The sequence below is a fragment of the Pseudomonas kurunegalensis genome (assembly GCF_030291635.1).
Taxonomy (GTDB): domain Bacteria; phylum Pseudomonadota; class Gammaproteobacteria; order Pseudomonadales; family Pseudomonadaceae; genus Aquipseudomonas; species Aquipseudomonas monteilii.
Genome location: NZ_CP127871.1, coordinates 4,288,248 through 4,345,918 on the forward strand (window position 1 = coordinate 4,288,248; position 57,671 = coordinate 4,345,918).

Sequence of the window (57,671 nt, forward strand, 5' to 3'; positions counted from 1 at the left end):
TAAGACAAGGCCAACGGCTGCGTGCGGTCGACCGGCTGCAACGCCAGGGCAGGCCCGTGCATGCCCTGCCCTGTCAAGGCGACGAAATCAGCCAGCACCGGGGCTTCGAAAAGCGTGCGCAGGGGTATTTCCAGGCCCAGCGCCTGGCGAATGCGCGAGGTGACCTGGGTAGCCAGCAACGAATGCCCGCCCAGTTCGAAGAAATGGTCGGTCAGGCCGATGCGTTCAACCTTGAGGACCTGGGCCCAGATGGCTGCAATCTGTTTTTCGCGTTCGCTGCGAGCGGGCACGTAGGCAGGCTGGTCGAGGCTCAGGTCGGGCCTTGGCAGTGCCTTGCGGTCCAGCTTGCCGTTCGGCGTCAGCGGCAATTGGCCGAGGAACATCAGGTGCGCCGGAACCATGTAGTCCGGCAATGCAGCCTTGAGGTGGCTTGCCAGGTTTTCACGCAGCGCATCCTGCGGCTCAACACCGCCCTCGATCACCAGATAGGCCACCAGTTGCTTGCCGGTGGGCCCGTCGATGTCGATGACCTGTGCTTCACGCACCCTGGCATGCTCTTGCAGTCGCGCCTCGATCTCGCCCAGTTCGATGCGCAGGCCGCGAATCTTGACTTGATGGTCGATGCGACCGACATAGTCGAGAACACCTTCGACACGGGCGCTTGCCAGATCGCCGGTACGGTACAGACGGCCGCCGCCGACCGGGTCGAACGGGTCGGGAATGAAACGCTCGGCGGTCAGCGCCGGGCGGTTGAAATAGCCACGGGCGAGGCAGCCGCGACCACCGATCAGCAGTTCGTTCACCCAACCGGCCGGGGCCAGGACAAGGCCATCGTCACAGACATACGTCACCCTGCCGCCCACCGCCCGCCCGATCGGCACGATGGCCTTGCCACCGGCACCCGGCTGCAAGCCTGCACAATCCTGCACGGTGGTTACCACGGTCGCTTCGGTAGGCCCATAGGTATTGAGCAGGCGCGCCTGCTGCAATCCGCTGGCGTACCAGTCGCCAAGGCTTTCCATCGGCATGGCTTCACCGCCCACGTGCACCTGACGCAGCGACGCGCAGGCGCCGGCGGGCAGCTTTTCCGCCGCCAGCATGCGCCAGTAGGCGGTGGTCAGGTCCGCCACGGTGATGCCGTGGGTGACGATGGCCTGCTTGAGGGTTTCGATGTCCCACAGCTGCGAGCCGCGCATGACGACCCGGGCACCGCAACACAAGGCCGGGTAGAGCTGCTCGACAAAACCGTCGAAGTTGACCGTGGCGAACTGCAGCACCCGATCACTGGCATCGAGCCGCGAATAGTCAGCCGCCACGCTGCAGAACACCGACAGCTCCCGATGAGCGATGGCCACACCTTTGGGCTTGCCGGTAGACCCGGAGGTGTAGATCACATAAGCCAGGTTGTCGGGGACGGTCAGGCTCACCGGGTTGGCCGCACTGTAGTTGCCCAGCCAGTGCTCATCCGCCTGCATTTCAAGGCAGGTCACCGCTGTGGAAACCGGCAGCATCGGTGCCAGGTGGGGCTGGGTCAGGAGCAGGTGAACACCGCTGTCCTGCATCATGAAGCGCAGGCGCTCCTGCGGGTATTGCGGGTCGAGCGGCACATAGGCACCACCGGCCTTGAGAATGCCAAGCAGGCCTACCACCATGTCCAGGCTGCGTTCCACGGCGATGCCAACACGCACCTCAGGCCCCACGCCAAGCTCGCGCAGCTTGTGGGCCAACTGGTTGGCGCGGCGGTTGAGTGCCTGATACGTCAACGCCTGATCATCGAGGACCAGCGCCGTAGCCTCCGGTGCGCGCAGAACCTGCGCCTCGAACAGCTGATGCACGCCGAGGCCTTCGGCGAAACGCAAGGGGGCCGGGTCGACGGCTTCGAGTGCCAGCTTGTGCTGGACAGCCGAGAGCAAAGACAGCTCGGCCACCGGCAATGCCGCGTCACTGGCCAAGGCGCCCAGCAGGTTGACCCAGACCGATGCCAGGCGTTCGATACGCTCGACGTCGAACAGGTCCGATGCATAGCCAAAGGAAGCGATCACACCATCGCTGCGTTCGAGGGTGTCCAGCGACAGGTCGAACTGCGTGGTGTGCTCGACCAGGTCGACCTCCTCGACGCGCAGCCCTTGCACGCTGTCGCCGGAAACCCGCTCGCCAAGGTCGCTCAGGTGGTTGTACATGACCTGGAACAGCGGGTTGTGGCCCAACCCCCGCTCGGGTTTGAGCGCTTCCACCAGCACATCGAAGGGGATGTCCTTGTTCGCCTGAGCTTGCAGGGTGGTCTCCTTGACCGCCAGCAACAAGTGCCTGAAGGACTGCAACGGATCGACCGCCACGCGAGCGACCAGCGTGTTGACGAAGAAACCGATCAGCCCTTCCAGCTCAAGGCGATTGCGGTTGGTCACCGGCATGCCGATGTTGAGCGTTTCGCGCCCGCTGTAGCGCGACAGCAGCAGTGCGAACGAGGCCAGGAACACATGGAACAGCGTGGCATTGGCAGCAACCGCCAGGCGCTGCAGATCGGCGGTGAGCGCGGCAGGCAGGAGCACATCCACGCGCCCGCCGCGATAGCTCTGGACCTGAGGGCGAATACGGTCGGCAGGCAGTTCGAGGACTGAAAAATCGTCTTCCAGCGTGGTTTTCCAGAATGCCAGCTGGGCCTGCAGCTCGCCCGAGGCCAGGCGTTCGCGCTGCCAGGCGGCGTAATCGGCGTACTGCACCGCCAGCGCCTGGCGCTCGAGCGACTGCCCGGTGGTGTGCGCGTTGTAGACGGCAGCCAGCTCGCGGACCATGACGCTCATGGACCAGCCGTCCGAGACGATGTGGTGCAACAGCACGGTCAGCACCTGCTCCTGCGAGCCACCCTGGAACAGCTTGACCCGAATCAGCGGCCCCTGCTCGAGGTCGAAGGGCGTAAGCGCCTCGTCCTGTAGGCGCTGCTGCAGCGCCCGGCCGTCGGCAGTGCTGAGGTCATGGTACTCGATGCACGGCGACGCTGCGGGCAGTATGCGCTGCCGGGGGATGCCGTCATGCTCTTCGAAGATCGTGCGCAGGGATTCATGGCGCATCACCAGCGCATCGAACGCGGCCTGCAACGCGGCCCGGTCCACCTGGCCTTGCAAGCGGATGGCCAGGGGGGTGTTGTAGGCGGTGCTTTGCGGGTGCAGCTTCCAGAACATCCACTGGCGATACTGGGCGTGCGAAACCTGCAGTGGCACCGTCCGGTCCAGCACCTGGATCTCTCCCCCGGCGACCTGCTCCAGCCCCTGCAGCGCCTCGACGAAACCGGACAGGTCGGCAGTGTCGAACAGCGCCCGCAAGGCCACGTCCAGGCGCAGTTGCTGCCTGATCCGCGAGACCACCTGAGTGGCCAGCAGCGAATGGCCACCCAAGGCGAAGAAATTGTCGTCGAGGCCGACCTGGGCCTGTTGCAACACGTCGGCCCAAATGGCCGCGACCTGCATCTGCAGTGCGGTCTCGGGAGCCCGGTAAAGGGCTGTGACAGCGACCGGCTCAGGCAATGCCTTGACGTCGACCTTGCCGTTGAGGGTTACCGGCAGATGCTCCAGCAGCATCAGGTAATGCGGCACCAGATGCTCAGGCAGGGCGAGCTTCAACGCGGCCCGGATACCGTCGACGACTGCTTGACGGGCTTCGTCCTGCGCAGCCCAGTGCTGCGGGACCAGGTAGGCGGCCAGCTGCCGATCGGCGTCTTCGCCAACCACGCGCACAACGGCGCTTTCGATCCCCGGCAACTGCCGCAGACAGGCATCGATCTCGGCCAGTTCGACGCGGTAGCCGCGAATCTTCACCTGGCCATCGATGCGCCCGGCAAACATGCATTCGCCGTCAGCGTTCAGGCGTACCCAGTCGCCGGTACGGTACATCCTCGCACCCTCGATGCCGCAGGGGTCGGGCACGAAGCGCTCGGCGGTCAGCGCCGCCTGGCCCAGGTAGCCACGCGCAAGCCCTGCACCGGCAATATAGAGCTCCCCCCTGGCCTTGCCGGGCACGGGCTGAAGGCAGCTGTCCAGCGCATGGGCGCGCAGGTTTTCCAGCGGCTGGCCGAGCACCGGGCGATCCTGCAGGGCATGGGTAAGGACGCCGACCGTCGTCTCGGTGGGGCCATAGTGGTTGATCACGTCGAGGTCGGGCGCCAAGGCCTTGATGCGGCCCAGAAGCGCCGCAGTGCACGCTTCGCCCCCGACCACCAGGCAGCGCCGTGGCAAGGCTTCGGCACCTGCGGCGAGCATGGCCTGCAAGTGCGAGGGGACGATCTTCAGTGCATCGATGGCATGCGCCTGCAGGTAGGCGGCGAAGACCTGGGCATCGAGCACGGTCTCCTTGGGCAGCATGTGCAGGGTCTTGCCGTAGCACAGTGCACCGAACAGCATGGTGTGGCCAAGGTCGGCCGCCGGCGTGGTGACCATCGCCAGGTTGCCGATCTGGTCCATGGGCAGGCGTTGGCTGACGCCGCGCACGTAGTTGACCAAGGCGCCATGGCTGACCGCGACGCCCTTGGGCTTGCCGGTGGTGCCGGAGGTGTAGATGACATAGGCAAGGTTGTCGGCATGGACCGCCACCTTGGGCGCCGACGCTGACGGGTAGTCGCCCGCCACGTCAATCGCTGCGACGCCTTCAGGCAGGCTGATCTGCCCCGCTCGGCCCACTACCCACTTGACCTCGCTGTCGGCAAGCATGAAGTCGATGCGCAACTGGGGCTGGTCAGGGTCCAGCGGCAGGTAGGCGGCACCGGCCTTGAGCACGGCCAGGATGCCGATGAGCATCTCGCAGGACCGGTCGGCCACCACGCCGACCCGCTGATCCAGCCGTACGCCACGCGCCAGCAGTGCGTGGGCCAGGGCATCCGAGCGTGCCTGCAAGGTGGCATAGCTGATTCGACCGGCGTCGCCGCTCGCTGCAAGGCCTTGCAGGTTGAGGTTGGCGGCCGTTTCGATCAGGTGATGAACGCACAGGCCGGGCGTTTGCGCCCCGGCAGCTTGCGGCTCCAGCGGCTGTACCGCCTGGGTCGCCAACGGCAGCTCGCCAACCGCAGTGGCGGGCGATTGGGTCAGCCCGTCGAGCAGTCGCAGCCAGTCCTCGCCGAAACCGATGATCGTGGCTTCTTCGAAGACATCCAGCGCATAGGTGAACACCGCGTGCAGACGCCCGGCGCTTTCATAGGTGTCCAGGGCAAGGTCGAAGCGAGCGCTGTGCTTGTCCAGGGCGACTTTTTCCAGCGTCAGCCCACTGCCAAGGCGGACCTGACCGGCGTCGGCGATGGCCGCCTGGTGGTTGAACAGCACCTGGAACAACGGGCTTTGCGCGCTGCTGCGATCCAGTTCGAGCGCCTCGACCAGGCGCTCGAACGGCAGGTCCTGGTGCGCCTGGGCGCCCAGGGCGGTGTCTTTGACCCGGCCGAGTAGCTGGCTCACATCCATGAGCGGGTCGATATCGGTATGCAGCACCTGGGTGTTGATGAAGCAACCGATCAAGCCTTCTACTTCGGTACGGTGGCGGTTGGCGACCGGAACGCCGACGCGGATGGCGCGCTGGCCACTGTAGCGTTGCAGCAGCAGCTTGAACGATGCCAGCAGCACCATGAACAGGGTAACCCCCTGGGCACTGGCCAACGCCCTGAGACGCTCGGCAAGCGCTGGGTCGACCTGCAACTCGCGCCGCGCGCCGCGATGGCTCGGTGCGCCGACACGGGAATGGTCGAGCGGCAACTCAAGCACGGCATGATCATCACCCAGCTTCTCGCGCCAGTAGCTCAGCTGTCGCTCCTGCTCACCGGCTTCCAGCCAGCTGCGTTGCCACAGCGCATAGTCGCGGTACTGGATGGGCAGCGCCGGCAGGGTCGCTTCGCTGCCCTGACAGGCAGCATCGTACAAACGCACGAACTCGTCGATCAGCACGTTCAGCGACCAGCCATCGGCCACGATGTGGTGCAGGGTGAGCAGCAGCACGTGCTCGTCGGCGGCCAGTTGCAGCAGGTTCACGCGCAACAGCGGCCCTTGCAGCAGGTTGAAAGGTGCCTGCGCCTGGGCTTCGGCCAGTGACGCGACACGGGCTTCGCGCTGCGCCGCTGCCTGGGCGGTGAGGTCGTGCTCGACGATGGCAACGGCCTCGGCAGCGAGGACCTCCTGGTACAGATGCTCACCCTGGGTACGCAGGCGCGTACGCAGGCTTTCGTGGCGCGCAACCAGGCGATCGAACGCTTGCTGCAGGGCCTGGCGGTCGAGCTTGCCCTTCAGGCGCACGGCCATGGGCAGGTTGTAGGCAGCGCCCTGGGGGTCCAGCTGCCAGAGAAACGACATACGCCGCTGGGCGTAGGACAACCCATCGCGGTCATCGCAGGCAACATCGGCAGGGATCGGAAACAAGGAAAAATCGACGCCCTCTGCCTTTAGCCCGGCCAGGAACAAACGGCGTTTCTCCGGCGGTAGTTCGATAAAGCGGCGAGCGAGTTTCAACGAGTTTTCGGCATTCATGCAATGCGTCCTTAGCGATAGGAAGCGGGACCACAGGGCCCAGTCATCCCTCAAAGACGAAACAGCCGCGAGCTGATTTAGCCAAAGCCCCGGCCACCGCCGGCAGCCCAGGCTGCGCGATTAAATCACCGGGTGGGCGACTCGTCTGAACGTCATACCCATCCTCCAGAAGGCGGCCCTCGCGATGCTCTCCACCCTGGCCAACAACCTGCGCAAGCGGGTCACTCAAGCGCTCCCCGGCAAACGCCCCAGCTATCGAATCTTCAATGTCCAGCTGAAGCGGCGGATCGCGCTCAGCCCTTCGCTCACCCGGCTGGTATTCACCGGGCCAGACGTTGTTGAAATGATCACCCTGGCCCCAGACCAACGGGTCAAGCTGCTGTTCCCCGCCCCCGACGGCTCACCGCCCAGCCTGAACAACGACCTGCACTGGAAGGCCGCGCACAGCGCCCTGCCACTGGCCCAGCGCCCGCCGATGCGCACCTACACCATCCGTGCCTTGCGCCGTGAGGCGCTGGAGGTGGATATCGACTTCGTGCTGCACGGTGTCAACGGCCCCGCCTCGGCCTGGGCCTCCCACGCGCAGGTGGGTGACCGTTTGCAGATCGTCGCGCCCAACCTGGCCTATGAAGGCGACCCCGGCGGTTATGAATGGAAGCCACCGCAAGGTGTGCGCAATGTGCTGCTGGTAGGTGACGAAACCGCACTGCCGGCGATTGCCGGCATCCTGGAGCAACTGGCCGACACCCAGCCCGAACTGGCGGTGCAGGCGTTCATCGAGGTGCCGCTGGAGGCGGATTGCCTGAACCTGCGCCATGGCGATGCCACTGCGCTGCACTGGCTGCCGCGCGAACTGCTGAGCTGCGCACATGGCCAAGCCATGCAGCACGCCGTGCGCGAGCTGGCCAGCCTGCCGCTTGGGCACGCCGCACCACGGGCGAAGCTGGAAGACGTGGATATCGATACTCGCATCCTGTGGGAACAGGCCAGTAGCGACAGCAGCGAGTTTCACGCCTGGGTGGCGGGGGAATCGGCGACGGTGATGGAGATACGCCGGCACCTGATCAAGGAACGTGGATTGCAGCGAGAATGCCTGACGTTGATGGGGTATTGGCGCGCAGGGCGGACATTCGATTAACAAGCGCTAAACCCTTGGGGCTGCTACGCAGCCCATCGCCGGCAAGCCAGGTTCCCACAGGTACAGCGCAATACTTGAGCGTTGCGCTGTACCTGTGGGAGCCTGGCTTGCCGGCGATGGGCCGCGAAGCGGCCCTAGGGATGGATCAGACTGCCGCGATGAACGCCTCGGCAAAACGCTGCGCCACTTCATCGACCTGCTCGCCGCTGATGATCAACGGCGGCAGGAAACGCACCACGGCGCCATGCCGCCCACCCAGCTCCAGAATCAGCCCACGCTTCAGGCACTCTCGCTGCACCTTGGCCGCCAGATCGCGGTTGGCCAGCGGCTGGCCAAGCGCATCCCGCTTGCCTTGCGGGTCCACCAACTCCACGCCGAGCATCAACCCACGCCCACGAATGTCGCCCAGCTGCGGGTAATCACGCTGCAACTGCTGCAGGTGCCTGCGCAAGCGCAACCCCATGGCCTCGGCGTGCTCGGCCAGGCGGTGTTCCACCAGGTAGTTGATTACCGCCGACCCCGCCGCCATGGCCATCTGGTTGCCCCGGAAGGTGCCGGCATGCGCGCCCGGCTTCCAGGTGTCCAGCCAGTCGCGGTACACCACCACCGCCAGCGGCAGGCTGCCGCCAATGGCCTTGGACAAGGTGACTACGTCCGGCACGATGCCGGCATGCTCGAAGGCGAACATGCGCCCGGTACGGGCAAAACCGCTCTGGATCTCGTCGACGATCAGCGCCACGCCGGCCTGCTCGGTGATGCGGCGCACGCCCTTGAGCCACTCGATATCGGCCGGGATGACCCCACCCTCGCCCTGCACCACCTCCAGGATCACTGCCGCCGGCAGCGGCACACCGCTTTCCGGGTCAAGCAGCAGGTTTTCAAGGTAATGCAGGTTAGCCTTCACCCCGGCTTCGCCACCCAGGCCGAACGGGCAGCGGTAGTCGTAAGGGTACGGCATGAACTGCGCGCCATTGCCGAGCAAGGCCCCCAGTGGCTGCTTCGGCCCATGGCTGCCCATCAGGCTCAACGCCCCCAGGCTCATGCCGTGGTAAGCCCCCTGGAACGCCAGCACGGTGCTACGACCGGTGGCCGTGCGGACCAGTTTCAGCGCTGCTTCTACCGCATCGGTGCCGGTCGGGCCACAGAACTGCACCTTGGCCTCGCGGCGTAGCGCCTCTGGCAGGATGCCGAACAGGTCCTGGACGAAGCGGTCCTTGACCGGCGTGGTCAGGTCCAGGGTGTGCAGGGGCAACTCATCGGCCAGTACCCGCTGGATCGCCTCGACCACCACCGGGTGGTTATGGCCCAACGCCAACGTGCCCGCGCCGGCCAGGCAATCGATGAACTGGCGGCCTTCGACATCCTCCACGTAGATGCCACGGGCGCGCTTTAGCGCCAGCGGGATGCGCCGTGGGTAGCTTCGGGCATTGGACTCCTGTTGTTGCTGGCGTTGCAGCAGGGGCGATTCGGTAAATTCATACAAAGGTTGCGATGCGCTGACCGGTGCAACCTGGGCAAGGCTGGAAGCGGTGGACATGGGTAAATCCTCGCAAACAAGCGAATGGGCAGTTATCGCTTGGAAAACGCTTGAGTGCCGGGAGGATTTAGCGGTTGTTACTGAATTTTACTTAGCCCGCGAAAGGGCCGGTGCAGCCATAAAAGATCAACCCCCTGCGCGCGCCGGTACTTGCAAGAGCACCCGCAACCCATCGCTACGGCTGTCGAAGCGCAAGCTACCCGCACACCGCTGCACGATCGCCTGCACGATCGCCAGCCCCAACCCGCAGCCACCACTCTGTCCGTTACGCCAAAAGCGCTCGGTCAGGTGCTCAAGGTCGGCGTCGGCAATCCCCGGCCCATGGTCGCGCACCATGAACCCCACCTGCCCGTCGGCCATCTGCACCTCAAGTTCCACCGCCTCGTCGCCACCATGGCGCAAGGCGTTGTCCAGCAGGTTGCGCAGCGCGGCCACCGCCAAGGGGGCCGGCATGCCCAGGTAGATCTGCGTCGCTTCTTCAGGCAAACGCAGCACGATGCGCCGGTTATCGCCGCCACCTGCGTCCTGCACTGCCTGCCGGGCCACCTGTTCGGCGCTGCACTGCACGCCATCTTCGAACGACAGGCTGCCTTCCACCCGCGCCAGCATCAGCAACTGTTCCAGCGTGCGATGCATGCGGTCGGCCCCTTGTTCGGCATGCTCCAGCGCCTGCTCGCGCACGGCACCGTCGGTCATGCGCGCCACTTGCAGGTGGGTCTTGATCGCGGTCAGCGGGCTGCGCAGCTCATGGGCGGCATCGTCGGTCAGGCGCCGCTCGCGCTCGATGGTCTGGGCAATGCGCAGGAACAGCTGGTTCTGGGTTTCCAGCAACGGCTGCAGTTCGCTGGGCATGCCTGCCACCTGCAGTGGCTCGACGCTATCGGCACGCCTTCGCCGTAGCGCATCGCGCATGCGGTTGAGCGGCTCCAGGCCTTTGCCCAAGCCGATCCACAACAACCCCAGGCTGCCGAGCAGGGCCATCAGCACCGGTGCCGAAGCCGCCAGCAGAATCGACTGGTTCAGCGCTTCACGCTCCATGTGCCGGTCAGCCGTGGTAATGCGCACATCACCATGGTTGTAGGTGAAGGTACGCCACAGTGCACCGTCGATCGTCTGGTCACGGAAGCCACTGCGCTCGTCGTCCATGGCGCCATCGTGCTTGTGGTTGCTGGCAAGGATCTCGCCACGCAGCGAGCTGACCTGGCAGGCCATGCCGTCCGGCACGCTGAACTGGTCGGCGGAAAAGTGCGCCTCCCCGCCCTTGGCGGTGAGCGGCTGCGGCAACTGGTCGATCAGCCCGGCGACCATACGCGCCGACGCCACCAGGCGCTGGTCGAGGGAAAACATCATCTGCTGGCGCAGGTCGCGCAGCATCCACGCAGCGGCCAGCACCCAGATGATCACGAAGGCACTGCCCAGGATCAGGCTAAGGCGTACCCGCAGGCTCATGATGCGGCCTCTTCCGGCGCCTGCGCCGGGCCCAGGCGGTAACCCAGGCCACGTACGGTCTCGACGATGCCGTTGCCCAGCTTGCGCCGCAGGTGGTGGATATGCACGTTCAGGGCGTTGCTCTCGACTTCGTCGCTAAAGCCATACACGCAGTCTTTCAGTTGTTCGCTGGACAACACCCGCCCGGGGTTCTGCAACAATGCCTGGAGCAGGGCCTGCTCCCGGCGGGACAAGTCAACCGGCCGCCCGGCCAGGGTCGCCTCGCAGCTGCTGGGGTCGTAACGCAACGGGCCGTGCTCGATCACATTCACCGCCCGCCCCGCCACCCGCCGCAGCAGCGTGTGCAGACGAGCGGCCAGCTCGCGCAGGTCGAAGGGTTTGAGCAGGTAGTCGTCGGCACCGGCCTGCAGGCCATCGACGCGGTCGGTGACGGCATCACGGGCAGTCAGCACCAGTACCGGCAGTGCTTCGCCCTGCTGACGCAGGCGGCGCAGCAGTTTCAGGCCGTCTTCGTCAGGCAGGCCGAGGTCGAGAATCATCACATCGAACTGCGCGGCCTGCAGCATCGCCCGCGCACCGGCGGCGTTACCCACCCGGTCAACGGTCAGGCCCTGGGCGGTAAGGCCGGCGCAGATGCCGGCGGCGATCAGGTCGTCGTCCTCGCAGAGCAGAACGTGCATGGTGGGGCTCCCGGAGTGGTATGGCTGGCATTGCACCTTGGGCGGATTAAGGTGGGATTATGAACTAAGCGAGGCCCTGCGGCGTGTCGACATCCAGCAATACCCCCGCATCTTCCAGCTCGACCACCACACAGCTACCCCGGTGAGCGTGCACCACCGAGCGCGCCCCTTCATCGCCATGCAGTTGCCCCAGCGCCGGCCAGAAATCCCGCCCGAAGATCACCGGGTGCCCCTGCTGCCCTGCGTGGCGTGGCAGCACGATACGGGACGCATTGGCGGCCTCGACCAGCCGGCCCAGGGTTGCCGGCTCGATCCATGGCATGTCACCCAGCAAAATAGCTACCGCCTGTGCCTGGCTGTCGTGAAGCGACCGTGCCCCGACAGCCAGGCTATGCCCCATACCAGACGTGGCATCTGGGCTGCCGATTACCCGGCAACCGGCAGGCAACCCGAAATCCTCCCCGCGCTCGCCTTCACGCAAGACCACACGCACCTCGTCGAACACCGCCCTGGCCCGTTCCACACTGTGCACCAGCAGGCTGCGGCCATCGGACAGGATCGCCCGGCGCTTGTCGGAACCGAAGCGCGTGCTGCTGCCAGCCGCCAACACCAGCGCGATCACACTCACAGCGCCACCTTCTGGCGCTTGCCAAACCACTGCAGCGCCCGGCATACCACCTGTCGTTCACAATGCTGCACGTTTGCTCCGCCTTCAGTTCGACGCATCGCAGGGATTCAAGACCGACATACAGGGGGCCACAATTCGTATCCGTTGAAAAGGGGTTAACCTTGGGTTAATCGGCTCCCGCCAGCATGGCCCCATTCCGAGATCTGCCAAGGCGAAGACATGCGCGTTTTCCTGCTCTTCCTGACACTGTTGCTGGCCGGCCCCTTGCAGGCCAACCCGTTCGACGTCAAACCTGACTTTCTACCGGTCAACCAGGCCTTCGTGCTCACCCACGACCGCCAGGCCGACGGCCAGATGCGCCTGTACTTCCAGATCAAGCCGGGCTACTACCTGTACCAGAAGCGCCTAAAGTTCGACGGCCTGCCCGCCGACCAGCACCCGCAGCTGCCGCCGGCGCTCAACCACCATGACGAGTTCTTTGGTGACAGCGCGGTGTACCGCGACCAGCTTGAGCTGTTGCTGCCCGCCAATGCCCAAGGGCAATTGCGCCTGGGCTGGCAGGGCTGTGCCGACGCCGGCCTGTGCTACCCGCCGCAAACCACCGTCATCGACCTGGGAGGCAGCGCTGCACCGGCTGCCGACCAAGCCAGTGACCAGGCCCTGGCCAGCGGCCTGCAGAGCAGCAGCCTGGCCTGGAGCCTGCTGGCCTTCTTCGGCCTGGGCCTGCTGCTGGCCTTTACCCCGTGCTCGTTGCCGATGCTGCCGATCCTGGCCGGTATCGTTCTGGGCAACGGCGCCAGCGCCCGGCGTGGCTGGGTGTTGGCCGGGGTCTACGTACTGAGCATGGCACTGGTGTATGCGGCACTGGGCGTCGTCGCCGCCCTGCTGGGCGCAAGCCTGCAGGCGTGGTTGCAGCAACCTTGGCTGTTGGGCAGCCTGGCAGCCCTGTTCGTGATCCTTGCCCTACCGATGTTCGGTGCGTTTGAACTGCAACTGCCTGCCGCCCTGCGCGACCGCCTGGACCGCGCGGGCCAACAGACACGCGGCGGCAGCCTGTACGGGGCGGCCTTGCTGGGCGCGCTGTCGGGACTGCTGCTCGGCCCGTGCATGACCGCACCCTTGGCCGGGGCGCTGCTGTTCATCGCCCAGAGCGGCGATGTGCTGCACGGCGCGCTGGTGCTGTTCACCCTCGGCCTGGGCATGGGGCTGCCGCTGCTGTTGCTGGTGACCCTGGGCAACCGCTACCTGCCGCGTCCGGGCGCCTGGATGGAGCGGGTCAAGGGCGTGTTCGGCTTCGTGTTCCTGGCCATGGCGCTGTACACCCTGCGCAGCCTGCTGCCCGACACCCTGCTGCTGGCGCTGAGTGGCGCCTGGCTGATCGCCTTGGCCTGGGCCAGCTGGCCGGCCCTGCAGCGCCTGCCAGCATTGCGCGCCGTGCCACTGCTGGGCGCCCTGTGGGGCGGCCTGTTGCTGGTGGGCGCCGCAGCCGGCGGCGATGACCTCTGGCAACCCCTGCGCCCGTTCGCAGGGGGCGCCACGCCGGCCGCCGCCCAGCATGCCGAAGACCGTTTCGTGACGGTGAGCCGCCCTGAAGACCTGCAACGTGAACTGGATGCGGCCAAGGCCCGTGGCCAGTGGGTGATGCTCGACTACTATGCCGACTGGTGCGTGTCGTGCAAGGTCATGGAAAAGCAGGTGTTCGCCCGCAACGACGTGCAGGCCGGCCTGGCCGGTGTGCACTTGCTGCGCCTGGACGTGACCGCCGACACCCCGGCCAGCAAAGCCTTGCTGCAGCGCTACCAGGTACCCGGCCCGCCCAGCATCATCTGGATCGGCCCGGAAGGCGACGAACGCCGGGCGCGGCGCATCACCGGTGAAGTGGACGCCGCCACGTTCCAGCAGCACTGGGCCCAGACCAGGAGCCAAGGCTGATGCTGACCGTAACCCTCGGGCCACTGACCATGGCCCTCAACCACCTGCTGATGCTCGCCGCCCTGGGGATCGCCAGCGTGGTCGGCTGGCTCGTCGCCCGGCGTGGCGGCGAAAGCCCGGAGTCGGCACTGTTCAACCTGTTCCTGATCGGCCTGCTGTGTGCCCGTGCCGGCTTCGTGCTGGCCTACTGGCCGATGTACCAGGGCGATCCGCTGCAAATCATCGACATCCGCGACGGCGGCTTCCTGTTCTGGTCGGGCCTGGCCGGTATCGTCCTCGCAGCCCTGTGGCAGGGCTGGCGCCAACCGGGCCTGCGCCGCCCGCTGGGTTGGGCGCTGTTCAGTGGCGCGTTGTTCTGGGGCCTGGCCAGCCTGGGCGGGCACCTGTACAGCAAAGGCACCGAGCTGCCGGAACTGAGCCTGCGCAACGCTGGCGGTCAATCCGTCGCCTTGCACAACTACCGTGGCAAGCCGCTGGTGATCAACATCTGGGCCACCTGGTGCCCGCCCTGCCGCCGGGAAATGCCGGTGCTGCAACAGGCGCAAAGCGACTATCCGCACGTGACCTTCCTGTTCGTCAACCAGGGCGAAACCCCGGAAAACGTCAGCACCTTCCTTGCCACCACCGGCCTGAGCCTGACCCACGTGCTGTTTGACGGCACCGCCCTGCTGGCCCAGCGCGTCGGTTCCATGGCCCTGCCCACCACCCTGTTCTACGACGCCGACGGGCGGCTGGTCGGCAGCCACCTGGGCGAGCTGTCCCGGGCCAGCCTGCGCCACGCCCTGGAGCCTTTCGACCGGGCCACCGCGCCCGCCCCTGCCGCACAAGGAAACTGACATGCGACTGACTGCACTGCTGCCCCTGTCCCTGGCCCTGCTGGCCGCCCCTGCCTTGCAGGCCGAAGAGCTGCCCAAGGCAGTCCAGCAACTGCAAGCCAAGGGCGCCGTGATCAAAGGCAGCTTCGACGCGCCCAACGGCCTGCGCGGTTACGCCGCCGAGTACCAGAACAACGCCTTGGCCCTGTACCTCACCCCCGACGGCAAGCATGTGCTGGTCGGCAGCCTGTTCGATGAGCAAGGCAAGGACCTGAGCGCCGAGCCGCTGGAGAAGCTGGTGTATGCGCCGATGAGCAAGGAAATCTGGGCGAAGATGGAGAAAACCGCGTGGATTGCCGATGGCAAGGCCGATGCGCCACGCAAGGTTTACCTGTTCAGCGACCCGAACTGCCCGTACTGCAATATGTTCTGGGAACAGGCGCGGCCATGGGTGGAGTCGGGCAAGGTGCAGTTGCGCCATATCATGGTCGGCATCATCCGCGAGGACAGCCCGGGCAAGTCGGCAGCGCTGCTGGCGGCGAAAGACCCGGCCAAGGCATTGCAAGCGCATGAAAAAGCCGGCAAGGCCAGCACGTTGAAGGCACTGGAGCAGGTGCCAGAGGCCGTGCAGCAGAAGCTGGCGGCGAACATGGCGTTGATGGAAGAGATGGGGTTGCAGGCGACGCCGGCGATTTTCTATCAGGATGAACAGGGCAATTTGCAGAGCCAGCAAGGGGCACCGCGGCCGGAGATGCTTGGGAAGATTCTCGGCAAGCGGTAGCGCATGTCGGGGGTTTTGCGGTGAGGCGTAGATCGAGCGCCGCCCGCGCGGCGCATCGCGAGCAAGCTCGCTCCTACATTTGTTTCGGGCCAATAATTCCTGAGGCAGAGGCGCGCGGCCCCTTGGCGTCCATCGCGCTATTGTGCCGAACAAACAAGGCGGTCGCGCGCGTTGGCACAGGCGTTACTGGCCCGAAACAAATGTAGGAGCGAGCTTGCTCGCGATGCGCCGCGCGGGCGGCGCTCGATTTGCGCCGCCCCGCAAAACTCAAGGCGAAACCCTAACCCTACAACCCCTCCAGCTCAGCCATCAGGTCACTGAGCCGGTCGACCTTGTCGTCATCCAGCGCACTGCCCTGCAGCCCCTGCACATACTCGGCCAATTCCTCCACCGTGCTGCACTCGAACATCGCCCGCAGCGGCACGTTCAGTTGCAGCTGTTTCTGCACCCGCGAAGCAATCTGCGTGGCCAGCAGCGAATGCCCGCCCAACTCGAAGAAGTTGTCGTGCACCCCCACCCGCTCGGCCTTGAGCACATCGGCCCAGATACCGGCCAACACCTCCTCCAGCTCGTTGCGCGGCGCCTGATAGGCCTGGCTGTGCTGGCCGCCGATGTCGATGGCCGGCAACGCCTTGCGATCAAGCTTGCCGTTGGCGTTGTGCGGCAGGTTGTCGAACCAGCCCCAGTGCAGCGGCACCATGTATTCCGGCAGCTCGGCACGCAGACGTTGTTTCACCTGTTCCAGCAACCCGGCGTCAGCGGCGATACCCTGGTGTGCCACGAGGTAACCGACCAGGTGCTTACCATTGACGCCTTCCTGCACGCCCACCGCAGCGTCGCGGATTTCTGCCTGTTCGTGCAGGCGCGCTTCGATTTCGCCCAGCTCGATGCGGTAACCGCGAATCTTCACCTGGTGGTCGATGCGACCGACGTACTCCAGCACACCGTCCGGGCGCTGCCGCGCCAGATCGCCGGTGCGGTACAGGCGCTCGCCCGGTGTTCCGTAAGGATGAGGAATGAACGCCAAGGCCGTGCGCACCGGGTCGCCGACATAGCCACGGCCCACGCCGGTTCCTGCAACACACAGCTCGCCGACAGCGCCCAATGGCACCAGCGCCTGGTCTTCGCCGAACAGGTACAGGCGGTTGTTGTCGGTAGGCGTGCCGATGGGCAGGTAGCTGCCTTGGGTCGACGCAGCATCGACACGGAAGAACGCCACGTCATCGGAGCATTCTGCCGGCCCGTAGGCATTGACCAGGCCGATGTGCGGGTAGCGTTGCAGCCATTGCGCCGCCAGCTCCGGTGGCATGGCTTCGCCGGTCGGCAGCATCCAGCGCAGGCCGTCGAGGGCCTGGTGGTCGTTGGCCAGCATGCCTTGAATCAGCGATGGCACGCTTTCCAGCACGGTGATGCCGGTAGCCTGCACATGTGCCAGCAGGCCCTGCGGGTCATGGGCGATGGCGTTCGGCACGATCTCGACCTTGGCCCCGAACAACGGCGCGGCGAGGAACTGCCACACCGAAATGTCGAAGCTTTGCGAGGCAGTCTGGGCGATCACGTCCTGCTCGCTCAGCGCCAGGTACGGCACCTTGCTCAGCTGGTTGTTGAGCATGCCGCGCTGCTCCACCATCACCCCTTTTGGCAGGCCGGTGGAGCCTGAGGTGTAGATCACATAGGCCAGGTTGTCCGGGCCACTGTGAATGCCTGGGTTATGGCTGGCAACCTGACTCGCCTGGATGTCTTCCCACACCAGCAACTGTGGCCGTACCGCAGCCGCCAGCTCGCCCAGCAGTTGTCGGCCTTGCTCGGCACAGGCCGCACTGCACACCAGCACCGGGGTGCGGCTGAGCTGGATGATGCTTTGCAGGCGCGCCGCCGGCAGGCCCGGGTCCAGTGGCAGGTAGCCCGCGCCGGCCTTGAAGCTGCCGACGATCATGCCCAGCAGCGGCAGCCCGCGCTCGGCCAGCAGCGCCACCGGTTGGTCCACGTTCACACCCGCTGCAATCAAGGCGTGGCCCAGGCGGTTGGCCGACAGGTTCAGCCCTGCATAGTCGTAGGACGCCTCCAGGCAGCGGGCCACGGTACGTTCCGGGTGCGCGGCCACCTGCGCTTCGAACAGCGCAATGTAACTGTGCGCCAGCGGGTAGTCGCGGTCGGTGCGGTTGCAGTCTTCCAGCAGGAAGCGCTGTTCTTCTGCACCCAGCAGCGGCAGTTCGCTTACCTCACCCTCGAAGCCTTGCACCAGCGCCAGCAGCAGGCGCTTGAACTCGGCCAGCAAGCGCTCGACGGTCGGGAAGTCGAAGTAGCGCTGGTCGAACGACAGGTGCAGGCCAAGGTCGTCGCCCGGGTAGCACACCGCCGTCAGCGGGAAGTTGGTGTGGGTACGGCCCGAGTCGGAGCTGGCATTCAGGTGCTGGGCATGATCGAGCACGGCGGTTTCCACCGGGGCGTTCTCGAACACGAACAGGCTGTCGAACAGCGGCTGGCCTTTGGGCAGCTCGCTGCACTCCTGAATCGCCACCAGCGGCAGGTATTCGTACTCGCGCAGCTCCATGTTGCTTTGCAGCAGGCCTTGCAGCCACTGGCGCACACTGCGGCGCTCACCGGCTACCGGCAACTGCACGCGCAAGGCAACGCTGTTGATGAACAGGCCGACGGTGCGCTGCATCTGCGGCATGCTCACCGGGCGCCCGGCCACGGTCACGCCAAAGGCCACATCGCGGTCGCCGCTGTAACGCGCCAGCACCAAGGCCCAGGCCGCCTGGGCGAAGGTGTTGACGGTGAGCTGGTGGGCCTGGGCCAGTTCGCGCAGGCGCACGCCATCACTGACGTCAAGGCGGGTGTAGCAATCACCCACCACCATGCCGCTGCCGGCGTGGTCATGGCGCAGCGGGCGGTCACTCGGGATGGCTGTGGCGCGCTCGAAACCGGCCAGATTCGCCTGCCACCAGGCGCGTGCGTCGTCCAGGCCCTGGCGTTGCAGCCAGCCGATGTAGTCACGGTAACGTGGCGGCACCGGCAGCTGGGCCTGACGGCCTTCGCCAAGGGCCTGGTACACCTCGAAGAAATCGTTCATCAACAGCGAGCGGCACCAGGCATCGATCAGGATGTGGTGGTTGCTCATCATGAACCAGTAGCGCTCGTCGGCCACGCGCACCAGGCGCAGGTGGAACGGTGCCTCGCTGAGCAGGGCGAACCCGGCCTCACGCTCCTGCTTGTGCAGGGCTTGCAGGCGCTGCTCCTGAGCGTCGTCCGCGAGGCCGCGCCAGTCCTGATAGTCCACCGCCAGGTTGCCCGGCTTGTGAATGATCTGCAGCATCGCCTCGCCGCTGTTCCAGCTGAACGATGCGCGCAACGCTTCGTGGCGCGCCACCACGGCCTGCCAGGCCTGGGCGAAACGCTCGGGGTCCAGGGCGCTGTTGATGCGGTAGCGGTCCTGCATGTAGTACAGGCCCGTGCCCGGTTCCAGCAGGGTGTGCAGCAGCATGCCTTCCTGCATTGGCGTCAGCGGGTAGACGTCTTCGATCTGTGCCGCTGGCACGGGTAGCGCGTCGATCTGCTCCTGAGTCAGGTGCGCCAGCGGGAAGTCCGACGGGGTGAAGCTGCCGTTGCCATCGGCCAGGCAATGGGCGACCAGCGCCAGCAGCTCCTGGCGGTAGGCCTCGGCCAACGTTGCGATGGTGCGTTCGTCGTAGCGTTCGGCACTGAAGGTCCAGCGCAGTTGCAAGGCACCGCCATACACCTGGCCATCGACGCTCAGCCAGTTAGGCAGCGGCGCGTCGAGGTCGTGAGCCAGACCGGCCGGGGCTTCCAGCGGCTGGAACAGCGCCGCGCTGTCGAACTGCTGGTCGAACTGGCCCAGGTAGTTGAAGGTGATGCGCGCCTGCGGCAAGGCCGCCATCTGCTCGCGCCCTTGCGGGTCGGCCAGATAGCGCAGCACGCCATAGCCCAGGCCTTTGTGCGGCACCTGGCGCAGTTGTTCCTTGATGCGCTTGATCGAACCGGCCCGCGCCGCGTCGTCCTCACCTGGCTGTGGGCGCAGGCTGAGCGGATACGCGTTGGTGAACCAGCCGACGCTACGGGTCAGGTCCATGTCTTCGAACAACCCGTCACGGCCATGGCCTTCAAGCTGCACCAGCACTTCTTCATCGCCGCTCCAGCGGCACAAGGCTCGCGCCAGCGCCGTCAGCAGCAGGTCGTTGACCTGGGTGTGGTAGGCCGCCGGAGCCTGTTGCAGCAGTTGCCGGGTCTGCTCCACATCCAGGCCGATGGCCAGAGTGTGGGCGTGGCGGTGCAGGTTGCCGCCTTGCGGATGGTCGCACGGCAACTCGCGGCGCACGCCGCCCAGCTGGCCTTGCCACCAACCCAGTTCGTCACGCAGCGAATCGCTGCCCGCGTAGCTGGCCAGGCGCGCGGCCCAGTCGCCCATGGCGTGGGTCTTGGCCGGCAGCGGCTGGCCACGGTACAACGCCTGCAGGTCTTCCAGCAGCACCCGCCAGGACACGCCATCGACCACCAGGTGATGAATCGCCAGCAACAGGCGCTGGCTGCCCTGCCCGTCACGCACCAGCAAGGCACGCAGTAGCGGCCCCTGTTGCAGGTCGAGGCTACGCTGCAAGTCGGTGTATAGCGCCTGGCAATCGGTGAAGTCGGCGACAGTGGCGGTCCACAGCAGTTGCTCGGCGGCTGGCTGGGCATACTCGGCCTGCCAGCGGCCATGGGCCTCGCTGAAACGCAGGCGCAAGCTGTCGTGGTGCTGCACCAGTGCCGTCAAGGCTTGCGCCAGTGCGGCTTCATCCAGCGGCTGACGCGCCTCCAGCAACACCGCCTGGTTCCAGTGCTGCGGCTGCGGCACTTCGCTGTCGAAGAACCAGTGCTGGATCGGCGTCAGGCCGGTCTGGCCCTGGCGCTCGCCCTGTTCGATGGTGCTGGCAGCTTCGCTGCGCTGAGCCACCGCTGCCAAGGTCTGGATGGTCTGGTGCTGGAACAGGTCGCGCGGGGTGAATTGCAAGCCGGCCTGACGGGCCCGGCTGACCACCTGAATCGACAGGATCGAGTCGCCGCCCAGTTCGAAGAAGTTGTCTTGCACGCCAACCTGGGCAACATTGAGCACATCGCGCCAGATCTGCGCCAGTTGCGCCTCCACTTCGTTGCCGGGGGCCTGGTATTGCTGGCGGGCCTGCTCCAGATCGGGCAGCGGCAAGGCACGGCGGTCGAGCTTGCCGTTACCCATCAGCGGCAGGCTTCCGAGCAGCACCAAGTGCGCAGGCACCATGTAGTCCGGCAGGTGTTGGCGGGCATCGGCTTTCACCGCGTCGCGCAACAAGTGTTGCGCCTCACTACCGGCAGCGGCCTGCTTGCACACCAGGTAACCCACCAGTTGCTTGCCACCGGGCAAGTCGAGGGCCAGCACCACAGCCTCGTCGACATCGGCATGCGCTTGCAGGCGGCTTTCGATTTCGCCCAACTCGATGCGGAAGCCGCGGATCTTCACCTGTTGGTCGGCACGGCCGACGTACTCCACCAGGCCATCCGTGCCCAGGCGTACCAGGTCGCCGGTGCGGTACAGGCGCCCGCCTTCGGTGCTGAACGGGTCGGCAACAAAGCGCTCGGCGCTGAGGCCCGGGCGGTCGTGGTAGCCCTGGGCCAGGCCGGCACCGCCGACATACAGCTCGCCAATGCCACCTTGCGGCAACAGCGCCAGGTCTTCGTCGAGGATGTAGGCCGTGCGGCTACCGATGACACGGCCAATCGGCACGCTGCCCAGCTCCGCCGGCAGCGTTTCCGGTGCCAGGCAGGCCAGCGGCATGACCACGGTTTCGGTCGGGCCGTAGGCGTTGAAGAACTGCTGCGGCGCAAAGGCCTGGCGAATACGCTGCAGGTGCTCGCCAGTCAGCGCTTCGCCACCGGTAATCACCAGGCGCACCGGCAATTGTTCGCCCTGCCCGCCCAGGTATTGGGCCAACTGGCTGCCATAGCTGGGGGTAAAGCCCAGAATGCTTACCTGCTGATCACGTACCAGCTGGCAGATCTCTTCGGCACCCCACTGCCCCTGGGCGCGCAGCACCACGCGCGCGCCGCACAGCAGCGGCACCCACAGGCGCTCGCTGGCCGCGTCGAAGTTGATCGAATAGAAATGCAGCTCGCAGTCGTCGCTGCGCATGCCGAACGCGGCAATCACCGCCTGGCAATGCATGGCGAATTCGCCATGGCTGACCACCACGCCCTTGGGCTTTCCGGTGGAGCCGGAGGTGTAGATCAGGTAGGCCTGGTGCTGCGGCAGGCTGAGGTTGTCCAGCGGTGCATCGCTGTAGGCCGACAGGCTGGCGGCATCGTCTTCCAGGCTCCAGCGGGCCACACCTTCAGGCAGCTCGCCCAGGGTTTGCAGCAGCTCGCGCTGGCTGATCAGCAAACCAATGCGGCTGTCTTCGATCATGTAGCGCAGGCGGTCGAGCGGGTACTCAGGGTCCAGCGGCACATAGGCGCCGCCCGCCTTGAGGATGGCCAGCAGGCCGACGACCATTTCCAGCGAGCGCTCCAGCGCCAGGCCCACGCGTACCTGCGGGCCGACACCGCGCTCACGCAGGGCGCAGGCCAGGCGGTTGGCCTGCTGGTCGAGCTCGGCGTAGGTCATGTGCTGGCCGGCGAAGGTCAGCGCACCCGCCTGTGGCGTGCGTGCCGCCTGGGCAGCGAACAGGCCATGCAGCGTGTGGTCAAGGTCGAAGTCCTGCTCACCCTGCAACTGCCCCACCAACACCTGCTGCTCGGCGCTGCTCAGCATCGGCAGCTCGCACAGGCGCTGTTGCGGGTTGTCCAGCAGACCGACCAGCAGTTGTTGCCAGTGCTCGGCCATCCGCGCGATGCGTGGCTCGTCGAACAGGTCGCGGCTGTAGGTCAGGCAGCAACCCAGGCGGCCGTCGAGGTCGGTCACCTCCAGGTACAGGTCGAACTTGGTGGCACTGGCGTCGTTGACCAGGTAATCCACCTGCATGCCGGCCAGCGTACGGCTTTGCTGGAAGGCCCAGCGCTGCACGTTGCACATCACCTGGAACAGCGGGTTGTAGGCACTGCTGCGCGGTGGCTGCAAGGCCTCGACCAGCTGGTCGAACGGCAGGTCCTGGTGCGACTGGCCTTCGATGGCGGCGTGGCGCATCTGCTCCAGCAGGTCGCTGGCGGTCATCTGCCCGTCCAGCTCGCAACGCAGCACCTGGGTGTTGAGGAAGGCGCCAATCAGGCCTTCGCTTTCCGGGCGAATGCGGTTGGCCACCGGCGCGCCGATGCGCAGGTCTCGCTGGCCGCTGTAGCGGTGCAGCAAGGCGGCCAGGGTGGCGGTCATGGTCATGAACAGGGTCAGGCCGCGCTGGCTGTTGAAGGCATGCACGCGAGCGACCACTGCCGGGTCGAGCTCGAAGCGGTACAGCTCGCCACGGTGGCTCTGCACGGCCGGACGCGGGCGGTCGGCGGGCAATGCCAGCACCGGGTGTTCGTCGCCCAGGCGAGCCTTCCAGTAATCCAGCTGGCGGGCGCCCTCGCCGCTTTCCAACCACTGCCGTTGCCACACGCTGTAGTCCAGGTATTGCACCGGCAGCGGCGCCAGCGGCGATTCGCGGTCATCGACAAAGGCCTCGTACAGCTCGCCCAGTTCGCGGGCGAAGATGTCCATGGCCCAGCCTTCGGTGACGATGTGGTGCAGGGTCAGCACGAAGAAGTGCTCACGCTCCTCGGCTTTTACCAGGCAGACACGCAGCAGCGGGCCACGCTCCAGGTCAAACGGCTGGTGCGCCTGGTCGTCGGCCAGTTGTTGCAGGCGTTGCTGGCGGGCATCGGCGGGCAAGGTGCTGAAGTCCTGCCAGTCCAGCTGCAGGCCGCTGTCTTCGGCCACGCACTGGTACGGCACACCGTCGATGCTGGGGAAGGTAGTGCGCAGGGTTTCGTGGCGCACGATCAGCGCCTGCAATGCACGCTCGAAGGCGTCTACATGCAGGGTGCCGCGCAGGCGCGCCATGCCGCCGACGTTGTACGCCGGGCTGTCCGGTTCCATTTGCCAGAGGAACCACATGCGCTGCTGCGAATACGACAACGGCACGGCCTGACGGCGGTCGACACGGGCGATTTCGCCTTGCAGGTTGCGCTCGCCGGCGGCGCGGATGCGTGCGATCTCGGCACAGAATGCGCCCAGCTCGCTGGCTTCGAACAAGGCCTTGAGCGGCAGCTCGACGTCACAAGCCTGGCGGCTGCGGGAGACAATCTGGGTGGCCAGCAGCGAGTGCCCGCCCAGGGCGAAGAAGTCGTCCTGCAGGCCGACACGCGGCAGGTTCAGCACCTCACGCCAAATGGCAGCGACCTGCTGTTGCAGTTCGGTTTTTGGCTCGACGTGTTCGCGTTGCTGCCACACCGGGGCCGGCAGCGCCTTGCGGTCGACTTTGCCGCTGGGGCCCAGTGGCATCTGTGCCAGCGGGATGAGTTGCGCCGGCACCATGTAGGCGGGCAGTTGTTCAGCCAGCACCGCCAGCAGGTCGGCGGGTTGGGCACTGCCACTGTAATAGCCGACCAGTTGCGCGCCGACGGCATCCTTGTGAATCAGTACCAGTGCCTGATCGACACCGGCCTGGGCCAACAGGCAGGCCTGTACTTCCTCAGGCTCGACACGGAAGCCGCGCACCTTCACCTGCTGGTCGAGGCGACCGAGGTACTCCAGGGCCTCAAGCTGAACCTGCCAGCGGGCGCGGTCGCCGCTGCGGTACAGGCGTTCGCCATTGCCGTCGGCCTGGGGCACGAAGCGTTCGGCAGTAAGGCCTGGGCGGCCCAGATAGCCACGGGCCAGGCCTGCGCCACCGAGGTACAGCTCGCCCGGTACGCCGGGGGGCGTCAGTTCCAGCTCATCGTCCAGCACGCGGCACAGCACATTGCCCAACGGGCGGCCGATGGGCGAGCGCTCGCCATCCGCCACCTGGCAGTGCCAGTGGGTGACGTTGATGGCGGTTTCGGTCGGGCCATAACGGTTGTGCAGTTGCACCTGCGGCAGCACTTGCAGCACGCGGTCGCGCAAGGCGGCAGACAATGCTTCGCCGCCCGAGAATACGCGGCGCAGGCTGTTGCAGGCGGCCACCTGCGGCTCCTGGACGAACACTTGCAACAGCGGCGGCACGAAGTGCAGCGTGGTCACACCATGGGCCTGTACCAGCGCAGCGATGCGCTGCGGGTCGCGGTGCTCGCCGGGGCCGGCCAGTACCAGCTTGCAACCGGTGACCAGCGGCCAGAAGCATTCCCATACCGATACGTCGAAGCTGATCGGCGCCTTCTGCATCAGCACGTCGCTGTCATTCAACGCATAGGAGGCCTGCATCCACTGCAAGCGTTCGGCCAGAGCCGCATGGGTGTTGCCCACGCCTTTGGGCTGACCGGTGGAGCCGGAGGTGTAAATCACGTAGGCCAGGTTGTCGCCGTGCAGGTGCAGGCCAGGCGCGTGGCTGGGCCAGCTGTCCAGGTGCAACTGGTCAAGGGCGATGGCGCTGACGCCGTCGACCTGCGGCAGCTTGCCCAGCAGGCTGCTGTGGCTCAGCAGCAGGCCGGCGTTGCAGTCGGTAAGCATGTAGGCCAGGCGTTCGGCCGGGTAATCGACATCCAGCGGCACGTAAGCGCCGCCGGCCTTGAGGATGGCCAGCAGGCCAACCAGCAACTGCGGCGAACGCTCGATGGCAATGGCGACGCAGGTGTCGGGGCCGACGCCTTTGTCACGCAGGTAATGGGCCAGGCGGTTGGCCTGCTGGTGCAGCTCGGCGTAGTCGAGGCTGCCGCCGTCCCAGGCCAGCGCTGTGCGCTGCGGGGTCAGGCGGGCCTGTTCGTTAAGCTGCTCGACCAGCAGCCGTTGCGGCGCGGCGGCCGGCGCCTGGCCCCAGCCCAGCAGTTGCGCTCGGCCAGCCTCGTCCAGCAATTGCACCTCGCCCAAGGCCCGCTGTGGCGCGGCACTCACTTGCTCCAGCAGCGCCAGCAAGTGATGGGCCAGGCGTTTGACGGTGCTGGCTTCGAACAGCTCGGCGGCATAGTCGAAGGCCAAGCTCAGGCGGCCCTGGTGGTCTTCTTCACTGTGCAACTGCAAGTCGAACTTGGCTTCGCGGCTGTGCCACGGCAGCTCCTCGGCCAGCAGGCCCGGCAGGCGGCGCAAGGCCGACAGGTCGCGCTGCTGGTGGTTGAACATGACCTGGAACAGGCCTTGTTCGCGCGCTTCGGGCAGGGCTTCGACCAGTTGTTCGAACGGCAGGTCCTGGTTGGCCTGGGCATCCAGGGTGGCTTGGCGCACCTGGGCCAGCAGCTGCGTGAACGGCAGGCGGCCATCGAGCTGTGCGCGCAGCACCTGGGTGTTGATGAAGAAGCCGACCATGCCTTGGGTTTCCAGGCGCGGGCGGTTGGCGTTGGGCACGCCGACGCGGATGTCGCCCTGGCCGCTGTAGCGGTGCAGCAGCGCCTGCCAGCCGGCCAGCAGGACCATGAACAGGCTGGCCTGTTGTTCGCGGGCCAGGCCCTTGAGTGCTTCGGCGAGCTTGGCCGGCACCTTGAGGTTGAAGCGTGCAGCGCTGTGCTCGCGCTGGCTGGCACGGGGGTGGTCGGTGCACAGGTCGAGCACCGGCAGTTCGTCTCCCAATTGTGTAGTCCAGTGCTGCAATTGGCGTTCGGCTTCACCGTCGGCCAGCCATTGCCGCTGCCAGGTGCCATAGTCGGCGTAACCCAGGGTCAGCGGCGCCAGGTTGGCCTCCAGGCCTTGGCAGCGGGCGGCGTACAGCTTGGCGAACTCATCCAGCAGGATGTTCAGCGACCAGCCGTCGGCGACGATGTGGTGCAGGGTCACCCACAGCTGGTGGTCTTCGTCGTCCAGCCGGGCCAGGGTCACACGCAGCAGCGGGCCCTGGGTCAGGTCGAACGGCTGGCGAGCCTCGGCTTCACGCTGGGCGCTGACCTGCTCGGCGGCCTGGCCTTCGAGGTCCAGACGGCGCAGGCTGAACGGCTGTTGCGGCAGGATGCGTTGCAGGGCCTGGCCGTCTTCTTCACTGAAGAGGGTGCGCAGGGATTCGTGGCGTGCCACCAGCGCCTGGAAGGCAGCCTCCAGCGCGCTTTCGTCCAGCTCGCCACGCAGCTGCAGGCCGGCCGGAATGTTGTAGGCCGCCGATTGTGGCTCCAACTGCCACATCAGCCACAAGCGGTTTTGTGCCAGCGACTGGGGTAAGGCCTGGCCGCGTTCCAGCGTTGCGATAGTGGCGGTTTCGGCAGCGCCCTGCGCGATGATCGACGCTACAGCGCTACTGTAATCGGCCAGCACCGGCGCTTCGAACAGGGTGCGCAGGCTCAGGTTGATACCCAGCTCATCGGCCAGTCGGGCGGTGGCCTGGGTGGCGGCGATGGAGTTGCCGCCCAGCAGCAGGAAGTGGTCGTCGGCCGCAATCGCCTCGACCTTGAGGATGTCGCGCCACACCGCAGCGATGCGTGCCTGCAGTTCATCCGCAGTACCCGCGCCCGTGGCGGCTTCGCTCACATCCGGGAAGCGGGCATAGCAGTCCAGGCTGCCATCGTCCATGCGCAGGCGGCAGGCCGAGCGCTGCAGCTTGCCACTGGAGGTCTTGGGCAGCGCGCCGGGGTTCAGCAGCAGGACCACGGCCGGGGCCTGGCGGCAGGCATCGGCGACTACCTGGCGCAGGGTCTTGATCAGGCCCTGGGGCTTGATTGCCTTTTGCACGTTGCGGCTGATCTCCACCGCCACGCCGATGCCCTCCTCGCCCTGATGCTCGACGGCGAACACGGCCACCCGGCCTTTGCGCAGTACTTCAACTTCACGTTCGAGGGTTTTCTCCAGGTCCTGCGGGTAGAGGTTCTGCCCACGCACGATCAGCATGTCTTTCAGGCGCCCGGTGACGAACACTTCGCCCTCGCGCATGAAGCCCAGGTCGCCGGTGCGCAGCCAGGTCTGGCCGTCCATTTCAACGAAGGTACGGGCGCTGGCTTCGGGATTGCGCCAGTAACCCCTGGCGATGCTCGGCCCGCCAGCCCAGATTTCACCCACCTGGTTATCGCCCAGCACCTGAAGCTGCTGCGGCTCGACGATGCGCACCGCATGCCCGGGCTGCGGGTAGCCGCAGCTCATCAGCACGCTGCCCTGGCCCGGCTGGGCACGGTTGGCGGCGAAGGCTTCGGCGTCCAGCTCCAGCGCGGCGATACCCTGGCCGCGGCGGCTGCCGCTGACGAACAGGGTGGCTTCGGCCAGGCCGTAGCTGGCGAAGAAACTGGACGCATCGAAACCGCAGGCCCGGAACTTGTCGGCGAAGGTGGCCAGGCTGTCCTGGCGGATCGGTTCGGAGCCGGAATAGGCCACGCGCCAGCGGCTCAGGTCGAGCCCGGCCAACGAGGCCTCGCTGACCCGCTCGCTGCACAGGCGGTAGGCAAAGTCGGGGCCACCGCTGATGGTGCCGCCGTACTCGCTGATGGCCTGCAACCAGCGCAGTGGCCGGGCCAGGAAGTAGCCCGGCGACATCAGCACACAGGGCACTCCACTGAAGATGGGTTGCAACAGGCCGCCGATCAGGCCCATGTCGTGGTACAGCGGCAACCAGCTGACGATCACGTCATCGGGGTTGAGGTCGATGCCGAAGCCTTGGCGAATCAACTGCTCGTTGGCCACCAGGTTGCCATGGCTGACTTGCACGCCCTTGGGCAGCGCGGTGGAGCCGGAGGTGTATTGCAGGAAGGCGATGTCATCGCCTTTCAGCGCGGGCTCGCGCCAGTTCGCGGCCAACGCCGGGGCCAGGCTATCCACTGCCAGCAGTTCAGGGCCGTTGTCCGCTGCCAGGGCTTCCAGGCCCTGCAGGGTGCCGTGCAGTGCCGCCACGGTCAGCAACAGGCGCGGCTCGGCGTCATCGATGATCGACAGCAAACGCTCCTGGTGGTGCTGGCGCGCAGACTCCGGCGGATACGCCGGCACCGCGATCACGCCGGCATACAGGCAACCGAAGAACGCTGCCACGTAGTCCGGGCCGCTGGGGAACAACAGCACCGCACGGTCGCCGAAGCCGGCACGGGCCTGCAAGGCGGCGGCGATGGTACGGGCGCGCTGGTCGAGGTCCCGATAGCTGAGCACGGCCTGCTCGCCGGGGGCGTCGGCCAGAAAGCGCAAGGCGACCTTGTCCGGGGTCTGGGTGGCGCGTTGCGCCAGGGCCTGGACCAGCGAGAGCGGGAGTTCGAAGGCGTCCGTCATTGGGTGTTCCTGCCAGTGTCTGGTTGGGGCGGGCCGGCTGCCGCGCGAACGTGGGCGGGCAGCGAATGGCGACCAAGGATGTACACAGGGGAACGGATGGGCAGGGGCAGAAATTAACGGGGCATGTCTTGAGAGGTGTGGCGCCTGGGAGATCGAGCGCCGCCCGCGCGGCGCATCGCCGGCAAGCCGGCTCCCACATTTGTTTCGGGCCAGTTATTCCCGGGACAGAGGCGCGCGCCCTTAGAACTGAAAGATACAGATACTAATTACGTTTCGTATTTGACAATCATTATCATTCTGAATAGCTTGTCGCACGTCGTAGGAAGCTTCCCAGCCTTGGGTGCCTCCTTTCCCCTCTGTGACAAGGTGATTTCCATGGCGGAACAGCTATCCACAAGTAAGTGCGATTCACCATTACTGCAGGCCTTCGTCGACAACCGCAGCATCCTGGTCAAGATCGCTGCGCGCATTACCGGCTGCCGCTCACGCGCCGAAGATGTGGTGCAGGACGCCTTCTTCCGGCTCAGCGCCGCCCCGCAGATCACATCGTCGTTCAAGGCGCAGCTCAGCTACCTGTTCCAGATCGTGCGCAACCTGGCGATCGACCATTACCGCAAGCAGGCGATGGAGCTGAAATACTCCGGCAGCGAGGAGGAAGGCCTGAATGTGGTCATCCAGAACGCCTCGCCCGAAGCCACGCACATCAACCTCGCCGCGCTGGACGACATTGCCGAGGCGCTGAACGAGCTGCCGCAGCGCACCCGCTACGCCTTCGAGATGTACCGCCTGCATGGCGTGCCGCAGAAAGACATCGCCAAGGAACTGGGGGTTTCGCCGACACTGGTCAACTTCATGATCCGCGATGCACTGGTGCATTGCCGCAAGAAGGCCAATCGCCAAGGCTGAAGCTGCAAGCTGCAAGCTGCAAGCTGCAAGCTGCAAGCTGCAAGCTGCAAGCTGCAAGCAAAAGCCAACTCTGTTCTGCCCTGGCTTTTTCTTGCAGCTTGCAGCTAGTAGCTAGTAGCTCTCGCCGCTAGGCGAGCTTGCAGCGATCGAAGAAGCGTTCCCGCCCCAGAATCATCAACGCCGCCCGCTTGTGCGGGAAGTCGAACTCCTTGTCGCAATGGAAGCACTGGTCCTGCATGTAGCCGATCATCTTGCCGTTGTCGGCGCGCGGCTCGGCCACCACCCGTTGGGTACGCGGGTCATCCAGGAACAGGTAGTGCACGAGCGCCGACAGCCAGCTGGCCACCTTGTGTGGCCCGCGATGGCTCTCTTCCCCTACCAGCATGTGGATGCCACGGTCGTAATCATCGGCCGGGTAGAACGGTGCAATACGGTCTTCCTTGGCCCAGTACGCCTCGAAGTAGGCAAACGGCTCATCATCGAAGCAGCCGATCAGCGTCAGGGTGTGTGGGTCGGCTTCGAGTTTGTCCAGGTATTCGCGGTGCTGCGCCAGCGTACCGCCCTCCTGCCAGAACGCCTCTACCCGCGGGTTGTTCTGCCAGCGGTTGAAACGCTCCAGGTCGTGCTCGATCTCCAGGGTGCGCAACGACACCCAACTGCCCAGGCGCGCATCGAAGCGCCGGTACACCTCACCACGCGGCTTGGGTGCGCGGCGTGGGTGGCGTTTGCCGTTGCTGATCTGCATCTGCTGCGGGTACACCGCCGCCACCGACTCCCCCAGCCAAGGCTGTGGCAACTGCCAGAACAACGCCCGCTCGCACAGGTATTGGCCAGGCTGCTCGCCCACCCGCAGCAAACCACAGGCCAGCGCCTGAGGCTGCGCCTCGGGCAAGTGCCAGACCAGGCGCTGGCAGGCCGTGTCGCGAGACAGCAACCAGTAGCAGGCAGCCCACAAGGCCTGGTACGGGCGCTCGGGGCACAGGCGTTCAAGGTGAACATGCAAGGTGGCACCGGCCTCCAGGCGCACCTGGATCAACGGTCGGCCTTCAAGGGTAAGGCTCAGCCAGCCGCCCCCCTCCTCGGCACTGAGGTGGCGCCAGCGTGGTGGTGACGGGGGCTGCGAAGCGGCATCGAACGGCATGGGCTTGACTCACGAAAATGAAGAAAAGGCTCACTGCTGAGAACGTTGCCGTGGCGCGTGAATTTAGTCTTTCGGGGCCGAAACCGTGATGCGGTAAGGCTCGAAGATCCGTGCCAGCTCACCGCTGTCACGCAGGTCTCGCAGCAGGCCGGCGAACGACTGCTCGCCGATAGGTGCCCCCGGGCGCAGCAAGGCGTAGTGGTGATACACCTGGTCAATGCGTTGCGAAGGCACCAGCTGCGCCTTGCTGGCCGGGTTGCGCGCCAGGAAATCACTGAGGTAGGAGCGCGTGACCAGGGCGATATCGGCACGGCCGGCCTGCACCATCAGCAGGTTGCTGTCGTGGGAGTAGGTCAGGGTCGCGTTGTAGGCTTCGCGCAGGTAGTCCGGGTCGGAGTTGAAACGGGCGAACGCGTAGTGGTAGCCGTTGAACAAGGCCAGGCGTTTATCACTCAGGTCGTCGAAGTAATGCGGGTCACGGCCATTGGCCTGGCGGGCGACGAACACTTCGGCATCTTCTAGGCCCATGTCCACGGTCTGGTGGGCAATCTGCTCCCAGCCCCATTGCGGGTTCTCGAAAATGGCCATGTCGGTGCGGCCCTGCTGGAAGTCACCAAAACGCCGCTGGATGGACGTGGGCACCAGGACAAAGTGGTAACCCTGTTGCAAGCGGTTGAGCGCGTCGACCAATTGCGGCAGCAGGCCGGTGTCGGCCCCCTGTTCGGGGCGTACCGTGTATGGCGGGAAGTGCGCAGCGCCGATCTTCACCTCGACGGCATCTGCGGCCCATGCCGGCACCGCCAGCCAGTACACGGCCAGCAGCATCAGGGAGGACAGGGCCTTGAGGCCGGGCGCTGGAGTCAAGACGGACACTCATCACGGTTCATGCCTGGGTCCGTCTAAGCTAGGCGTTTTCCCTTGGCGGCACAACTGCCGGTTCCCAGTCTTTGTGCCAAAGCAGGCGGCAAAATGCCATAGGGTGCCGTATGCCCAGACATTGGCTACGCTCTAGCAGGATCTGCAAGGGAGCCTGGTATGGGCCATTGGTTGGTGATCGACTTGGAAGCCACCACCGACGATGGTGGGTGGCCGGTCACAGAGATGGAAATCATTGAAATCGGCGCAAGCCTGGTCACCCGCGAAGGCCGCGAGGTCGACCATTTCCAGCGTTTCGTGCGGCCACGGCGGCGTCCGCAGCTTACCCCGTTCTGCCGTGAGCTGACGCACATCAGCCAGGCCAGCGTGGACGGCGCCGCGCCGTTTCACGAGGTGTGGGCAAGCTTCGAGCGCTGGCTCGGGCACCACCGTGGGCAACTTCAGGCCTGGGTCAGCTGGGGCGACTACGACCGCCAGCAACTGCACCAGGAATGGCAGCAGCACGGGCTCGACAGCCTGCTGCGCACCCTGCCGCACATCAACCTCAAACAGCGCTTTGCCAAAGCCCGCCACCTGCAACGCCCCACGGGTTTGAACGGGGCCTTGCAACTGGCCGGCATGCACTTTTGCGGGCAGCAGCACAGGGCGCTGGAAGACGCGCGCAATACGGCGCGGTTGCTGCCACTGACGCTCCCCGCCAATGGCCCCTGAAAGCAGATGACGGAGGCAGTGGGCTTGGGCATACTGGCCAGCCCTTTTTCATCCCCCTTTTCAGGAGTCGCCCATGTTCCAGGTCAACGAGTACTTCAACGGCACCGTCAAGTCGATCGCATTCTCGGGCGAAGAAGGCCCGGCCACTGTCGGCGTGATGGCCCCGGGCGAATACGAGTTCGGTACTGCCAAGCGCGAGATCATGCATGTGGTGTCGGGTGCGCTGACCGTGAAGCTGCCAGGCAGCGACAACTGGGAAACCTTCAAGGCGGGCGACAAGTTCAATGTACCGGCTGACAGCAAGTTCCAGCTGCAGGTGAAAGTGGATACCGCTTACCTGTGCGAGTACCGCGATTAATTGTTCGCTATTGGCACGCTCGTTGTAGGAGCGGCCTTGTGTCGCGAAAGGGCTGCGAAGCAGCCCCAGTTTTTAGCTTCGCCGCGTGAATTGCCGGGGCCGCTGCGCGGCCCTTTCGCGACACAAGGCCGCTCCTACAAGTCATATGCCTGCCAAAAAGCTGGCAACTCGCTGCGCAGCCGCCTGCAAATGTTCCTCATGGCTGAACCCCGAAGCCTTCAACGGCTTCAGGTCATGGTCCCCCGCCACTAGCCAGCTCACCTCGATCGCCGGCGACAACGCATACCCTGCCACCGCCTCTCGGTTGCCCAGCGCATCGCGCTCGCCCTGCACGATCAACGTCGGTGTTTTCAACCCGGCCAGGTGCTCCACGCGCGGTTTTTCAGGTTTACCCACCGCGTAAAAGGGATAGCCCAGGCACACCAGCGCATCCGCACCCAGTTCGTCGGCCAGCAGGCTGGCCATGCGCCCGCCCATGGACTTGCCACCCACCGCCAGCCTGCCCGCGACCAAAGGTCGCACCTGCCGGTACACCTCGCGCCAGCATTCCAGTAACACCTTCTGCGGGTTCGGCGGCCGCTTGCCACCGGTAACCCTGCGCTCGGCCATGTACGGGAACTCGAAGCGCACGACCGCCACCCCAAGTGCCACAAGCCTTTGCGCCATTTCGTCCATGAACCCGCTGTCCATCGGCGCACCTGCGCCATGGGCCAGGATCAGGCAGCCCTTGTAGCCGTCTTTACCTTGAGCCTGTGGAGGATCGCAGCGCAAGCCTGGGACATTTCCGACCTTCGCCCATTGATCCCCGTCAATACCGGCACTTTGCCCATTAATCATGCTTGCCTCGCTGTAAAGCCTGCCAAATAACCGTGGATGGGAACCCATACATGAACACAACCAGCAGTACCGCCTATAACTACAAGGTGGTCCGCCAATTCGCCATCATGACGGTGGTGTGGGGAATCGTCGGGATGGGGCTCGGCGTCTTCATCGCCGCCCAGCTCGCCTGGCCTTCCCTCAACTTCGACCTCCCCTGGACCAGCTTCGGCCGCCTGCGCCCCCTGCATACCAATGCGGTGATCTTCGCTTTCGGCGGCTGCGCGCTGTTCGCCACCTCCTATTATTCGGTGCAACGCACCTGCCAGACCACCCTGTTCGCACCGGGCCTGGCCGCGTTCACCTTCTGGGGCTGGCAACTGGTGATCCTGCTGGCGGCCATCAGCCTGCCGCTGGGCTACACCAGCTCCAAGGAATACGCCGAACTGGAATGGCCGATCGACATCCTGATCACCATCGTCTGGGTGGCCTACGCCATCGTGTTCTTCGGCACGCTGATGAAGCGCAACACCAAGCACATCTACGTGGGTAACTGGTTCTTCGGGGCCTTCATCCTGACCGTGGCGCTGCTGCACATCGTCAACAACCTGGAACTGCCGGTCAGCCTGACCAAGTCGTATTCGGTGTACGCCGGCGCCACCGACGCCATGGTGCAGTGGTGGTACGGCCACAACGCGGTGGGCTTCTTCCTGACTGCGGGCTTCCTGGGGATGATGTACTACTACGTGCCCAAGCAGGCCGAACGCCCGGTGTATTCCTATCGCCTGTCGATCGTGCACTTCTGGGCGCTGATCACCCTGTACATCTGGGCCGGCCCGCACCACCTGCACTACACCGCCCTGCCCGACTGGGCGCAATCGCTGGGCATGGTGATGTCGCTGATCCTGCTGGCACCGAGCTGGGGCGGCATGATCAACGGCATGATGACCCTGTCGGGCGCCTGGCACAAACTGCGCAGCGACCCGATCCTGCGCTTCCTGGTGGTGTCCCTGGCGTTCTACGGCATGTCCACCTTCGAAGGCCCGATGATGGCCATCAAGACGGTCAACGCCCTGTCCCACTACACCGACTGGACCATCGGCCACGTGCACGCTGGCGCCCTCGGCTGGGTAGCCATGATCTCCATCGGCGCGCTGTACCACACCATCCCGAAAGTGTTCGGCAAAGAGCGCATGTACAGCCTCGGCCTGATCAACGCGCACTTCTGGCTGGCCACCATCGGCACCGTGCTGTACATCGCCTCGATGTGGGTCAACGGCATCGCCCAGGGCCTGATGTGGCGCGCGGTCAACAGCGACGGCACGCTCACCTACTCGTTCGTGGAAACCCTGGTGGCCAGCCACCCAGGCTTTGTCGTGCGCTTCGTTGGCGGCGCGATCTTCCTCAGCGGCATGTTCCTGATGGCCTGGAACACCTGGCGCACCGTGCGTTCGCCAGCGCTTGACGTCGCCCCTGCGAACGCCCAGTTGGCTTGAGGAGAAACGCCTGATGAAACATGAAGTCATCGAGAAAAACGTCGGCCTGATGGCCCTGCTGATGGTGTTCGCCGTCAGCATCGGCGGCCTGACCCAGATCGTCCCGCTGTTCTTCCAGGACGTCACCAACAAGCCGGTGGAAGGCATGAAACCCTACACCGCGCTGCAGCTGGAAGGCCGCGATATCTACATCCGCGAAGGCTGCGTGGGCTGCCACTCGCAGATGATCCGCCCGTTCCGCGCCGAAACCGAGCGCTACGGCCACTACTCGGTAGCCGGCGAAAGCGTGTGGGACCACCCGTTCCTGTGGGGCTCCAAACGCACCGGGCCAGACCTGGCCCGCGTCGGTGGCCGCTACTCGGACGACTGGCACCGCGCGCACCTGTACAACCCGCGCAACGTGGTACCGGAGTCGAAGATGCCGTCGTACCCGTGGCTGGTCGCCCAGCAGGTCGACAACAGCCACACCGACACCAAGATGCGCACCCTGCGCACCCTGGGCGTGCCGTACTCCGACGACGACATTGCCGGCGCCCGTGACGCGGTCAAGGGCAAGACCGAGATGGACGCGCTGGTCGCCTACCTGCAGGTGCTCGGCACCGCGATCAAGAACAAGAGGTGAGTGCGATGGAACTGGACATCGGCATGATCCGCGGCCTGGGCACCCTGGTGGTGATGATCGCCTTCATCGGCCTCTCGCTGTGGGTATTCAACCGCCGCCGCGACCGTGATTTCGCCGAAGCGCGCCTGCTGCCCTTCGTCGACGACCGCCTGCCCCCTGCCGGGCAGGAACCTGCTGCAAAAAGGAGTAACGGGCAATGACCACCTTCTGGAGTACGTACATCAGCGTACTGACCATCGGTAGCCTGATTGGCCTGACCTGGCTGTTGCTCGCCACCCGCAAGGGCGAGAGCAAGAACACCACTGACCAGACCATGGGCCACAGCTTCGACGGCATCGAGGAGTACGACAACCCGCTGCCCAAGTGGTGGTTCTGGCTGTTCGTCGGCACCCTGGTGTTCTCGGTCGGCTACCTGATCCTCTACCCGGGCCTGGGCAACTGGAAAGGCATCTTGCCGGGTTATGAAAACGGCTGGACTGGCGTGAACGAATGGCAGAAGGAAATGGACAAGGCCGATGCCCGATTTGGCCCGATCTTCGCCAAGTACGCCGCCATGCCCGTGGAAGATGTCGCCAAGGACCCGCAAGCGCTGAAAATGGGCGGCCGCCTGTTTGCCTCCAACTGCTCGGTGTGCCATGGCTCGGACGCCAAGGGTGCCTTCGGCTTCCCCAACCTCACCGACAAGGACTGGCGCTGGGGCGGCGATGCAGAAACCATCAAGGCGTCGATCATGAACGGCCGCCATGGTGTGATGCCGGCCTGGGCCGAGGTGATCGGCGAGCAGGGTGTGGCCGATGTGGCCGCGTTCGTGCTGACCAGCATGGACGGCCGCACCTTGCCGGAAGGCGCCAAGGCCGATCCGGCCAAGGGCAAGGAGATCTTCGCCGGCAACTGCGTGGCCTGCCACGGACCGGAAGGCAAAGGCACTCCCGCCATGGGCGCGCCAGACCTGACCCACCCGCAGGCGTTCATCTATGGGTCGAGCTTTGCCCAGCTGCAACAGACCATTCGTTATGGTCGCCAAGGGCAGATGCCGGCGCAGGCCGAGATCCAGGGGAATGACAAGGTGCACCTGCTGGCGGCTTATGTGTATAGCCTGTCGCAGGATGGCGCTGCTGAAACCGTGACCTCCAAGTAGTATCCCGGGGCCGCTTTGCGGCCCATCGCGACACAAGGCCGCTCCTACAAGGGACCGCATTCCCTCTGTAGGAGCGGCCTTGTGTCGCGAAAGGGCTGCAGAGCAGCCCCAGCTCTCCCCCGCCGCACGCCCTCCCTTGCACCCCCTCCGAACAGAACTAAGCTTGTTGCCTCAGTGGGCTTCGCTCCGAAAGGACCGATGCAGACGCGGCGCATAGCCTGTCGCCGTCCCGATAAAAAGCCTGACCGATCGATCAGAAAAAGATGAAAAACGGTACACATTACAAATATTTATTTGTGTACAATCGTCCGGACCCGATCGCTGCGGGACATCAGCGAACGGGCTCGGACACGGGTCGGCGTACCAAAGTTGCGTTGCGGTAACCCTGATGGTTATCAATACTGGCGCCGATTTTTCGACCAACAAGAACATCAAAACCGTGGAACCTTAGAATGAGCACAGCAATCAGTCCGACTGCTTATAACTATAAGGTCGTCCGCCAGTTCGCCATCATGACGGTGGTCTGGGGGATCCTTGGCATGGGCCTCGGCGTCTTCATCGCCTCGCAGCTGGTATGGCCGCAACTGAACCTGGACCTGCCCTGGACCAGCTTCGGCCGCCTGCGCCCGCTGCACACCAACCTGGTGATCTTCGCCTTCGGGGGCTGTGCGCTGTTCGGCACCAGCTACTACGTGGTGCAGCGCACCTGCCAGACCCGGCTGATCTCCGACAGCATGGCGGCCTTCACCTTCTGGGGTTGGCAGGCGGTGATCGTCGGCGCGCTGATCACCCTGCCGATGGGCTACACCACCACCAAGGAATACGCCGAGCTCGAGTGGCCACTGGCGATCCTGCTGGCCATCGTCTGGGTGACCTACGGGTTGGTGTTCTTCGGCACCATCGTCAAGCGCAAGACCAAGCACATCTATGTCGGCAACTGGTTCTACGGCGCCTTCATCGTGGTGACCGCGATGCTGCACATCGTCAACCACATCTCGCTGCCGGTGAGCCTGTTCAAGTCGTACTCGGCCTACTCCGGTGCCACCGACGCGATGATCCAGTGGTGGTACGGCCACAACGCCGTGGGCTTCTTCCTCACCACCGGCTTCCTGGGGATGATGTACTACTTCGTGCCCAAGCAGGCCGAGCGACCGATCTACTCGTATCGCCTGTCGATCGTGCACTTCTGGGCGCTGATCACCCTGTACATCTGGGCCGGCCCGCACCACCTGCACTACACCGCCCTGCCTGACTGGGCACAGTCGCTGGGCATGGTGATGTCGATCATCCTGCTGGCGCCAAGCTGGGGCGGCATGATCAACGGCATGATGACCCTGTCGGGCGCCTGGCACAAACTGCGCACCGACCCGATTCTGCGCTTTTTGGTCGTTTCGCTGGCGTTCTACGGCATGTCCACCTTCGAAGGCCCGATGATGGCCATCAAGACCGTGAACTCGCTGTCGCACTACACCGACTGGACCATCGGCCACGTCCACGCCGGCGCCCTCGGCTGGGTAGCCATGATCTCGATCGGTGCCGTGTACCACATGATCCCGAAACTCTACGGCCGCGAGCAGATGCACAGCATCGGCCTGATCAACGCGCACTTCTGGCTCGCCACCATCGGTACCGTGCTGTACATCGCCTCGATGTGGGTCAACGGCATCACCCAAGGCCTGATGTGGCGCGCCATCAACGATGACGGCACCCTCACCTACTCCTTCGTCGAAGCCCTGCAGGCCAGCCACCCTGGCTATATCGTCCGCGCCCTGGGCGGTGCGTTCTTCGCCAGCGGCATGCTGCTGATGGCCTACAACGTGTTCCGTACCGTACGTGCCGCCAACCCGGCACAGGCTGAGGAAGCCGCCAAGATCGTCGTTGTGGGAGCGCACTGATGAAGCATGAAGCCGTCGAGAAGAACATAGGCCTGCTGGCCTTCTTCATGGTCATCGCCGTGAGCGTCGGTGGCCTGACCCAGATCGTCCCGCTGTTTTTCCAGGACGTCACCAACAAACCCGTTGAAGGCATGAAGCCGCGCACCGCGCTGGAAGTGGAAGGCCGCGACATCTACATCCGCGAAGGCTGCGTGGGCTGCCACTCGCAGATGATCCGCCCGTTCCGCGCCGAAACCGAGCGCTACGGCCACTACTCGGTAGCCGGCGAAAGCGTGTGGGACCACCCGTTCCTGTGGGGCTCCAAGCGCACCGGGCCGGACCTGGCCCGCGTGGGTGGCCGCTACTCCGATGACTGGCACCGTGCGCACCTGTACAACCCGCGCAACGTGGTACCGGAGTCGAAGATGCCGTCCTACCCGTGGCTGGTCGAGAACAAGCTCGACGGCAAGGACACCGCGAAAAAACTGGAAGTGCTGCGCACACTCGGCACCCCGTACACCGACGCCGACATTGCCGGCGCGCGTGACGCGGTCAAGGGCAAGACCGAAATGGACGCCATCGTCGCGTACCTGCAGGGTCTTGGCACCATCATCAAAAGCAAACGGTGACGCTGATGGATATCGGGATGATTCGCGGCCTGGGCACCGTCGTGGTGATGGTGGCCTTCGTGGGCCTGGCGCTGTGGGTGTTCAACCCACGGCGTAAAAAGGACTTCGACGAAGCGACCCAACTGCCCTTCGCGGATGACCCCGAGGCCACCCGGCACGTCGAGCAAGCAAAAGCTTCTGGGAGCAAACAACAATGACAACCTTCTGGAGTCTGTACGTTACCGTCCTGACCCTGGGCACCATCTTCTCGTTGACCTGGCTGCTGCTGTCCACCCGCAAGGGGCAGCGCGAAGAAGTGACCGACGAAACCGTCGGGCATGCCTTCGATGGCATCGAGGAATACGACAACCCGCTGCCGAAATGGTGGTTCTGGCTGTTCGTCGGCACCATCATCTTCGCCCTTGGCTACCTGGTGCTGTACCCGGGCCTGGGCAACTGGAAAGGCGTGCTGCCGGGCTACTCGTACCTGGACAACGACAAGCAGACCGAGTTTTCCAACGGCCAGCCGGGCTGGACCGGCGTGCACGAGTGGGAAAAGGAAATGGCCAAGGCCGACGCCCGCTTCGGGCCGATCTTCGCCAAGTTCGCCGCCATGCCCATCGAGGACGTGGCCAAGGACCCGCAGGCGCTGAAAATGGGCGCACGGCTGTTCGCCTCCAACTGCTCGGTGTGCCACGGCTCCGACGCCAAGGGTGCCTTCGGCTTCCCTAACCTCACCGACAACGACTGGCGCTGGGGCGGCGAGCCCGACACCATCAAGACCACCATCATGGGCGGCCGCCACGGCGTGATGCCGGCCTGGGCCGAGGTGATCGGTGATCAGGGCGTGGCCGACGTGGCGGCGTTCGTGGTCAGCAAGCTGGATGGCCGTACCCTGCCGGAAGGCGTCAAGGCCGATGCCGAGAACGGTCAGAAAATCTTCGCCGCCAACTGCGTGGCCTGCCACGGGCCGGAAGGCAAAGGCACACCGGCCATGGGTGCGCCGAACCTGACCCACCCGCAGGCGTTCATCTACGGGTCCAGCTTTGCCCAGCTGCAACAGACCATCCGTTATGGTCGCCAAGGGCAGATGCCGGCGCAGGAACAGTTGCAGGGTAATGACAAGGTGCACTTGCTGGCGGCTTATGTGTACAGCCTGTCGCACCAGGCTGAGCCGGCCAAGGCCGAGTAAGCAGGTCTGACCTCATCGCGGGCAAGCCCGCTCCTACAGTGTGGTGAAATTCCTGTAGGAGCGGGCTTGCCCGCGATGAGGCCGGCACTGACAACACATTTGTTGCAGGCCATATGACCTGGATCAATTGACACCCGCCATAACACGATTCACACCACAAACCCAACGCGACTAAAGGTCGCAGTGCGACCCCATACCGCCATCAGCGGCGTATCATGGGCCGTAGAGCGCTAGCAGATTGCGCGAGACTGCGGCCGGCACGCACTGGCCGCGGCGTTTCTCCACTGCCGTGGGACTTGATGATGAGCAAGCAAATTCCGGTACATGACGTCACCCCGCCTGCCAGCAAAGGGAAGGATTCCGTCGACCTCTACGCCTCCCGGGAAAAGATCTACACCCGCGCCTTCACCGGCCTGTTCCGCCGCCTGCGCATGGTCGGTGGTGCCGTGTTGTTCCTGCTGTACTTCGGCACCGTATGGCTGAACTGGGGTGGTCACCAGGCCGTGTGGTGGAACCTGCCCGAGCGCAAGTTCTACATTTTCGGCGCCACCATCTGGCCGCAGGATTTCATCCTGCTGTCGGGCATCCTGATCGTCGCCGCCTTCGGCCTGTTCTTCATCACCGTGTTCGCCGGCCGGGTGTGGTGCGGCTACACCTGCCCGCAAAGCGTGTGGACATGGATTTTCATGTGGTGCGAGAAAGTCACCGAAGGCGACCGCAACCAGCGCATGAAGCTCGACAAAGCCCCCATGAGCGGCAACAAGTTCCTGCGCAAATTCGCCAAGCACAGCCTGTGGCTACTGATCGGCTTCGTTACCGGCATGACCTTTGTGGGCTATTTCTCGCCCATCCGCGAACTGGTCATCGAATTCTTCACAGGCCAAGCCGATGGCTGGGCCTACTTCTGGGTCGGGTTCTTCACCCTCGCCACCTACGGCAACGCCGGCTGGCTGCGCGAACAGGTGTGCGTTTACATGTGCCCCTACGCCCGCTTCCAGAGCGTGATGTTCGACAAGGACACACTGATCGTTTCCTACGACCCGCGCCGTGGCGAAACCCGCGGCCCGCGTAAAAAGGATGCCGACTACAAGGCACAGGGGCTGGGCGACTGCATCGACTGCACCATGTGCGTCCAGGTCTGCCCTACCGGCATCGACATCCGTGACGGCCTGCAGATCGAGTGCATTGGCTGCGCCGCGTGCATCGACGCCTGTGACGGCATCATGGACAAGATGAACTACCCCAAAGGGCTCATCAGCTACACCACCGAACACAACCTGTCCGGGCAGAAGACCCACATGCTGCGCCCGCGCCTGATCGGCTATGCCGTGGTGCTGCTGGTGATGATCATCGGCCTGGCCACTGCCTTCGCCACCCGCTCGCTGGTCGGCTTCGACGTCAGCAAGGACCGCGTGCTGTACCGCGAGAACGCCCAGGGCAGGATCGAGAACGTGTACAGCCTGAAGGTAATGAACAAGGACCAGCGCGACCACGTCTACGTACTGGACGCCGCCGGCCTGCCAGACCTCAAGCTCGAGGGCCAGCGCGAGATCCGCGTGGCTGCCGGTGATATCGTCAGCCTGCCGGTGCAGCTGTCGGTTGCCCCCGAGAAGCTGCCTTCGACCACCAACGAAATCACCTTCATCCTCAAAAGCGCCGACGACAGTGACGCTCAGGTTGAAGCCAAGAGCCGTTTCATCGGCCCACAGATCCGCTAAGAGAGATAACGCACAATGCCTGTCGCCACCGCCGCCAGCCCCTGGTACAAGCACCTCTGGCCCTGGATCATCATCGGCATCCTCACCACCTCGGTGTGCCTGAGCCTGACCATGGTCAGTATCGCCGTGAACAACCCGGACAACCTGGTGAACGACAACTACTACGAGGCCGGCAAGGGCATCAACCGCTCGCTGGACCGTGAACTGCTGGCGCAGCAGCTGGGGCTGAAGGCCAGCGTGCACCTGGACGAGCTCACCGGCGAAGTGGACCTGCGCCTGACCGGCAACAGCGGCCCGCAGAGCCTGGAGCTGAACCTGATTTCGCCTACCCAGCCAGAGAAAGACCGCAGGGTGCTGCTGAGCCGGGTTGAAGCAGGGCGTTATGTGGGGCAACTGGAGGACAAGGTGGACGGGCGGCGCTTTGTTGAGCTGCTGGGGAGCGAAGGTGGCCAGGTGTGGCGCTTGTTCGAAGAGGAAAAAGTGGAGCATGGTGTGACCTTGCAATTAGGTGACGAAGCCCTGCAAGGTGCCGAACACCAACAGTAGCAACACCGCAAATCCCTGTGGGAGCGGGCATGCCCGCGAATGCAATAGCCCAGGCAACGGTGTTTTCAGGCCTGACGCTTTCGCGGGCACGCCCGCTCCCACAGGGTTTCATATATGCCTGACCAGTCGTGCTTGCTTTTATGACCCAACCCACCCCCTGCTACCACTGCGCCCTGCCCGTCCCCGCCGGCAGCCGCTTCACCGCCGTGGTCCTTGGCCAGCCTCGGCAGTTCTGCTGCCCCGGTTGCCAGGCGGTGGCCGAGTCGATCGTCGCCGGTGGCCTGGAGCACTACTACCAGCACCGCAGCGACAACAGCGCCAACCCCGAAGCCTTGCCCAAACAGCTGCAAGACGAACTGGCCCTGTACGACCGTAGCGACGTGCAGCAAAGCTTCGTGCGCCACCAGGGCGAGCTGGCCGAAACCACCCTGCTGGTCGAAGGCATCAGCTGCGCCGCCTGCGGCTGGCTGATCGAAAAGCACCTGCGCAACCTGCCCGGCGTCGCCGAAGCACGCCTGAACCTGTCCAACCACCGCCTGCTGCTGAACTGGGACGACAAGCAACAGCCGCTCTCTCGCCTGCTGGCCGAGCTGCGCCAGATCGGCTACGCCGCCCACCCCTACCAACCCGACCAGGCCGCCGAACAGCTGGCCCGCGAGAACCGTAGCGCCCTGCGCCGCCTGGGCGTGGCCGGGCTGCTGTGGTTCCAGGCGATGATGGCAACCATGGCCACCTGGCCGGAATTCAACATCGACCTGTCGCCTGAACTGCACACCATCCTGCGCTGGGTGGCGCTGTTCCTCACCATCCCCATCGTGTTCTACAGCTGCGCGCCGTTCTTCAAAGGCGCAGCACGCGACCTGCGCACCCGCCACCTGACCATGGACGTTTCGGTGTCGCTGGCCATTGGCCTGGCCTTCGGCGCCGGCATCTGGACCGCCATCACCGGCAGTGGCGAGCTGTATTTCGACACCGTGGGCATGTTCGCCCTGTTCCTGCTCACCGGCCGCTACCTGGAGCGCCGCGCCCGCGAACGCACTGCCGCCGCCACCGCGCAACTGGTCAACCTGCTGCCAGCCTCGTGCCTGCGCCTGGACGCCATCGGCCGCAGCGAGCGCATCCTGCTCAGCGAACTGCAGTGCGGTGACACGGTGCAAGTACTGCCGGGCGCCGTGATCCCCGCCGACGGGCGGATTGTCGAAGGCCGCTCCAGTGTGGATGAATCGCTGCTGACCGGCGAATACCTGCCACAACCGCGCCGGGTGGGCGAACGGGTCACCGGCGGCACGCTGAACGTCGAAAGCACGCTGAACGTGGAGGTTGAAGCACTGGACCACGATTCGCGGCTGTCGGCCATCGTGCGCCTGCTGGAACGTGCGCAAACCGAAAAACCACGCCTGGCCGAAATCGCCGACCGGGCCTCGCAGTGGTTCCTGCTGTTCTCGCTGCTGGCCGCCGTGGCCATCGGCCTGTGGTGGTGGTATCTGGACCCTGCGCGGGCGTTCTGGATCGTGCTGGCGATGCTGGTAGCCACCTGCCCCTGCGCGCTGTCCCTGGCCACGCCAACAGCGCTGACCGCCGCCACCGGCACCCTGCACAAGCTCGGCCTGCTGGTCACCCGCGGCCATGTGCTGGAAGGCCTGAACCAGATCGACACGGTGATTTTCGACAAGACCGGCACACTGACCGAAGGCCGCCTTACCCTGCGCAGCATCCGCCCTCTCGGCAGCCTGCCCGCCGACCGCTGCCTGGCCTTGGCAGCCGCGCTGGAAAACCGCTCCGAGCACCCCATCGCCCGCGCCTTTGGCCGCACCGCCACACCCGCGGATGATGTGCAGACCGTACCCGGCCTGGGCCTGGAAGGCCTGGTGGACGGCCAGCGCCTGCGCATTGGCCAGGCCACCTTCGTCTGCGCCCTGAGCGGCGCGGAGATCCCCGGCGTGCCGGAACCGCGCGGCCAGTGGTTGCTGCTGGGTGACCGCCAAGGGCCGCTGGCCTGGTTCGGCCTGGACGACCGCCTGCGCGACGATGCCCCTGCCCTGCTCGCCGCCTGCAAGGCCCGTGGCTGGCGTACGCTGCTGCTGTCGGGCGACAGCTCGCCCATGGTCGCCGAAGTGGCCGCGCAGCTGGGTATCGACCAGGCCATTGGCGGCCTGCGCCCGGACGACAAGCTGGACCGGCTGAAAGCGTTGCAGGCAGCCGGAAGCAAGGTGCTGATGCTGGGTGACGGGGTCAACGACGTGCCAGTGCTGGCCGCCGCCGATATCAGCATCGCCATGGGCAGCGCCACGGATCTTGCCAAGACCAGCGCCGATGCCGTGCTGCTGTCCAACCGCCTTCAGGCACTGGTGCAGGCCTTCGACCTGGCCCGCCGCACCCGCCGCAACATCCTCGAAAACCTGCTGTGGGCGTCGCTGTATAATGGCCTGATGTTGCCGTTTGCCGCACTCGGCTGGATTACCCCGGTGTGGGCCGCCATCGGCATGTCGGTCAGCTCGCTGATCGTGGTGCTCAATGCCCTGCGCCTGACCCGCATGCCCCTGGCAGCGGCCTTGCCGAAAACCGAAGCATCCCTACCCGGGAGGAAGTCGCCATGCCCGCCCTCTATGTCATGATTCCCGCCGCTTTGCTGCTGGTCGGCGTGGCCGTGTACATCTTCTTCTGGGCGGTGGACAGCGGCCAGTACGACGACCTCGAAGGCCCTGCCCATAGCATCCTCTTCGACGACCAGGACCCGCGCCACCAGGCGGCGTTAAAGCCTGAAGACGCGCAGGCCGACACCGACAAGGAACCACCACCCCGTGCCTGACCTGCTTCCCCTGCTGGGCTCGGCACTGGTCCTTGGCCTGCTTGGCGGCGGCCATTGCCTGGGCATGTGCGGCGGCCTGATGGGCGCGCTGACCCTGGCCATCCCGCCCGAACAGCGTGGCCGGCGCTTGCGCCTGCTGCTGGCGTACAACGTCGGGCGCATTACCAGCTATGCCTGTGCCGGCCTGTTGCTGGGCCTGGCCGGCTGGGCCGTGGCCAGCAGCCCGGCAGCACTGGCACTGCGGGTGCTGGCGGCACTGCTGCTGATTGCCATGGGGCTGTACCTGGCCGGCTGGTGGAGCGGGCTGACCCGCATCGAAGCGCTGGGCCGGGGGCTGTGGCGGCACATCCAGCCGGTCGCTTCGCGCTTGCTGCCGGTATCCAGCCTGCCCCGGGCATTGTTGCTGGGCGCGCTGTGGGGGTGGCTGCCGTGCGGGTTGGTGTACAGCACCCTGTTGTGGGCGGCCAGCCAGGGCAACGCCGGGTATAGCGCGGCGTTGATGCTGGCGTTCGGGGTGGGGACCTGGCCAGTGCTGCTGGCTACCGGGTTGGCGGCGGAGAGGGCGAATGCCTTGTTGAGACGGCGCAGTGTGCGGGTGGCTGGCGGGGTGTTGGTGATGCTGTTTGGGGTGTGGACCCTGCCCGGGCCGCACCAGCATTGGCTGATGGGGCATTGATGGGGGCCGCTTTGACGCCCCGATGCCCTTGATACAAATCAACACAGTTTCCTACAGACGGCCATAGACTCCGGTGCACTGCTGCTCTTTCCGGGGACCGCCCTCATGCTCGACGACCTACGTTGGGATACCGACCTGATCCGCCGCTACGATCTGGCCGGACCACGCTACACCTCTTACCCGACCGCCGTGCAACTGCACAGCGAGGTGGGCTCGTTCGACCTGCTCCACGCCCTGCGCGAGAGCCGTCGAGCCGTGCGCCCGCTGTCGCTGTACGTGCATGTGCCGTTCTGCGCCAACATCTGCTACTACTGCGCCTGCAACAAGGTCATCACCAAGGACCGCGCCCGCGCTGCGCCCTATTTGCAGCGCCTGGAGCAGGAAATCCAGCTGATCGCCTGCCACCTGGCCCCTAAACAACGTGTTGAACAGCTGCATTTCGGCGGCGGCACGCCGACCTTTCTCAGCCATGTGGAACTGCGTCAGCTGATGGCCACCCTGCGCCAGCACTTCCACCTGCTGGACGACGATTCTGGCGACTACGGCATCGAAATCGACCCCCGCGAAGCCGACTGGTCGACCATGGGCCTGCTGCGCGAGCTGGGTTTCAACCGCGTCAGCCTGGGCGTGCAGGACCTTGACCCGGCCGTGCAGCGTGCGGTCAACCGCCTGCAAAGCCTTGAGCAAACCCGTACCTTGATCGAAGCTGCACGCACGTTGCAGTTCCGCTCGATCAACCTCGACCTGATCTACGGCCTGCCCAAGCAAACCCCGGAAGGCTTTGCCCGCACCGTCGAAGAGGTGATCCGCTTGCAGCCCGACCGGCTGTCGGTGTTCAACTACGCCCACCTGCCCGAGCGCTTCATGCCGCAGCGGCGTATCGACAATAACGACCTGCCCAGCGCGGCGGCCAAGCTGGAGATGCTGCACGCCACCATCGACCAACTGACCGCCGCCGGTTACCGCTACATCGGCATGGACCACTTCGCCCTGCCCGACGACGAGCTGGCCATTGCCCAGGAAGAAGGCACCCTGCAGCGCAACTTCCAGGGCTACACCACCCACGGGCACTGCGACCTGATTGGCCTGGGCGTGTCGGCCATCAGCCAGATCGGCGACCTGTACTGCCAGAACAGCAGCGACCTCAACACCTACCAGGACAGCCTGTCCAACGCCCAGCTGGCCACCCAGCGCGGCCTGCTGTGCAACCACGACGACCGTATCCGCCGGGCCGTGATCCAGCAGCTGATCTGCCATTTCGAGCTGGACTTCGAGCCGATCGAGCAGGCCTTCACTATCGATTTTCGCGGCTACTTCAACGACCTCTGGCCCGAGCTGCTGACCTTGCAGCGCGACGGCCTGATCAGCCTGGACGACAAAGGCATCCGCATCTTGCCGGCGGGCCGCTTGCTGGCACGCTCAGTGTGCATGGTGTTCGACGCCTACCTGGCCATGCAAAACCGCCAGCGCTTCTCGCGGGTGATCTGAAAACCGAGGCGTTCAACCGCATGGACAAGTTTCCTTGCCGGGCACACTATGGGCACACAAGGACTCCCGGCAGGGCACCTGCCGGGGTTTCGCCAGTGCGCACCAAAAACGCGCACACTGGCCTACACCCTGTGTCGTAGGTTACCCTTACGACTTATGTGTGCTTTCCCACAAGGATCGATTCAAATGTCCGAGCCAGTCAAACTGCGCCCACACAACCAGGCCCACTGCAAGGACTGCAGCCTGGCCCCCCTGTGCCTGCCTCTTTCGCTTAACCTGGAAGACATGGATGCACTGGATGAAATCGTCAAACGCGGCCGCCCGCTGAAAAAAGGCGAGTTCCTGTTCCGCCAGGGTGACAATTTCGGCTCGGTCTATGCGGTACGTTCCGGCGCCCTGAAAACCTTCAGCCTCAGCGACAGCGGCGAAGAGCAGATTACCGGCTTCCACCTGCCCAGCGAGCTGGTCGGGCTGTCGGGCATGGACACCGAGGCCTACCCGGTATCGGCGCAGGCTCAGGAAACCACTTCCGTGTGCGAGATTCCCTTCGAGCGCCTCGACGAGCTGTCGGTACAGCTGCCGCAGCTACGCCGCCAGCTGATGCGGGTCATGAGCCGGGAAATCCGCGACGACCAGCAAATGATGCTGCTTCTGTCGAAAAAAACCGCCGACGAGCGCATTGCCACCTTCCTGGTCAACCTGTCGGCACGTTTCCGCGCCCGCGGCTATTCGGCCAACCAGTTCCGCCTGAGCATGTCGCGCAACGAAATCGGTAACTACCTTGGCCTGGCGGTGGAAACCGTTTCGCGGGTGTTCACCCGCTTCCAGCAGAATGGCCTGATCCGCGCCGAAGGCAAGGAAGTGCACATTCTCGACCCGATCCAGCTGTGTGCGCTGGCCGGTGGTGCAATCGAGGCCTGAGGCCAGCGTTTAGCGGGTATACTTGGGCATTCGTTTTCCCAGGATACCCGCAACAATGCACAGCGACACCTTCGACCTCAAAGCCCTCATCCGCCCGGTAGTGGACTTCCCCAAGCCAGGCGTGATCTTCCGCGACATTACCCCTCTGTTCCAGTCGCCGCGCGGGCTGCGCTATGTGGCCGACCAGTTCATCGAGCGCTATGTCGAGGCCGAGTTCAGCCACATTGGTGCCATGGATGCGCGGGGCTTTCTGATTGGTTCGATCATCGCCCACCAGCTGAACAAGCCGCTGATCCTGTTCCGCAAGCAAGGCAAACTGCCGGCTGACGTGCTGAGCGAGGGCTACCAGACCGAGTACGGCGAGGCCTTCCTGGAAGTGCACGCCGACAGCCTATGCGAAGGTGATTCGGTGCTGATCTTCGATGACCTGATTGCCACGGGCGGAACGCTGCTGGCGGCGGCCAACCTGGTACGTCGTACCGGGGCGCAGGTGTTCGAGGCGGCGGCGATCATTGACCTGCCAGAGCTGGACGGGTCGCGCCGGTTGCAGGCGGCGGGTGTGCCTACCTTCTGCCTGACCGAGTTTTCCCTCAGCGAATACTGAGTTGGCTTCCGGGGCTGCTTCTCAGCCCCGGCAATTCTGAATCAGAACGAAATCGGCCGACGTCCCGCAAAAGCGTGGGCCAAGGTACCACCATCTACCATCTCCAGCTCACCACCCAGCGGCACCCCATGGGCAATCCGCGAAGCCACCAACCCCTTCTCGCTCAGCAACTGCGCAATGTAATGCGCTGTCGCCTCCCCCTCCACCGTCGGGTTGGTCGCCAGGATCACCTCGGTAAACGTGCCCTGCTCCTCGATCCGCGCCATCAGCTGTGGAATGCCAATCGCCTCCGGACCCAGGCCGTCCAGCGGCGACAGGTGGCCCTTGAGCACGAAGTAACGGCCACGGTAGCCGGTCTGCTCCACTGCATACACATCGGTCGGCCCCTCGACCACGCACAGCTGGGTGTCATCACGGCGTGTGTCGGCGCATTGCGGGCAGAGCTCCTGCTCGGTCAGGGTACGGCACTGACGGCAATGGCCTACACCTTCCATGGCCTGGGTCAACGCTTGGGCCAGGCGCAGCCCGCCACTGCGGTCGCGCTCGAGCAGTTGCAGGGCCATGCGCTGGGCGGTTTTCTGGCCGACACCGGGCAGAATACGCAGGCCGTCGATCAGTTGGCGGATGAGGGGGCTGAAGCTCATGAGAAAGGCCTGACAATTCAATAAGAGGCGGTTTATACCCAGCGAGGGCAGTGGCGTCAAATCAGTAGACCGCGCCCTGGCTGAAATCTTTGCAAAAAAAACCACCGCTGGATTCAGCGGCGGTTTTCGGTATTGCAATGCCCTTAGAATGGCATCTTGAAGCCCGGCGGCAGTTGCATGCCAGCCGTCATGCCGCCCATCTTTTCCTGGCTGCTCTGCTCAACCTTGCGCACCGCATCGTTCAGCGCGGCGGCGATCAGGTCTTCCAGCACTTCCTTGTCGTCCTCGTCGGTCGACATCAGGCTCTGGTCGATGCTGACACGCTTGACGTCGTGACGACCGGTCATCACCACGCTCACCAGGCCACCACCGGACTGGCCGGTGACTTCAGCGTTGGCCAGCTCTTCCTGCATCTTCTGCATCTTTTCCTGCATCTGCTGGGCCTGCTTCATCAGGCCGGCCATGCCACCTTTCATCATGGGGGTATACCTCGATTGGGTCATGTGATGCGGCCCGGCGCAGGGCCGGCCGCATGGTTATCCGTTACTGGCCCTGATTGGCCAGGGCCTCTACAGGCTCAATAGTATCCTGCCGCACCTTGGCACCGAACAACTTGATCATCTGCTGGATCAACGGATCCTGCTCGATCGAGGTGACCGCGTCCTGCTGGCGCTCGGCGCGTTTGCGCGCGGCGGCCTGGGCCGGGGTTTCCTGCTCGGGCAGAATCAGCTCGATGCGCAGGTTCAGCGTGCGCCCCAGGTGCTGGTTGAGCGCTTCGTTCAGGCGTCGCTGCTGGGTGGCGTTGAACAACGCACCTTGGCCAGGGTCCAGGTGCAGCAGCCAGTCGTCGCCTTCTGCACTGATCAGCGTACAGTTTGCCGCGATGTTGCCTGTCATCCCGGACACAGGCAACTGCGGGAATAATTCGAGCCATTGCAGGGCCAGGCCGGTGGCCGGCTTGGCCGCTGGCAGCGGCTGGGCTACCGGCTTGGGCGCTTCCTCCTGGATGTGCTCGGCCAGTTCGTCCAGATAACTGAAACCGACCGGGTCGCTTTCACCGCCGTAATAGTCTTCGTCCAGGGGTGGCTCATCGTCCCGGTCCATGCCTACGGCGGAGTAGGCGGACGGGTCGAAAGGCGGTTCATCATCATGGGCCGGGGCGGCCTGCTGGACTGGAACTGCGGGCGCAGCGGGCACTGGCTCAGGCTCAGGTTGCGCCACTACCGCTGCCGGCGGTGCTGCGGGCTCTTCCCATGGCAGGTCGATCACCTCTACCGCTGGCTCGGGTTCGGGTTCGGGCTCAACCGCAGGAACAGGCTCAGGCTCAACGGTCGCAGCAGGTTCGGCCGCAGGCTGAGGCGGCGGCTCGACTGGCGCGGGGGCCTGAACGGGTGGCGCAGCAGGTTCTACCACAACCGTTGGCGGCGCCACGGCAACTGCCGGCGCTGCCACTGGTTTTGCAGAATCAGCTGTGGCCTGGCTGATCCCCGCTGGCTTTAGCACCGGTTTCGGCGCGTCATCGGTATCAGCCGGGCGGAACGCCAGCATGCGCAGCAGCACCATTTCGAAGCCGCCGCGCGGGTCCGGGGCCAACGGCAGGTCTCGGCGGCCGATCAGGCCCATCTGGTAATAGAACTGCACGTCTTCGGCCGGCAGCGCCGAGGCCAGCGCCAGCACCCGCTCGCGATCGCCCTGGCCGTTGTCCACGGCTTCGGGCAGCGCCTGGGCAATGGCCACGCGGTGCAGCACATTGAGCATCTCGGCCAACACGCCCGCCCAGTCCGGCCCTTGCTCGGCCAGGTTGCGCACGGCCTCCAGCAACGCCCGGGCATCGCCTTCCAGCAAGGCCTGCAGCACGCCGTAGACCTGACCATGATCCAGGCTGCCAAGCATCGCCCGCACATCAGCAGCCAGCACTTTGCCTTCGCCAAAGGCGATGGCCTGGTCGGTCAGGCTCATGGCATCACGCATCGAGCCATCGGCAGCACGGCCCAGCAGCCACAGGGCATCTGGCTCGAACGGCACGTTCTCCGCTTCCAGCACGTGGCTGAGGTGCTCGACCACCCGCTCCGGACTCATGTTCTTCAGCGAGAACTGCAGGCAGCGCGACAGGATGGTGGCCGGCAGTTTCTGAGGGTCGGTGGTGGCGAGGATGAACTTGACGTAGGGCGGCGGCTCTTCCAGCGTCTTGAGCAAGGCGTTGAAGGAGTGCGTAGAGAGCATGTGCACTTCGTCGATCAGGTAGACCTTGAAGCGCCCACGGCTCGGGGCGTACTGCACGTTGTCGAGCAGTTCGCGGGTGTCCTCGACCTTGGTACGGCTGGCGGCGTCGATTTCGATCAGGTCGACGAAACGGCCTTCGTCGATCTCCCGGCACACCGAACAGGTGCCGCACGGCGTGGAGGTGATGCCGGTTTCGCAGTTAAGGCACTTGGCGATGATACGGGCGATGGTCGTCTTGCCCACGCCACGGGTACCGGTGAACAGGTAGGCGTGGTGCAGGCGCTGGTTGTCCAAGGCATTGATCAAGGCCTTGAGCACATGGGCCTGGCCGACCATTTCGCGGAACGAGCGCGGACGCCATTTACGTGCAAGAACCTGATAACTCATCGAAAAACCATCGTAGCCTGATAGAGCGGAAGAGCGCTAATGCTAGCGGAGCGGGGGCAAAATTGCACCCTGCGCGAGTCGTCTAAGCTTTGAGGCAGGCGCGTTGTTCAGGGAGGATACGCCTTTGCGAAGACTGCTGGCCCTGCTACTGCTCTGGAGCACCTACAGCCTGGCGGATCAGCCCGTGCTGCGCTTCTCCGTCGCAGAGAGCTGGAGCATGCCGCTGATGCGCATCGAAGGTGGCCAGCCGGTGGAAGGCCTGCTGTACGACCTGATGCAGGCTGCAGCCAAGGAAGTGGGTGCGCGCCCCGAGTACCACGTCATGGCTCGCCTGCGCCTGGAAGAGGCCATCAGCAACGGCGATATCGATGTGCGCTGCTATGTCAGTACCCAGTGGATCACCGACCGGCCGGGGAATTTTGTCTGGAGTATCCCGCTGATACACCAGCGTGACGTGCTGGTGGGGCGCGTCAGCGACAGCACCCCAATGCCCCCGGAGCAACTGCCACCCCAGGCTATCGGCACGGTACTCGGCTACACCTACTCGACCCTGCAACCGCTGCTGGATCAGGGCCAGTTGCGCCGTGAAGACAGCCGCAGCCAGTTGCTGGTGCTGCAGAAACTGCATGCGGGGCGGTACCGGCATGCAGTGACCAATCAACTGTCTTTGCAGTGGTTTAACCAAGGGTTGCCAGCTGATCAGCAGTTGCAGGTGCTGGCGGTACTGGAGGAACAGGATCTGGGGTGCATGGTGCGTAGCGATCCGGGGATACCGACCCAAGGGCTGCTGCGGGCGCTGGTGCGGCTGAAGCAGTCGGGGGAGATCGAGCGGATTGTGCAGCGGTATGGAGGGGCGGGCTACCAGGAGCCCATGTCTGTGGCTCGCCCCTGACTGCTTTCCACCTGACATTGCCCCCTGCGGGACTCAGTAGCGAGGAAAATGCGCTTGAGGGCAAATGGACTACAGCATCCATTGGAAGACGGCGATTCCACCCTCCCCCCCGATTGCACATAGTCAGAACCCGACAAAGGCACATTCACCCTCACTCGAAAAGACAACCCGATGATTCAGGATGATCGTGAACACCTCGAACTTGAGAAGTTACAAAATGAAGGCCGCAAGCTAAGGGCCGAGACACAGAAATTTGTAGCAGAAGCGCGTAAGCTCAGGGAGGAGGCGTTCTGGTATCCAATCGCAACGGGCTCTGCAGTAGTCACAACCATCGTTGGCATCATGGCACTGGCCAGCAAGCTCTGAGCTTCGATCAATACAGTCACAAGGAGTAGCAAATGCACCGTGCCACCCAAGATCACACCAGAAGCGCGCTGACTGAAGCGGAAGCCTTCGCCGAAGAAATGCGAAACCTCAGAGCGTCCTCGCCCTGGACAGGTGTGATCCTGTTTTACCTCGGTGCAATCTCTACTGGGGTACTGCTGATAGCAGGCATGCTGATCGTACGCTCGCTCTGACCGAGCGCCCTACTCTCATACCAACACCAGCAAACCCGCACTCAAGAACATCCCCACGCCAAACACAAGGTGCGTGGCCAGGCTCTTAAGACAGTTTTGCGCAGGCTTCGGCGTCCTGGACGCAAAGAACCCCGCCCCCATCGCCGGCTGCATGAAGCACAACGGTGCCACGACCGTACCCACGCCAACAACTGCTGCAGGTAACAAAGTAGGCGACAGCAACCAGCCCTCCCCTACGATGACAACCAGCAGCATTGCGAACAGCACACCGATGGCGTAATGAATCCCCCCCCCCAACGCAAGCTCATGCCGCACCGGCTCCGCCTTGGCAATTGCCTGGTGCCGTACACGCCCGCCCAGCAAATGCCCCGCCCAACGCCCGACCATGGCGAAATCAAGCGTGGCAACACCCAAGCGCCGCAGCAGCAGCCCCCACACGTCCATCACCACCGTGGCACCAATGCCAATCGGCAAGGCAGCAGAAAACATCGCAGTAATCGTCATTGAACAAGCCCTCGAAGATTGACGGTCATCACCATGACGCGCAGCATAGAAGTTGAAGTCAACTTCAAGTCAAGGGCCCGACATGGACATTGCCGACGTCGCCAAACGCACAGGCGTACCCGCCTCGACACTGCGTTACTACGAGAAGAAAGGCTTGCTCAAGTCACTCGCCGGGCGCGGCCAGCGGCGGCAGTTTGCAGCCGATGTGGCAGACCGTTTGGCGCTGATCGCCCTGGGGCAGGCTGCAGGCTTTTCACTGGATGAAGTGGGGGCGATGCTGGTGGACTTGCAAGTCGACCGGCAGATGCTGCTAGCCAAAGCAGATGCGCTGGACGCACGGATCAAACGGTTGCAAGCGATGAGCAAGGGTTTGCGGCATGCGGCGCAGTGCCCTGAAGAGGATCACCTGTGCTGCCCGAAATTTCAGCGCTTGATGAGGCTATCGGCAGCTGGCGTGCTGGGTGACAAACCGGCTTTGGCACCTAGACCAGGGAAGGCTTGAAAAAACGCGAAGCCAGCCACCGCCCCGTACTCAGGCAAACCACCAGCACGGCAACGCCCTCAACGCTTAGCAGCATTGCATCAATCCCTAGCTGAGAGATCAAACGGCTGACGACAAAGGGAAAGCCGAATACACCAATGAAATACGACAAGCTGAACAGCAGCAGCGCCTGCGCCGTAAGCCCGGCCGGTGCCTCGTTGGCGGCCAGCCCATTTATCACGGAGTAATTCAAGCCGTAGCCGACCCCCAGGAGCATGGCCGTGGCCAGGTAGCTTTCTGCGCTGTGCACCCATTGATGAAACCCCAGCACGGCCGTTGCCATGATCACGGTTAACACCCAAGAGGTCGCCAGCGGTGGTTGCTTCACAACCCAGCCGGCCAGCAGCAGCCTGCAAACAATTGCAGCGCCCATGAACCCGATGAAGAAAATGGAGTAGTCGAGCCCGAGGCGGGCGGCATAGCTGGTCTGAAAACTGCCCATGGTGCCGAAAATAGCCCCGCCCAGCCCCACCATCAGGATTGAGAGACCTGAGCGCGAACTCAGCACTTCAAGCGAGGAAGCCATACCTACTTGAACCCTTTCCGTAGGGCGCTGGCGTGCATGCGTCGAACCGAGCCAGGCGAAATAAACACCGGCCAACGCGGCAGCGCAGGCGGCTACCCAGAAGGCGAGCGTGGAAGGCAGGGCAACGAAAGCAGCGAGCTTGCCCAGCAATGGCCCGGTCCCGATGCCAGTCAGCATGCTGCCGGACAGCAGCGCAAAACTGTGGGTGCGTCGTGATGGCTCGACCATCTGGGCAACCATGATGGGGCCTACTGTGTAGAACAGCCCCCAGCCGATCCCGAGCATCAGGCCACAAGCCAGCAACGCGCCCCCCACGCTGGAGGCCAACGCGAAGCCGAGCGACGCAACGACCAGGCAGAGTGCCCCGACAGCAATCGCGCGAGCAGCACCGAGGCGCTGCAACAAATGCCCCGCCCCCACGACCGACAGCAACGTGCTCACCATCGCGACCGCGAACACCTGCCCTGCATCACGCTCACCGCCCCCTAGCGCCTCCACCCGCACCAGCAACAGGAATGTGGTGCCGTAGCTTATCGACAGCAGAAAGCAGGCCATGCAGAAAACAGTGAATCGCTGCAACCGAGGCAGGGCGTTGGACGATTTCATGGACGCAGTCCTTGCTGACAGGTCTTGCTTTCTACCACGGCAAGGCAAAAGCAAAGGCAAGCATTCGCTTGAGTTGAGATCGTCAAATAAGTAACTGAACGCCAAGCAGCACTGGCTGGAGGTGAAGGAAAACGCGACAGGCGAGGAGGCTTTGAGAATTCAAGGGCCTGAAATGGAGGCGGCCCCACCAGCCACACCCCGGCACTCGATGTTCCCGCTATGGCTGCTCCCTTCCGGGCCTGACCAGGTTAACGGGTAATCAATGCGGGGGGACCGATGGGGCCACCACTACATGCCTCGCTGAGCAGCGAGTGGCGCCATTGTACCGGTCTTGGGGGCAGATACAACCTCTAGCGGGAGAAAAAGTCATCATTTCTCAATGACTTGTCAGGACTGGGGCGGAACATGGCCGAATGATTTTGTGTAGGAGCGGCCTTGTGTCGCGATCGGGCCGCGAAGCGGCCCCAGCGATGCAGGTGGCGGAACCGAGATCGTGGGGCCGCTGTGCGGCCCGATCGCGACACAAGGCCGCTCCTACAGGGATCGCGCAAGCGCTTAGATAGTAATGCCCTGTTCGGCCAGGAAGGTGACAAAGGCATCTTCGTCCAACACCTTCACACCCAGCTCGGCAGCCTTGGCCAGCTTGGACCCCGCCCCTGGCCCGGCCACCACGCAGTGGGTCTTGCCAGACACCGAACCTGCCACCTTGGCCCCCAGGCTTTCCAGCTTGTCCTTGGCGATGTCGCGGTTCATGCGCTCCAGGGTGCCGGTGAGCACCCAGGTCTGGCCTGCCAGCGGCAAACCTTCGGCCACTTTCTTCTCGCTGGTCCAGTGCATGCCGAACGCCAGCAACTGCGCTTCGATGTCCCGCGCCAGCTTCTGGTTCGCTTCATCCTTGAAGAACTCACGCACGGCATCCGCCTGCTTGGCCGCAAGGGCCTGGCGCAGGTCGATGCCGTCGGCGGCGATGATCTTGTCCAGGGTGTCGAGCTTGGCCACCAGCTTTTCGGCACCGGTCGGGCCGACCGAGGCAATGTCGAGCTTGGCAATGATGCCCGCCAGGGTGGTACTGGCAGCGAATTCGGCAGCCAGTTCGCCTTCGTCCTGAAGTTGCATGCCGCTGGCCAGAAGCTGCTCAATCACCTTCTGGTTGTGCTCGTCTTCAAAGAAGTTGTGGATCTCGTACGCAACCTCCAGGCCGATGTCCGGCAGGTAGGTGAGCACCTGCGGCAATGCCTGCTGCACGCGCGCCAGGCTGCCCAGCGAGCGGGCCAGCACCTTGGCAGTCTCTTCGCCTACATCCGGAATGCCCAAGGCATAGATGAAACGCGCCAAGGCCGGGCGCTTGCTGGCCTCGATGGCATCCAGCAGCTTCTTGCTGGACACTTCGGCGAAACCTTCCAGGCCAACGATCTGGTCGAATTCCAGCTTGTACAGGTCTGCCGGCGAGCCGATCAGGCCTTCGTCCACCAGTTGCTCGACACTCTTCTCGCCAAGCCCATCGATGTCCATGGCACGGCGCGACACGTAGTGGATGATCGCCTGCTTGAGCTGGGCGCCACAGGCCAGGCGGCCA

42 protein-coding genes and 1 other RNA gene (2 of these 43 cut by a window edge) are annotated in these 57,671 nt (G+C 64.6%); 27 read left to right on the forward strand and 16 right to left on the reverse strand.

Annotated features, from left to right (window positions below):
* Window positions 1-6,494, reverse strand: partial view of a non-ribosomal peptide synthase/polyketide synthase gene (locus tag QQ992_RS19490; protein WP_286110747.1) — the 5' end (the start) only. Its footprint begins 7,711 nt before the window's first position; only the first 6,494 of its 14,205 coding nucleotides appear in the window; it begins with the start codon at window positions 6,492-6,494; the stop codon falls past the left edge of the window.
* Between the two features lie 184 nt (window positions 6,495-6,678).
* Between QQ992_RS19490 and QQ992_RS19495 the strand changes: the two genes are divergently transcribed.
* Window positions 6,679-7,632, forward strand: coding sequence for a siderophore-interacting protein (locus QQ992_RS19495; RefSeq protein WP_286110748.1), 954 nt, complete (start codon window positions 6,679-6,681; stop codon window positions 7,630-7,632).
* Window positions 7,633-7,777: 145 nt separating this feature from the next.
* Here the strand turns inward: QQ992_RS19495 and QQ992_RS19500 are convergent, their stop codons facing one another.
* The 4 genes from QQ992_RS19500 to QQ992_RS19515 form a co-directional block, all read right to left on the reverse strand.
* Window positions 7,778-9,169 carry an aspartate aminotransferase family protein gene (locus QQ992_RS19500; RefSeq protein ID WP_286110749.1) on the reverse strand — a complete coding sequence of 464 codons (1,392 nt, stop codon included), beginning with the start codon at window positions 9,167-9,169 and terminating at the stop codon, window positions 7,778-7,780.
* Between the two features lie 126 nt (window positions 9,170-9,295).
* Window positions 9,296-10,618, reverse strand: a complete 1,323-nt coding sequence (locus QQ992_RS19505; protein ID WP_198749761.1) for an ATP-binding protein — start codon at window positions 10,616-10,618, stop codon at window positions 9,296-9,298.
* Window positions 10,615-11,298, reverse strand: a complete 684-nt coding sequence (locus tag QQ992_RS19510; RefSeq protein ID WP_286110750.1) for a response regulator — start codon at window positions 11,296-11,298, stop codon at window positions 10,615-10,617. Before QQ992_RS19510 ends, QQ992_RS19505 begins: the two co-directional genes overlap by 4 nt.
* A 64-nt stretch (window positions 11,299-11,362) precedes the next feature.
* Complete coding sequence (locus tag QQ992_RS19515) at window positions 11,363-11,926, reverse strand: nucleotidyltransferase family protein (protein WP_286110751.1); 564 nt, start codon at window positions 11,924-11,926, stop codon at window positions 11,363-11,365.
* Between the two features lie 219 nt (window positions 11,927-12,145).
* Between QQ992_RS19515 and dsbD the strand changes: the two genes are divergently transcribed.
* From dsbD to dsbG, 3 genes are read left to right on the forward strand one after another with little or no spacing between them, the layout of a single operon-like run.
* The gene (gene dsbD, locus QQ992_RS19520; protein ID WP_286110752.1) at window positions 12,146-13,858 is read left to right on the forward strand and encodes a protein-disulfide reductase DsbD; all 1,713 of its coding nucleotides are present in this window, start codon (window positions 12,146-12,148) and stop codon (window positions 13,856-13,858) included.
* Window positions 13,858-14,694, forward strand: coding sequence for a TlpA disulfide reductase family protein (locus QQ992_RS19525; protein WP_286110753.1), 837 nt, complete (start codon window positions 13,858-13,860; stop codon window positions 14,692-14,694). The genes dsbD and QQ992_RS19525 overlap by 1 nt, the downstream gene beginning before the upstream one ends.
* A 1-nt stretch (window position 14,695) precedes the next feature.
* Complete coding sequence (gene dsbG, locus QQ992_RS19530; protein WP_286110754.1) at window positions 14,696-15,454, forward strand: thiol:disulfide interchange protein DsbG; 759 nt, start codon at window positions 14,696-14,698, stop codon at window positions 15,452-15,454.
* Window positions 15,455-15,740: 286 nt separating this feature from the next.
* On the opposite strand, the gene QQ992_RS19535 is transcribed toward dsbG, so the two are convergent.
* A complete protein-coding gene (locus QQ992_RS19535) occupies window positions 15,741-28,694 on the reverse strand; it encodes a non-ribosomal peptide synthetase (RefSeq protein WP_286110755.1) in 12,954 nt (4,317 codons plus the stop codon).
* A gap of 375 nt (window positions 28,695-29,069) precedes the next feature.
* Here QQ992_RS19535 and QQ992_RS19540 point away from each other — a divergent pair, with 375 nt between their 5' ends.
* Complete coding sequence (locus QQ992_RS19540) at window positions 29,070-29,600, forward strand: RNA polymerase factor sigma-70 (protein WP_286110756.1); 531 nt, start codon at window positions 29,070-29,072, stop codon at window positions 29,598-29,600.
* A 127-nt stretch (window positions 29,601-29,727) separates the two neighbouring features.
* On the opposite strand, the gene QQ992_RS19545 is transcribed toward QQ992_RS19540, so the two are convergent.
* Together QQ992_RS19545 and QQ992_RS19550 are read right to left on the reverse strand one after the other, a co-directional pair.
* Complete coding sequence (locus QQ992_RS19545) at window positions 29,728-30,741, reverse strand: GNAT family N-acetyltransferase (RefSeq protein WP_286110757.1); 1,014 nt, start codon at window positions 30,739-30,741, stop codon at window positions 29,728-29,730.
* Between the two features lie 63 nt (window positions 30,742-30,804).
* Window positions 30,805-31,605 (reverse strand): substrate-binding periplasmic protein, encoded by an 801-nt coding sequence (locus tag QQ992_RS19550; RefSeq protein WP_286110758.1) that lies wholly within the window; start codon window positions 31,603-31,605, stop codon window positions 30,805-30,807.
* A gap of 171 nt (window positions 31,606-31,776) precedes the next feature.
* Between QQ992_RS19550 and QQ992_RS19555 the strand changes: the two genes are divergently transcribed.
* Entirely contained in the window at window positions 31,777-32,328 is a 552-nt protein-coding gene (locus QQ992_RS19555; protein ID WP_060501198.1) for a 3'-5' exonuclease, read from the forward strand.
* A gap of 73 nt (window positions 32,329-32,401) precedes the next feature.
* Window positions 32,402-32,686, forward strand: coding sequence for a pyrimidine/purine nucleoside phosphorylase (ppnP, locus tag QQ992_RS19560; protein ID WP_286110759.1), 285 nt, complete (start codon window positions 32,402-32,404; stop codon window positions 32,684-32,686).
* A 141-nt stretch (window positions 32,687-32,827) separates the two neighbouring features.
* On the opposite strand, the gene QQ992_RS19565 is transcribed toward ppnP, so the two are convergent.
* The gene (locus tag QQ992_RS19565) at window positions 32,828-33,523 is read right to left on the reverse strand and encodes an alpha/beta family hydrolase (RefSeq protein ID WP_286110760.1); all 696 of its coding nucleotides are present in this window, start codon (window positions 33,521-33,523) and stop codon (window positions 32,828-32,830) included.
* Between the two features lie 50 nt (window positions 33,524-33,573).
* Between QQ992_RS19565 and ccoN (QQ992_RS19570) the strand changes: the two genes are divergently transcribed.
* From ccoN (QQ992_RS19570) to QQ992_RS19645, 16 genes are all read left to right on the forward strand, one after another.
* A complete protein-coding gene (gene ccoN / locus QQ992_RS19570; protein ID WP_016488335.1) occupies window positions 33,574-34,998 on the forward strand; it encodes a cytochrome-c oxidase, cbb3-type subunit I in 1,425 nt (474 codons plus the stop codon).
* A gap of 13 nt (window positions 34,999-35,011) precedes the next feature.
* Window positions 35,012-35,620, forward strand: a complete 609-nt coding sequence (ccoO, locus tag QQ992_RS19575; protein ID WP_060501205.1) for a cytochrome-c oxidase, cbb3-type subunit II — start codon at window positions 35,012-35,014, stop codon at window positions 35,618-35,620.
* A 5-nt stretch (window positions 35,621-35,625) separates the two neighbouring features.
* Window positions 35,626-35,820, forward strand: a complete 195-nt coding sequence (locus tag QQ992_RS19580; protein ID WP_016711696.1) for a cbb3-type cytochrome oxidase subunit 3 — start codon at window positions 35,626-35,628, stop codon at window positions 35,818-35,820.
* Window positions 35,817-36,758 carry a cytochrome-c oxidase, cbb3-type subunit III gene (gene ccoP, locus QQ992_RS19585; RefSeq protein WP_286110761.1) on the forward strand — a complete coding sequence of 314 codons (942 nt, stop codon included), beginning with the start codon at window positions 35,817-35,819 and terminating at the stop codon, window positions 36,756-36,758. The genes QQ992_RS19580 and ccoP (QQ992_RS19585) overlap by 4 nt, the downstream gene beginning before the upstream one ends.
* Window positions 36,759-37,210: 452 nt before the next feature.
* The gene (gene ccoN / locus QQ992_RS19590) at window positions 37,211-38,653 is read left to right on the forward strand and encodes a cytochrome-c oxidase, cbb3-type subunit I (RefSeq protein WP_003254284.1); all 1,443 of its coding nucleotides are present in this window, start codon (window positions 37,211-37,213) and stop codon (window positions 38,651-38,653) included.
* Window positions 38,653-39,261: a cytochrome-c oxidase, cbb3-type subunit II gene (gene ccoO / locus QQ992_RS19595; RefSeq protein WP_016488340.1), complete on the forward strand. Its 609-nt coding sequence runs from the start codon at window positions 38,653-38,655 to the stop codon at window positions 39,259-39,261. The genes ccoN (QQ992_RS19590) and ccoO (QQ992_RS19595) overlap by 1 nt, the downstream gene beginning before the upstream one ends.
* Window positions 39,262-39,266: 5 nt before the next feature.
* Window positions 39,267-39,458: a CcoQ/FixQ family Cbb3-type cytochrome c oxidase assembly chaperone gene (locus QQ992_RS19600; RefSeq protein ID WP_003254287.1), complete on the forward strand. Its 192-nt coding sequence runs from the start codon at window positions 39,267-39,269 to the stop codon at window positions 39,456-39,458.
* On the forward strand, window positions 39,455-40,432 hold the full coding sequence (gene ccoP / locus QQ992_RS19605; protein ID WP_016711702.1) for a cytochrome-c oxidase, cbb3-type subunit III: 978 nt from the start codon (window positions 39,455-39,457) through the stop codon (window positions 40,430-40,432). The genes QQ992_RS19600 and ccoP (QQ992_RS19605) overlap by 4 nt, the downstream gene beginning before the upstream one ends.
* Before the next feature lie 302 nt (window positions 40,433-40,734).
* The gene (gene ccoG, locus QQ992_RS19610; protein ID WP_060499658.1) at window positions 40,735-42,150 is read left to right on the forward strand and encodes a cytochrome c oxidase accessory protein CcoG; all 1,416 of its coding nucleotides are present in this window, start codon (window positions 40,735-40,737) and stop codon (window positions 42,148-42,150) included.
* 15 nt (window positions 42,151-42,165) lie between these two features.
* On the forward strand, window positions 42,166-42,696 hold the full coding sequence (locus tag QQ992_RS19615; protein WP_105946164.1) for a FixH family protein: 531 nt from the start codon (window positions 42,166-42,168) through the stop codon (window positions 42,694-42,696).
* Between the two features lie 140 nt (window positions 42,697-42,836).
* Window positions 42,837-45,311, forward strand: a complete 2,475-nt coding sequence (locus tag QQ992_RS19620; protein WP_286110762.1) for a heavy metal translocating P-type ATPase — start codon at window positions 42,837-42,839, stop codon at window positions 45,309-45,311.
* Window positions 45,290-45,505: a cbb3-type cytochrome oxidase assembly protein CcoS gene (gene ccoS / locus QQ992_RS19625; protein ID WP_286110763.1), complete on the forward strand. Its 216-nt coding sequence runs from the start codon at window positions 45,290-45,292 to the stop codon at window positions 45,503-45,505. Before QQ992_RS19620 ends, ccoS begins: the two co-directional genes overlap by 22 nt.
* Window positions 45,498-46,181, forward strand: coding sequence for a sulfite exporter TauE/SafE family protein (locus QQ992_RS19630; RefSeq protein WP_286110764.1), 684 nt, complete (start codon window positions 45,498-45,500; stop codon window positions 46,179-46,181). The genes ccoS and QQ992_RS19630 overlap by 8 nt, the downstream gene beginning before the upstream one ends.
* 105 nt (window positions 46,182-46,286) lie before the next feature.
* Window positions 46,287-47,669 (forward strand): oxygen-independent coproporphyrinogen III oxidase, encoded by a 1,383-nt coding sequence (gene hemN, locus QQ992_RS19635; RefSeq protein ID WP_286110765.1) that lies wholly within the window; start codon window positions 46,287-46,289, stop codon window positions 47,667-47,669.
* Window positions 47,670-47,855: 186 nt separating this feature from the next.
* Window positions 47,856-48,590 carry a Crp/Fnr family transcriptional regulator FnrA gene (gene fnrA, locus QQ992_RS19640; RefSeq protein WP_016711709.1) on the forward strand — a complete coding sequence of 245 codons (735 nt, stop codon included), beginning with the start codon at window positions 47,856-47,858 and terminating at the stop codon, window positions 48,588-48,590.
* Window positions 48,591-48,645: 55 nt separating this feature from the next.
* Complete coding sequence (locus QQ992_RS19645) at window positions 48,646-49,194, forward strand: adenine phosphoribosyltransferase (protein ID WP_016711710.1); 549 nt, start codon at window positions 48,646-48,648, stop codon at window positions 49,192-49,194.
* A gap of 41 nt (window positions 49,195-49,235) precedes the next feature.
* Here QQ992_RS19645 and recR read toward each other — a convergent pair whose 3' ends face one another.
* The 3 genes from recR to dnaX form a co-directional block, all read right to left on the reverse strand.
* On the reverse strand, window positions 49,236-49,838 hold the full coding sequence (recR, locus tag QQ992_RS19650) for a recombination mediator RecR (RefSeq protein WP_286110766.1): 603 nt from the start codon (window positions 49,836-49,838) through the stop codon (window positions 49,236-49,238).
* Between the two features lie 143 nt (window positions 49,839-49,981).
* Window positions 49,982-50,317, reverse strand: coding sequence for a YbaB/EbfC family nucleoid-associated protein (locus QQ992_RS19655; RefSeq protein ID WP_003254305.1), 336 nt, complete (start codon window positions 50,315-50,317; stop codon window positions 49,982-49,984).
* A 64-nt stretch (window positions 50,318-50,381) separates the two neighbouring features.
* Window positions 50,382-52,448 carry a DNA polymerase III subunit gamma/tau gene (dnaX, locus tag QQ992_RS19660; protein ID WP_286110767.1) on the reverse strand — a complete coding sequence of 689 codons (2,067 nt, stop codon included), beginning with the start codon at window positions 52,446-52,448 and terminating at the stop codon, window positions 50,382-50,384.
* 124 nt (window positions 52,449-52,572) lie between these two features.
* Between dnaX and QQ992_RS19665 the strand changes: the two genes are divergently transcribed.
* The 3 genes from QQ992_RS19665 (at window position 52,573) to QQ992_RS19675 (ending at window position 53,918) form a co-directional block, all read left to right on the forward strand.
* Window positions 52,573-53,340 carry a substrate-binding periplasmic protein gene (locus tag QQ992_RS19665; protein ID WP_286110768.1) on the forward strand — a complete coding sequence of 256 codons (768 nt, stop codon included), beginning with the start codon at window positions 52,573-52,575 and terminating at the stop codon, window positions 53,338-53,340.
* Between the two features lie 171 nt (window positions 53,341-53,511).
* A complete protein-coding gene (locus QQ992_RS19670) occupies window positions 53,512-53,706 on the forward strand; it encodes a hypothetical protein (protein WP_286110769.1) in 195 nt (64 codons plus the stop codon).
* Window positions 53,707-53,738: 32 nt separating this feature from the next.
* Entirely contained in the window at window positions 53,739-53,918 is a 180-nt protein-coding gene (locus tag QQ992_RS19675) for a hypothetical protein (protein ID WP_286110770.1), read from the forward strand.
* A 15-nt stretch (window positions 53,919-53,933) separates the two neighbouring features.
* Here QQ992_RS19675 and QQ992_RS19680 read toward each other — a convergent pair whose 3' ends face one another.
* Window positions 53,934-54,422, reverse strand: a complete 489-nt coding sequence (locus QQ992_RS19680) for a DUF2938 domain-containing protein (protein WP_286110771.1) — start codon at window positions 54,420-54,422, stop codon at window positions 53,934-53,936.
* A gap of 82 nt (window positions 54,423-54,504) precedes the next feature.
* Between QQ992_RS19680 and QQ992_RS19685 the strand changes: the two genes are divergently transcribed.
* Window positions 54,505-54,924: a helix-turn-helix domain-containing protein gene (locus tag QQ992_RS19685; protein ID WP_286110772.1), complete on the forward strand. Its 420-nt coding sequence runs from the start codon at window positions 54,505-54,507 to the stop codon at window positions 54,922-54,924.
* Here QQ992_RS19685 and QQ992_RS19690 read toward each other — a convergent pair.
* The 3 genes from QQ992_RS19690 to ligA form a co-directional block, all read right to left on the reverse strand.
* Entirely contained in the window at window positions 54,905-56,095 is a 1,191-nt protein-coding gene (locus QQ992_RS19690; protein WP_286110773.1) for an MFS transporter, read from the reverse strand. The two genes, QQ992_RS19685 and QQ992_RS19690, sit on opposite strands and share 20 nt — an antisense overlap.
* Window positions 56,096-56,277: 182 nt before the next feature.
* An RNA gene (ffs, locus tag QQ992_RS19695) (signal recognition particle sRNA small type) lies at window positions 56,278-56,374 on the reverse strand.
* A 276-nt stretch (window positions 56,375-56,650) separates the two neighbouring features.
* On the reverse strand, window positions 56,651-57,671 hold the 3' end of the coding sequence (ligA, locus tag QQ992_RS19700; RefSeq protein ID WP_286110774.1) for an NAD-dependent DNA ligase LigA. It continues 1,310 nt past the right edge of the window; only the last 1,021 of its 2,331 coding nucleotides appear in the window; its start codon lies off the right edge, out of view; it ends in the stop codon at window positions 56,651-56,653.

What these genes read in the sequence shown, in the direction of transcription:
- fnrA (WP_016711709.1), top strand. Translation starts at nt 47,856, where the DNA reads ATGTCCGAGCCAGTCAAACTGCGCCCACACAACCAGGCCCACTGCAAG.
- dsbD (WP_286110752.1), top strand. Translation starts at nt 12,146, where the DNA reads ATGCGCGTTTTCCTGCTCTTCCTGACACTGTTGCTGGCCGGCCCCTTG.
- ccoN (WP_003254284.1), top strand. Translation starts at nt 37,211, where the DNA reads ATGAGCACAGCAATCAGTCCGACTGCTTATAACTATAAGGTCGTCCGC.
- QQ992_RS19535 (WP_286110755.1), bottom strand. Translation starts at nt 28,694, where the DNA reads ATGACGGACGCCTTCGAACTCCCGCTCTCGCTGGTCCAGGCCCTGGCG.
- QQ992_RS19565 (WP_286110760.1), bottom strand. Translation starts at nt 33,523, where the DNA reads ATGATTAATGGGCAAAGTGCCGGTATTGACGGGGATCAATGGGCGAAG.
- QQ992_RS19655 (WP_003254305.1), bottom strand. Translation starts at nt 50,317, where the DNA reads ATGATGAAAGGTGGCATGGCCGGCCTGATGAAGCAGGCCCAGCAGATG.
- QQ992_RS19495 (WP_286110748.1), top strand. Translation starts at nt 6,679, where the DNA reads ATGCTCTCCACCCTGGCCAACAACCTGCGCAAGCGGGTCACTCAAGCG.
- QQ992_RS19540 (WP_286110756.1), top strand. Translation starts at nt 29,070, where the DNA reads ATGGCGGAACAGCTATCCACAAGTAAGTGCGATTCACCATTACTGCAG.
- QQ992_RS19505 (WP_198749761.1), bottom strand. Translation starts at nt 10,618, where the DNA reads ATGAGCCTGCGGGTACGCCTTAGCCTGATCCTGGGCAGTGCCTTCGTG.
- ccoP (WP_016711702.1), top strand. Translation starts at nt 39,455, where the DNA reads ATGACAACCTTCTGGAGTCTGTACGTTACCGTCCTGACCCTGGGCACC.
- QQ992_RS19525 (WP_286110753.1), top strand. Translation starts at nt 13,858, where the DNA reads ATGCTGACCGTAACCCTCGGGCCACTGACCATGGCCCTCAACCACCTG.
- QQ992_RS19675 (WP_286110770.1), top strand. Translation starts at nt 53,739, where the DNA reads ATGCACCGTGCCACCCAAGATCACACCAGAAGCGCGCTGACTGAAGCG.
- ccoO (WP_060501205.1), top strand. Translation starts at nt 35,012, where the DNA reads ATGAAACATGAAGTCATCGAGAAAAACGTCGGCCTGATGGCCCTGCTG.
- QQ992_RS19680 (WP_286110771.1), bottom strand. Translation starts at nt 54,422, where the DNA reads ATGACGATTACTGCGATGTTTTCTGCTGCCTTGCCGATTGGCATTGGT.
- hemN (WP_286110765.1), top strand. Translation starts at nt 46,287, where the DNA reads ATGCTCGACGACCTACGTTGGGATACCGACCTGATCCGCCGCTACGAT.
- dnaX (WP_286110767.1), bottom strand. Translation starts at nt 52,448, where the DNA reads ATGAGTTATCAGGTTCTTGCACGTAAATGGCGTCCGCGCTCGTTCCGC.
- ccoN (WP_016488335.1), top strand. Translation starts at nt 33,574, where the DNA reads ATGAACACAACCAGCAGTACCGCCTATAACTACAAGGTGGTCCGCCAA.
- QQ992_RS19670 (WP_286110769.1), top strand. Translation starts at nt 53,512, where the DNA reads ATGATTCAGGATGATCGTGAACACCTCGAACTTGAGAAGTTACAAAAT.
- ccoO (WP_016488340.1), top strand. Translation starts at nt 38,653, where the DNA reads ATGAAGCATGAAGCCGTCGAGAAGAACATAGGCCTGCTGGCCTTCTTC.
- QQ992_RS19510 (WP_286110750.1), bottom strand. Translation starts at nt 11,298, where the DNA reads ATGCACGTTCTGCTCTGCGAGGACGACGACCTGATCGCCGCCGGCATC.
- ccoS (WP_286110763.1), top strand. Translation starts at nt 45,290, where the DNA reads ATGCCCGCCCTCTATGTCATGATTCCCGCCGCTTTGCTGCTGGTCGGC.
- dsbG (WP_286110754.1), top strand. Translation starts at nt 14,696, where the DNA reads ATGCGACTGACTGCACTGCTGCCCCTGTCCCTGGCCCTGCTGGCCGCC.
- QQ992_RS19580 (WP_016711696.1), top strand. Translation starts at nt 35,626, where the DNA reads ATGGAACTGGACATCGGCATGATCCGCGGCCTGGGCACCCTGGTGGTG.
- QQ992_RS19600 (WP_003254287.1), top strand. Translation starts at nt 39,267, where the DNA reads ATGGATATCGGGATGATTCGCGGCCTGGGCACCGTCGTGGTGATGGTG.
- QQ992_RS19685 (WP_286110772.1), top strand. Translation starts at nt 54,505, where the DNA reads ATGGACATTGCCGACGTCGCCAAACGCACAGGCGTACCCGCCTCGACA.
- ccoG (WP_060499658.1), top strand. Translation starts at nt 40,735, where the DNA reads ATGAGCAAGCAAATTCCGGTACATGACGTCACCCCGCCTGCCAGCAAA.
- QQ992_RS19620 (WP_286110762.1), top strand. Translation starts at nt 42,837, where the DNA reads ATGACCCAACCCACCCCCTGCTACCACTGCGCCCTGCCCGTCCCCGCC.
- QQ992_RS19500 (WP_286110749.1), bottom strand. Translation starts at nt 9,169, where the DNA reads ATGTCCACCGCTTCCAGCCTTGCCCAGGTTGCACCGGTCAGCGCATCG.
- ccoP (WP_286110761.1), top strand. Translation starts at nt 35,817, where the DNA reads ATGACCACCTTCTGGAGTACGTACATCAGCGTACTGACCATCGGTAGC.
- QQ992_RS19615 (WP_105946164.1), top strand. Translation starts at nt 42,166, where the DNA reads ATGCCTGTCGCCACCGCCGCCAGCCCCTGGTACAAGCACCTCTGGCCC.
- QQ992_RS19645 (WP_016711710.1), top strand. Translation starts at nt 48,646, where the DNA reads ATGCACAGCGACACCTTCGACCTCAAAGCCCTCATCCGCCCGGTAGTG.
- QQ992_RS19555 (WP_060501198.1), top strand. Translation starts at nt 31,777, where the DNA reads ATGGGCCATTGGTTGGTGATCGACTTGGAAGCCACCACCGACGATGGT.
- ppnP (WP_286110759.1), top strand. Translation starts at nt 32,402, where the DNA reads ATGTTCCAGGTCAACGAGTACTTCAACGGCACCGTCAAGTCGATCGCA.
- recR (WP_286110766.1), bottom strand. Translation starts at nt 49,838, where the DNA reads ATGAGCTTCAGCCCCCTCATCCGCCAACTGATCGACGGCCTGCGTATT.
- QQ992_RS19545 (WP_286110757.1), bottom strand. Translation starts at nt 30,741, where the DNA reads ATGCCGTTCGATGCCGCTTCGCAGCCCCCGTCACCACCACGCTGGCGC.
- QQ992_RS19690 (WP_286110773.1), bottom strand. Translation starts at nt 56,095, where the DNA reads ATGAAATCGTCCAACGCCCTGCCTCGGTTGCAGCGATTCACTGTTTTC.